General features: G+C 50.7%; 49 protein-coding genes (1 of these 49 running past the window's edge). 20 read left to right on the forward strand and 29 right to left on the reverse strand.

Translation table 11 applies throughout. From position 1 onward, the window contains the following. Positions 1-439: the 3' portion of a helix-turn-helix domain-containing protein gene (locus K3T83_RS05360; RefSeq protein ID WP_220201944.1), read on the forward strand. It extends 476 nt beyond the left edge of the window; 439 of the gene's 915 nt are visible here — the last part of the coding sequence; its start codon lies off the left edge, out of view; the stop codon is at positions 437-439. Here K3T83_RS05360 and dgoD read toward each other — a convergent pair. Both dgoD and K3T83_RS05370 read right to left on the reverse strand, forming a co-directional pair. After that, positions 422-1,573 (reverse strand): galactonate dehydratase, encoded by a 1,152-nt coding sequence (gene dgoD / locus K3T83_RS05365; protein WP_220201945.1) that lies wholly within the window; start codon positions 1,571-1,573, stop codon positions 422-424. The genes K3T83_RS05360 and dgoD overlap by 18 nt on opposite strands. An 84-nt stretch (positions 1,574-1,657) precedes the next feature. After that, a complete protein-coding gene (locus tag K3T83_RS05370; protein ID WP_220201946.1) occupies positions 1,658-2,269 on the reverse strand; it encodes a hypothetical protein in 612 nt (203 codons plus the stop codon). 304 nt (positions 2,270-2,573) lie between these two features. Here K3T83_RS05370 and glnA point away from each other — a divergent pair, with 304 nt between their 5' ends. The 3 genes from glnA (at position 2,574) to K3T83_RS56150 (ending at position 5,762) form a co-directional block, all read left to right on the forward strand. Beyond that, positions 2,574-4,007 (forward strand): type I glutamate--ammonia ligase, encoded by a 1,434-nt coding sequence (gene glnA / locus K3T83_RS05375; RefSeq protein WP_220201947.1) that lies wholly within the window; start codon positions 2,574-2,576, stop codon positions 4,005-4,007. A gap of 323 nt (positions 4,008-4,330) precedes the next feature. Next, entirely contained in the window at positions 4,331-5,326 is a 996-nt protein-coding gene (gene moaA, locus K3T83_RS05380) for a GTP 3',8-cyclase MoaA (protein ID WP_220201948.1), read from the forward strand. A gap of 229 nt (positions 5,327-5,555) precedes the next feature. After that, entirely contained in the window at positions 5,556-5,762 is a 207-nt protein-coding gene (locus K3T83_RS56150; RefSeq protein WP_236064825.1) for a helix-turn-helix domain-containing protein, read from the forward strand. Between the two features lie 219 nt (positions 5,763-5,981). Here the strand turns inward: K3T83_RS56150 and K3T83_RS05390 are convergent, their stop codons facing one another. Beyond that, positions 5,982-6,512 carry a GNAT family N-acetyltransferase gene (locus K3T83_RS05390; protein ID WP_220201950.1) on the reverse strand — a complete coding sequence of 177 codons (531 nt, stop codon included), beginning with the start codon at positions 6,510-6,512 and terminating at the stop codon, positions 5,982-5,984. A 131-nt stretch (positions 6,513-6,643) separates the two neighbouring features. Between K3T83_RS05390 and K3T83_RS05395 the strand changes: the two genes are divergently transcribed. Together K3T83_RS05395 and K3T83_RS05400 are read left to right on the forward strand one after the other, a co-directional pair. Next, a complete protein-coding gene (locus K3T83_RS05395; RefSeq protein ID WP_220201951.1) occupies positions 6,644-7,258 on the forward strand; it encodes a helix-turn-helix domain-containing protein in 615 nt (204 codons plus the stop codon). 15 nt (positions 7,259-7,273) lie between these two features. After that, entirely contained in the window at positions 7,274-8,752 is a 1,479-nt protein-coding gene (locus K3T83_RS05400; protein ID WP_220201952.1) for a pyridoxal phosphate-dependent decarboxylase family protein, read from the forward strand. A gap of 52 nt (positions 8,753-8,804) precedes the next feature. Here the strand turns inward: K3T83_RS05400 and K3T83_RS05405 are convergent, their stop codons facing one another. From K3T83_RS05405 to K3T83_RS05430, 6 genes are all read right to left on the reverse strand, one after another. After that, on the reverse strand, positions 8,805-10,250 hold the full coding sequence (locus K3T83_RS05405) for a galactokinase (RefSeq protein ID WP_220201953.1): 1,446 nt from the start codon (positions 10,248-10,250) through the stop codon (positions 8,805-8,807). Then, positions 10,237-11,307 (reverse strand): FIG domain-containing protein, encoded by a 1,071-nt coding sequence (locus tag K3T83_RS05410; RefSeq protein ID WP_220201954.1) that lies wholly within the window; start codon positions 11,305-11,307, stop codon positions 10,237-10,239. Before K3T83_RS05410 ends, K3T83_RS05405 begins: the two co-directional genes overlap by 14 nt. After that, the gene (gene galT, locus K3T83_RS05415; RefSeq protein WP_220201955.1) at positions 11,304-12,359 is read right to left on the reverse strand and encodes a galactose-1-phosphate uridylyltransferase; all 1,056 of its coding nucleotides are present in this window, start codon (positions 12,357-12,359) and stop codon (positions 11,304-11,306) included. Before galT ends, K3T83_RS05410 begins: the two co-directional genes overlap by 4 nt. Continuing rightward, the gene (gene galE, locus K3T83_RS05420; RefSeq protein ID WP_220201956.1) at positions 12,356-13,351 is read right to left on the reverse strand and encodes a UDP-glucose 4-epimerase GalE; all 996 of its coding nucleotides are present in this window, start codon (positions 13,349-13,351) and stop codon (positions 12,356-12,358) included. The genes galT and galE overlap by 4 nt, the downstream gene beginning before the upstream one ends. 269 nt (positions 13,352-13,620) lie before the next feature. Beyond that, positions 13,621-14,424 (reverse strand): DeoR/GlpR family DNA-binding transcription regulator, encoded by an 804-nt coding sequence (locus K3T83_RS05425; RefSeq protein WP_220201957.1) that lies wholly within the window; start codon positions 14,422-14,424, stop codon positions 13,621-13,623. Between the two features lie 127 nt (positions 14,425-14,551). Then, positions 14,552-15,733: an MFS transporter gene (locus tag K3T83_RS05430; RefSeq protein ID WP_220201958.1), complete on the reverse strand. Its 1,182-nt coding sequence runs from the start codon at positions 15,731-15,733 to the stop codon at positions 14,552-14,554. A gap of 125 nt (positions 15,734-15,858) precedes the next feature. Here K3T83_RS05430 and K3T83_RS05435 point away from each other — a divergent pair, with 125 nt between their 5' ends. Together K3T83_RS05435 and K3T83_RS05440 are read left to right on the forward strand one after the other, a co-directional pair. Further along, complete coding sequence (locus K3T83_RS05435) at positions 15,859-16,386, forward strand: Lrp/AsnC family transcriptional regulator (protein ID WP_220201959.1); 528 nt, start codon at positions 15,859-15,861, stop codon at positions 16,384-16,386. Positions 16,387-16,612: 226 nt separating this feature from the next. Then, positions 16,613-17,620, forward strand: a complete 1,008-nt coding sequence (locus K3T83_RS05440; RefSeq protein ID WP_220201960.1) for a LacI family DNA-binding transcriptional regulator — start codon at positions 16,613-16,615, stop codon at positions 17,618-17,620. Between the two features lie 417 nt (positions 17,621-18,037). Here K3T83_RS05440 and K3T83_RS05445 read toward each other — a convergent pair whose 3' ends face one another. Further along, positions 18,038-18,502, reverse strand: coding sequence for an SRPBCC family protein (locus tag K3T83_RS05445; RefSeq protein WP_220201961.1), 465 nt, complete (start codon positions 18,500-18,502; stop codon positions 18,038-18,040). A gap of 351 nt (positions 18,503-18,853) precedes the next feature. Here K3T83_RS05445 and K3T83_RS05450 point away from each other — a divergent pair, with 351 nt between their 5' ends. Then, a complete protein-coding gene (locus tag K3T83_RS05450) occupies positions 18,854-19,414 on the forward strand; it encodes a shikimate kinase (protein WP_220201962.1) in 561 nt (186 codons plus the stop codon). A 59-nt stretch (positions 19,415-19,473) separates the two neighbouring features. On the opposite strand, the gene K3T83_RS05455 is transcribed toward K3T83_RS05450, so the two are convergent. Next, on the reverse strand, positions 19,474-20,916 hold the full coding sequence (locus K3T83_RS05455; protein WP_220201963.1) for a heme-copper oxidase family protein: 1,443 nt from the start codon (positions 20,914-20,916) through the stop codon (positions 19,474-19,476). A 119-nt stretch (positions 20,917-21,035) separates the two neighbouring features. Beyond that, complete coding sequence (locus tag K3T83_RS05460) at positions 21,036-21,707, reverse strand: Crp/Fnr family transcriptional regulator (RefSeq protein WP_220201964.1); 672 nt, start codon at positions 21,705-21,707, stop codon at positions 21,036-21,038. 285 nt (positions 21,708-21,992) lie between these two features. Between K3T83_RS05460 and K3T83_RS05465 the strand changes: the two genes are divergently transcribed. Together K3T83_RS05465 and K3T83_RS05470 are read left to right on the forward strand one after the other, a co-directional pair. After that, positions 21,993-22,247: a DUF2249 domain-containing protein gene (locus K3T83_RS05465; RefSeq protein ID WP_220201965.1), complete on the forward strand. Its 255-nt coding sequence runs from the start codon at positions 21,993-21,995 to the stop codon at positions 22,245-22,247. A gap of 30 nt (positions 22,248-22,277) precedes the next feature. After that, entirely contained in the window at positions 22,278-23,642 is a 1,365-nt protein-coding gene (locus tag K3T83_RS05470) for a cbb3-type cytochrome c oxidase subunit I (protein ID WP_220201966.1), read from the forward strand. A gap of 77 nt (positions 23,643-23,719) precedes the next feature. Here the strand turns inward: K3T83_RS05470 and K3T83_RS05475 are convergent, their stop codons facing one another. The 5 genes from K3T83_RS05475 to K3T83_RS05495 form a co-directional block, all read right to left on the reverse strand. After that, positions 23,720-25,210, reverse strand: a complete 1,491-nt coding sequence (locus K3T83_RS05475) for an MDR family MFS transporter (RefSeq protein WP_236064826.1) — start codon at positions 25,208-25,210, stop codon at positions 23,720-23,722. Positions 25,211-25,350: 140 nt separating this feature from the next. Then, the gene (locus tag K3T83_RS05480) at positions 25,351-25,779 is read right to left on the reverse strand and encodes a phosphatase PAP2 family protein (protein ID WP_220201967.1); all 429 of its coding nucleotides are present in this window, start codon (positions 25,777-25,779) and stop codon (positions 25,351-25,353) included. A 140-nt stretch (positions 25,780-25,919) separates the two neighbouring features. Next, a complete protein-coding gene (locus tag K3T83_RS05485; RefSeq protein ID WP_220201968.1) occupies positions 25,920-26,948 on the reverse strand; it encodes an ABC transporter permease in 1,029 nt (342 codons plus the stop codon). After that, the gene (locus tag K3T83_RS05490; protein WP_220201969.1) at positions 26,941-28,533 is read right to left on the reverse strand and encodes a sugar ABC transporter ATP-binding protein; all 1,593 of its coding nucleotides are present in this window, start codon (positions 28,531-28,533) and stop codon (positions 26,941-26,943) included. The genes K3T83_RS05485 and K3T83_RS05490 overlap by 8 nt, the downstream gene beginning before the upstream one ends. A 37-nt stretch (positions 28,534-28,570) precedes the next feature. Next, complete coding sequence (locus K3T83_RS05495) at positions 28,571-29,647, reverse strand: sugar ABC transporter substrate-binding protein (protein WP_220201970.1); 1,077 nt, start codon at positions 29,645-29,647, stop codon at positions 28,571-28,573. Positions 29,648-30,172: 525 nt separating this feature from the next. Here K3T83_RS05495 and K3T83_RS05500 point away from each other — a divergent pair. Then, complete coding sequence (locus K3T83_RS05500) at positions 30,173-30,949, forward strand: FadR/GntR family transcriptional regulator (RefSeq protein WP_220201971.1); 777 nt, start codon at positions 30,173-30,175, stop codon at positions 30,947-30,949. 62 nt (positions 30,950-31,011) lie between these two features. Here K3T83_RS05500 and K3T83_RS05505 read toward each other — a convergent pair whose 3' ends face one another. The 4 genes from K3T83_RS05505 to K3T83_RS05520 are packed head-to-tail and all read right to left on the reverse strand — an operon-like array spanning position 31,012 to position 35,311. After that, complete coding sequence (locus K3T83_RS05505) at positions 31,012-31,974, reverse strand: phosphotransferase family protein (protein ID WP_220201972.1); 963 nt, start codon at positions 31,972-31,974, stop codon at positions 31,012-31,014. A 25-nt stretch (positions 31,975-31,999) separates the two neighbouring features. Next, positions 32,000-32,938, reverse strand: a complete 939-nt coding sequence (locus tag K3T83_RS05510; protein WP_220201973.1) for a carbohydrate ABC transporter permease — start codon at positions 32,936-32,938, stop codon at positions 32,000-32,002. A gap of 3 nt (positions 32,939-32,941) precedes the next feature. Continuing rightward, positions 32,942-33,895 carry a carbohydrate ABC transporter permease gene (locus K3T83_RS05515; RefSeq protein WP_220201974.1) on the reverse strand — a complete coding sequence of 318 codons (954 nt, stop codon included), beginning with the start codon at positions 33,893-33,895 and terminating at the stop codon, positions 32,942-32,944. 33 nt (positions 33,896-33,928) lie between these two features. Then, positions 33,929-35,311 (reverse strand): ABC transporter substrate-binding protein, encoded by a 1,383-nt coding sequence (locus tag K3T83_RS05520; protein WP_220201975.1) that lies wholly within the window; start codon positions 35,309-35,311, stop codon positions 33,929-33,931. Between the two features lie 343 nt (positions 35,312-35,654). Here K3T83_RS05520 and K3T83_RS05525 point away from each other — a divergent pair, with 343 nt between their 5' ends. After that, a complete protein-coding gene (locus K3T83_RS05525) occupies positions 35,655-36,725 on the forward strand; it encodes a LacI family DNA-binding transcriptional regulator (RefSeq protein ID WP_220201976.1) in 1,071 nt (356 codons plus the stop codon). Positions 36,726-36,747: 22 nt separating this feature from the next. On the opposite strand, the gene K3T83_RS05530 is transcribed toward K3T83_RS05525, so the two are convergent. Next, positions 36,748-38,517: an MFS transporter gene (locus K3T83_RS05530; protein WP_220201977.1), complete on the reverse strand. Its 1,770-nt coding sequence runs from the start codon at positions 38,515-38,517 to the stop codon at positions 36,748-36,750. Positions 38,518-38,712: 195 nt separating this feature from the next. Between K3T83_RS05530 and K3T83_RS05535 the strand changes: the two genes are divergently transcribed. Both K3T83_RS05535 and K3T83_RS05540 read left to right on the forward strand, forming a co-directional pair. Continuing rightward, positions 38,713-39,561 carry a sugar nucleotide-binding protein gene (locus K3T83_RS05535; RefSeq protein WP_220201978.1) on the forward strand — a complete coding sequence of 283 codons (849 nt, stop codon included), beginning with the start codon at positions 38,713-38,715 and terminating at the stop codon, positions 39,559-39,561. After that, entirely contained in the window at positions 39,558-40,388 is an 831-nt protein-coding gene (locus K3T83_RS05540; RefSeq protein ID WP_220201979.1) for a GNAT family N-acetyltransferase, read from the forward strand. The genes K3T83_RS05535 and K3T83_RS05540 overlap by 4 nt, the downstream gene beginning before the upstream one ends. Positions 40,389-40,452: 64 nt before the next feature. Here K3T83_RS05540 and K3T83_RS05545 read toward each other — a convergent pair whose 3' ends face one another. Beyond that, positions 40,453-42,456, reverse strand: a complete 2,004-nt coding sequence (locus tag K3T83_RS05545; RefSeq protein WP_220201980.1) for a YjhG/YagF family D-xylonate dehydratase — start codon at positions 42,454-42,456, stop codon at positions 40,453-40,455. Positions 42,457-42,851: 395 nt separating this feature from the next. Here K3T83_RS05545 and K3T83_RS05550 point away from each other — a divergent pair, with 395 nt between their 5' ends. Next, positions 42,852-43,067, forward strand: coding sequence for a hypothetical protein (locus K3T83_RS05550; protein WP_220201981.1), 216 nt, complete (start codon positions 42,852-42,854; stop codon positions 43,065-43,067). 384 nt (positions 43,068-43,451) lie between these two features. Here the strand turns inward: K3T83_RS05550 and K3T83_RS05555 are convergent, their stop codons facing one another. Continuing rightward, entirely contained in the window at positions 43,452-45,296 is a 1,845-nt protein-coding gene (locus tag K3T83_RS05555) for a protein kinase domain-containing protein (RefSeq protein ID WP_220201982.1), read from the reverse strand. A 635-nt stretch (positions 45,297-45,931) separates the two neighbouring features. Between K3T83_RS05555 and K3T83_RS05560 the strand changes: the two genes are divergently transcribed. Both K3T83_RS05560 and K3T83_RS05565 read left to right on the forward strand, forming a co-directional pair. Further along, positions 45,932-46,321, forward strand: coding sequence for an SCO5389 family protein (locus K3T83_RS05560; protein ID WP_220201983.1), 390 nt, complete (start codon positions 45,932-45,934; stop codon positions 46,319-46,321). Positions 46,322-46,543: 222 nt separating this feature from the next. Then, a complete protein-coding gene (locus K3T83_RS05565; RefSeq protein WP_220201984.1) occupies positions 46,544-47,740 on the forward strand; it encodes a YncE family protein in 1,197 nt (398 codons plus the stop codon). Positions 47,741-47,758: 18 nt separating this feature from the next. On the opposite strand, the gene K3T83_RS05570 is transcribed toward K3T83_RS05565, so the two are convergent. Next, positions 47,759-49,018: a GDSL-type esterase/lipase family protein gene (locus K3T83_RS05570; RefSeq protein WP_220201985.1), complete on the reverse strand. Its 1,260-nt coding sequence runs from the start codon at positions 49,016-49,018 to the stop codon at positions 47,759-47,761. Positions 49,019-49,279: 261 nt separating this feature from the next. Between K3T83_RS05570 and larC the strand changes: the two genes are divergently transcribed. After that, positions 49,280-50,098, forward strand: coding sequence for a nickel pincer cofactor biosynthesis protein LarC (gene larC / locus K3T83_RS05575; RefSeq protein ID WP_220201986.1), 819 nt, complete (start codon positions 49,280-49,282; stop codon positions 50,096-50,098). 248 nt (positions 50,099-50,346) lie between these two features. After that, positions 50,347-51,105 (forward strand): PspA/IM30 family protein, encoded by a 759-nt coding sequence (locus tag K3T83_RS05580; RefSeq protein WP_220201987.1) that lies wholly within the window; start codon positions 50,347-50,349, stop codon positions 51,103-51,105. A gap of 5 nt (positions 51,106-51,110) precedes the next feature. Here the strand turns inward: K3T83_RS05580 and K3T83_RS05585 are convergent, their stop codons facing one another. From K3T83_RS05585 to K3T83_RS05600, 4 genes are all read right to left on the reverse strand, one after another. Further along, positions 51,111-51,461 (reverse strand): hypothetical protein, encoded by a 351-nt coding sequence (locus K3T83_RS05585; protein ID WP_220201988.1) that lies wholly within the window; start codon positions 51,459-51,461, stop codon positions 51,111-51,113. 124 nt (positions 51,462-51,585) lie between these two features. Beyond that, positions 51,586-53,715: a molybdopterin-containing oxidoreductase family protein gene (locus K3T83_RS05590; protein ID WP_236064827.1), complete on the reverse strand. Its 2,130-nt coding sequence runs from the start codon at positions 53,713-53,715 to the stop codon at positions 51,586-51,588. A 40-nt stretch (positions 53,716-53,755) separates the two neighbouring features. Next, on the reverse strand, positions 53,756-56,842 hold the full coding sequence (locus K3T83_RS05595; RefSeq protein ID WP_220201990.1) for an exonuclease domain-containing protein: 3,087 nt from the start codon (positions 56,840-56,842) through the stop codon (positions 53,756-53,758). Positions 56,843-56,922: 80 nt separating this feature from the next. After that, positions 56,923-57,534: an XTP/dITP diphosphatase gene (locus K3T83_RS05600; protein WP_220201991.1), complete on the reverse strand. Its 612-nt coding sequence runs from the start codon at positions 57,532-57,534 to the stop codon at positions 56,923-56,925. Between the last annotated feature and the right edge of the window lie 137 nt (positions 57,535-57,671).

Below are 57,671 nucleotides of genomic sequence, written 5' to 3' on the forward strand. Positions count from 1 at the left end.
GTTAAACAGCCTGGAAGAAATTCTTCTCTTAACCACCCGCGAATACGCCCCTGGATATCGCCGTCCAATCGACGAGCGTATCCAACTGGTGCTGGAGATCATACAACACGATTTTGCCACACAACACAGCCTGGAGACGCTGGCACAGACAGTCTCTCTTTCATCCTCACGTCTGTGCCATCTCTTCAAACAAGAAGTGGGCGATTCCATCAATAACGTGCTGATCAGCATGCGTCTGGCACGCGCTGCCCGCCTGCTGGAATTCACGACGGAGAGCGTCCACCATATTGCAGAACAGGTCGGTTTTAGCTCGGCTTTTTATTTCAGCCGTCAATTTCATCAGCGCTTCGGCATGAGTCCACGCGCATATCGAGACGTATTGACGACACGAACCGTCAACCAACCTACACTATCCGATGAATCACCATTCGGCCACTGACCCATCAACATTGCGCCAGACAGGATTATGCCACTGATGGCCGATCTGCGCTGCCGCTCGCACTTTTGCCTCATCAATCTCAATACCCAATCCTGGACCGGTCAATCGATCAACAAACCCATCCTGATAGCGAAAGACCGCCGGATCAACGAGATAATCGAGCAATGCAGTTGATCCCTGATGATAGTGTATTTCTAGAGATTGCTCCTGAATAAAGGCGTTTGGAGTACAAAAATCTAGCTGCAAGGATGAGGCCAGCGTAATCGGACCCAACGGACAGTGAGGGGCAACAGCGACATCAAATGCTTCGGCCATTGCTGCAATCTTACGTGCCTCCCAGATCCCTCCGGTATGGCTCAAGTCGGGCTGAACAATATCCACAACGCCATTCTTCAATACCTCTTTGAAGGCCCAACGGGTGAACATGCGCTCTCCGGTCGCAATTGGGATAGTGGTATGGCGGGCAAGCTCCACCAGAGCGTCATTATTTTCAGGCAACACTGGCTCTTCAATAAATAAGGGTTTCAACGGCTCCAGCTCTTTCATCAGTGCTTTTGCCATCGCACGATGAACACGCCCATGAAAATCAATCCCGATGCCAACATCGTAGCCTACCGCCTCACGCGCCGCCGCCAGCCTCTCCGCAGCACGTTGCACCTTCGCAGCCGAATCGATCCACTCCATCTCTTCCGTCGCATTCATTTTCAAAGCGGTGTAGCCAGCAGCAACGCGCTCTTTCGCAGCTTCAGCAATATTCTCTGGCTTATCGCCACCAATCCAGGAGTAGACACGTACCTTCTCGCGAACAGCTCCCCCCAACAACTCATGCACAGGAACTCCCAGATGCTTGCCTTTAATGTCCCAAAGCGCCTGATCAATCCCTGAAATTGCGCTTGAAAGAACAGGGCCACCCCGATAGAATCCTCCACGATAGAGAACCTGCCAGATATCCTCAATGCGCGCAGGATCTTTGCCAAGCAGATAATCGCTCATCTCCTCAACAGCAGTCTGCACCGTCGCGGCGCGTCCCTCAACAACTGGCTCGCCCCAACCAACAATGCCGCTATCGGTCGTTATCTTGAGAAAAAGCCAGCGGGGGGGCACCTGAAATAGCTCCATACGATCAATTTTCATCAGGTCGCTTCATCAACTTTCTAGATTTACTGTCACCCACCACTTTGACGCGAGAAATACAGCGCAGCCCTTTCTTCCTGCAATCTACTGTGGTGTCGCTGAATAGGAAACAATGAGAGCTTGTGCCTCGGTGCGTACCCGGATAGCACAATAGGTAAAACCAGCAGGCAATGCACTATTTGATTGCGATAATTGCTGATTGATCTGGTTCTCGAACGAAGCAGCAATATTTGTGACGGGAACACCCTGCAAATCAGCATGTAAGACATGCATACGCATTGCACAATTGCTCACTACTGGTTGCAGTACCAGCGTAAATTGCTTGGTAGTACTGATACCCAGCACGCTCATCTGATCATCGGCGGTCACGGTGATCGAGTCCTGCTGCATTTTGGTAATTTGAATGTTGCTGACAGTACCGGGGACACCAGTAAAATCGGCTTTTTTCTGAATAAGCTGAGTAAGAAATGTTTTGCTCAATTGTACAACCACTGCCTCCTTGCCTGATGATGGCGAGGACGAGAGGGTTGGCCTGTCTCCTCCGCCGAGCAGGAAAATCAATAGGAAAGGAACAGCGCCCACAATAATCCCCAGCACCAGAGCAGCACCGATATAACCCCAGGGGCGTCGTACTGATCGAGCGGGTGAGGGGGATGGTGTCCACTGTCTGGGGAATGTTTGATTGGGTGAATCCATGCCTTCTCCTCTAGCTCAGTTTCGTTTCATATTACACCCCACAATCACATGAACGCAAGTATTCATGCGTATCTACATTACAATTTGTGCAATATGCACAAAATTAAGCCGAGAGTTTTCAGACAAAGTATCTGTAGCATCTGTACAATGACAGTCTTATCATAAGTTAAGATTTAATAACTCAGCGATAGGCTGAGTTACACACAGATATTATGCACAATCACTAATTGCACTGATTTGGGCAATGCAGGCCGACTATTCCGGCAATGGCGCAAGGAAGACGTTAAGAGGAGAATTACAGCACATGACCCCAGAGGAAGTAATTAAGTTTGCCAAAGAAAATGGCGTCAAGATGGTAGACGTGAAGTTTACCGATCTGCCCGGAAGCTGGCAGCACTTCAGCATTCCTGCCCATGAATTGAGCGAGGATATCTTCGTTGAAGGTCTGCCATTCGATGGTTCCAGCATCCGAGGCTTCCAGGCCATCAACGAAAGCGACATGCTGGTGATCCCTGATGCTTCAACAGCCATCCTAGACCCATTCACCGCTGTTCCTACCCTCAGTCTGGTTTGTAGCATTGCCCATCCTCGCTCGAAAGAACCTTATAGCCGCGATCCACGTTACATCGCTCAGAAGGCTGAAAGCTACTTGCGCAGCAGCGGCATTGCAGACACTGCTTTCTTTGGTCCTGAAGCTGAGTTCTACATCTTCGATCAGGTGCGTTACGCTTCCACCGACAACAAACAGTATGCTGAAGTTGATTCGGAGGAAGCTCACTGGAATAGTGGCAATGCGACCTACCACAACGGTTCTCGCAGCCTCGGCCATCTCATGAACGTCAAAGGCGGCTACTTCCCTGTCGCCCCGAACGATACCTATCAGGATCTTCGCACTGAAATGGTTCTGAAGATGGAAGAGTTGGGGATTCAGGTTGAGACCCAGCACCACGAGGTCGGTGCTCCCGGTCAGGCCGAAATCGACATCCGTTTCAACACCTTGCTCAAGACGGCCGATGCCATCCAGCTCTACAAGTATATCGTGAAAAATACAGCACGCAAGTATGGCAAGTCGGTCACATTCATGCCAAAACCAATCTTTGGCGACAACGGTTCTGGTATGCACACACACCAGAGCTTGTGGAAAGACGAGAAGCCACTCTTCTTTGACGCCGATGGATATGCAGGCCTGTCACAGACCGCTCGCTACTACGTTGGTGGTATTCTGACCCACGCCCCGGCTCTCCTGGCAATTGCAGCCCCTAGCACCAATAGCTACAAACGCCTGGTGCCTGGCTTCGAGGCTCCTGTCAACCTCGTCTTCTCACAGGGCAACCGCAGTGCCGCCGTCCGTATTCCGATTAGCGACAATCCTAAAGCGAAACGTATCGAGTTCCGCCCGCCCGATCCTACCGCCAACCCATACCTGCTCTTCTCGGCCCTCTTGATGGCTGGCCTCGATGGTATCCGCCGCGAGATCGATCCGGGCGACTATGGCTTTGGCCCGGTGGACCGCGATCTGTACAGCATGACCCCAGAAGAGTTGAGCGAGATCAGCTCGGTCCCTGGCTCCCTCGATGAGTCGCTCAAAGCGTTGGAGAACGATCATGCCTTCCTGCTTGAAGGTGGCGTCTTCACAAGCGACCTGTTGGAGAAATACATCGAGTTCAAACGTGAGCAGTCAGACGTAGTTCGCCTGCGCCCCGTTCCCATCGAGTTCTCCCTCTACTATGATGCGTAATCGCTAAAGCAAACAGCTCAGACGGAAAATCCGGCCTCTCCGTTGTTTTCTAACAGAGAGGCCGGATTTTTTATCACCCCTTTTGATCTTCGTCTATCTTATGTCGCCTGCAAAAATGAAAATGTTGAACAGCGATAAATCTTTTGGTCCAAAAAGAATCTCGTTATACATCTCCATTGAGAAAAGAACCTGTGCTACTTGCAACAACATGTCGTGTTAACATCCGTATACAAAACACAAGACAAGCATTATAGAAATGTGCTATAGTTAACCATATTGGCAATCATTGTCTTTTCTCATTCATTCAGACGGAGCGCGCAACTATGGAACCACTTGTAGATAGCTATGGGCGACGCATCAAAAGCTTGCGTATCTCTATCACCGATAAATGTAACTTCCGTTGTACGTACTGTATGCCAGCGGAGGGACTTCCCTGGCTCAAAAAGGCTGAAATTTTGACGTATGAGGAGATTACGCGCATCAGTCGCATCGCCGTCAATATCGGTATCGAGCAAATTCGTCTTACCGGGGGCGAGCCATTAGTCCGACGCGATGTACCTGAGCTTGTCTGCCAACTACGCCAGATCGAAGGCTTGCGCAGTTTGAGTCTTACTACCAATGGTATTCTGTTAAAGCAGCAAGCAAAAGCGCTGGCCGAAGCAGGGCTGACACGTATTAACGTCAGCCTGGATTCCCTTGACCACGAAAAATTTCGCCAGTTGACGCGCCGCGACCAGCTTGATGGCGTCCTTGCGGGCCTCGCCGAACTGGAAAAGCATCCCTCCATCCATCCCATCAAAATCAACGCCGTTGCTATACGTGGCTTCAGTGAAGATGAAGTGCCGATCTTTGCTCGTCTGGCCCGCAACAAAGCCTATGTCGTGCGTTGGATCGAATTTATGCCCCTTGATGCCGACCAGATCTGGCGGAAAGAGGATATTCTCACCGGTGGCGAAATCAAAGCGATTATTGAGGCACACTACGGCCCATTGACACAGATTACAACTGGCGATCCATCCGAAACTGCCCGTCGTTACACATTTAGTGATGGTGTTGGTGAAGTCGGTTTTATCAATCCTGTGAGCGAACCATTTTGTTCTACATGTGATCGTATTCGCATCACGGCAGATGGACAATTGCGCACCTGTCTTTTCGCAACGGAAGAAACCGATCTCCGCTCAGTTATCCGCTCAGAAGCAACCGACGAAGAGATCGCTCAGGTCATTCGTCAGGCCGTCTGGCACAAAGAATTGAAACATTATATTGGAGACAAGCGCTTCAAACGTGCCAATCGTAGTATGTCCCGAATTGGAGGCTAGATAGAGCTTATCTCGCCGCCAGCACTGGCGCTAGCCAGAGGAATAACGGAAACTTCCATTGTCAGTGTAGTAACGAAGCATGGAAGTAATGTTACTGATAAAGCGTTATATCCGTTCTTCTAATCATGTAGAGATTTTATCAGCAGCCAGGGATATACTCTATGTAGTATCATCCCAGGGCTACACATGTACATGGTCTATTGTAGCAGCAGACCAGAAAGAGGACTCTGTGGTACACGAAGATGCGGATCTACTTACAGTGCGAGAAGTAGCCAGACGATTGCGTGTAGACGATACGACGGTTCGACGCTGGATTAAGCTGGGAGTACTTGAAGCCATTACGTTACCTCATCGCGGTACGCGACAGGCTTATCGCATCCGTCGTTCAACCCTCGAATCGCTACTGGCTCAGTCACCAGAGCCTGTTGGATCGTAAGCTGACTGTCAGATGATTCACAATCTGTTTGATAGTAGTGTCAACACTGCTATCTGCCATCCCAACAGGGTGCTTCATTCGTCGTCATCTATTCCTATCGCTTCTTTCGTCGTATGAAAGAAAATGAACAGGCTTCTTTTCCATGATGCATTCCCGGTTGCATACTTCTCCTGGGGAGGTGTCTCATCTACAGACCCCAGGAGCAGTTGCCCGTCTCGATCATAGCTCTCGTCGATACAACCGCGTTCCCTCTCCTACCACCTCATCCGTTGGCTGCATCTCATACTTTGTAGCCAGCCGAGCCGCACCAGGATCAGATGTGGGAAATAGAGTCTCAAAGTAGATAGCGACCCCCTCCTGCTCGGCTTCAAACTCAAAATCAGACGCCAGCAGCCGTGCTCGATTCAATGCGCCAACCAGCAACGTACGACCTGCATTTTGTCGCCGATGCTGGGGATGAACGGCACCCTGGCACAAAAAATGATAGCCGCTCTGATCGCGCTGCAATTGCACAACGGTATAGCCCGCCACTTCCCCTTCCAGGCCATCCAGCGTGCCTGCCTGCCCCCAGGGATTCAATTCATCATCGTCGTCGGTCACAACAAATGCATTAACTTCCGCCTCCGACTCCTGGAGCCAGTTTGCTATATCAACTTCACTTCTCGCCGCCGTACCATCCTCTCTCGCGGCTGCATGCTGTATCTGTACGATAGATGGGAGATATTCTGGTCGATAGTTTCTTATCCGCATACCCTGATGCCATCCTTCACGGGAAAAGTTGCTTTCATTATACCTGCCATCGTCTCTCCACGCCACTTTCGATCTACGCCCCTTGCCTTTATCCTCTATAGCGTATATAATCCTCTATAGAGGATAAAACAATGGAACAACAACCGACATCCGCACGCTTCTCCAATGGCCTCGATATGACAGGCTTAGGAAAGCAAATTCGCATGCGGCGGCTCCAACGCCATCTTTCTCTCGATACGCTTTCGGCCCAATCTGGCGTCAGTCGCAGCATGCTCTCTGATATCGAACTTGGCAACAAAGTTCCCTCCGTCCTGGTTCTCGACCATATCGCAACGGCGTTAGGCACAAGCATTGCTCGCCTCCTGGGTAAAGAGCAAACAGCAAATATTATCGTCTTACGCCGTGCCGAACAGGATATCGCTCAAGATGCCTCCGGCTGGGAGCGCCGCATCCTTTCGCCCGTCTTGCCAGGAGTTGAGTTTGAATTTATGCGCACCACCATTTCATCAGGGGCGGATGCGGGGACGTTCAGCCCTCATGCTAGTGGCTCACGTGAATATGTTGCCATCGAGCAGGGAACGCTGCAACTCACACTGAATGGAGAGATCTATCTACTCCATTCAGGCGACAGTATTTATTATGCCGGAGACTGTCATCACGCTTTCACCAATCCAGGAGACACTCCCTGCGTTTTTTACCTGGTTATGGACGTGACCGCACATGAGCAGCAACCCCATCATTTCTAAGCGAGGTATACCACAATGTCTCATCAGATTGATCTCACCTTCTCGGATGACCCGGAAAGATTTCGACGCCTGGGCTACCTCGCCGTCGATCTGGCAACCGACTATCTCTCTCACATCAGAAAGCAACCAGTATTTCATCCTATGACGCCTCCCGAACGTCAGGAGTTGTTAGAGGAGAAACTGACCGAAGAAGGAATAGCCCCGGAAGAGTTGCTGGCAGACATCCGCGATCACATTTTCACGCACCCGATGGGCAACGGACACCCACGCTTCTTTGGCTGGGTAAACTCTCCCCCCGCATCGCTCGGCATCCTGGCTGATTTGCTGGCAGCGACGCTCAATCCAAGCTGCGCCGGTGGCGATCATGCCGCGATCTACCTTGAACATTGCGTTGTCCGCTGGCTCATGGAGCTACTCGACTTTCCAAGCGAACACAGCACCGGGCTACTTGTCAGCGGAGGCTCTATGGCCTCGTTAACCTGCCTGACCGCTGCACGTTATTGGGTTGCTAAAAAAGAGGGCTGGAATATTCGCAAACAGGGTTTAAATCCCCAACATCCGCAACTCATGTTGTACACCTCTCAGGAAGGTCACAGCTGCATCCATAAAACTGTGGAACTGCTTGGGCTGGGCAGCGATGCCATACACATCGTTCCAACAGATAACGATTTTCGGATCAATATCCAGGCACTACGAGAAGCTATTCGGGCTGATCGCGAGGCGGGACGACGCCCTTTCTGCATTGTTGCCAGCGCTGGTACGGTGAATACGGGTGCGATTGATCCTCTGAATACTCTGGCGGACATCTGCGCTGAAGAGGATCTCTGGCTGCATGTTGATGGTGCCTATGGAGCTGTTGGCAAACTTGATCCCGCTGCCGCGCCATTATTTGCGGGTCTGAAACGTGTCCATTCGCTGGCCATTGATCCACACAAATGGCTCTCTGTTCCGGTTGAGTGCGGATGCGCTCTCGTTTATAACAAACAATTATTGCGCGAAACGTTCAGTCTGGTTCCCGCCTATCTTCAGGTGGAAGAAGGCAAAGGCTTTGCCGGTCTGCCCTGGTTCTCAGAGTATGGCTTCCAACAGACACGCGGCTTCCGGGCGCTCAAGCTCTGGATAGTTCTGCAATCGATGGGACGCCAGGGACTCGCCCAACGCATTAGTCGCCACAACACACTTGCCCAACATCTGGCCTCACTTATCGATACAGAACCAGATTTTGAGCGTGTGGCTCCCGTCTCCCTCTCGATTGTTTGTTTCCGTTATGTTCCGTCCCAACTGCACGGCAATGAGCCAGCAATCGAACAGCTCAATCGCGCCATCGTCCCGGCAATTCAAGCAAGCGGAGAAGCGTTTCTCACCGGTACAGAACTTCGCGATCAATTCGCGTTGCGCGCCTGCATCCTGCACGATGCGACAACTGAAGCAGACATAGCCGCGCTCATCGAGATCATACGGCGTATAGGTGAGACAATAACGAGACAAGCATAAAAATCAAATAATATGAGGAGCAATAGCAGTTGTTGCTCCTCGTAATTATTCACTATTCGGCGAGAAGTTGATGATATCCCCATGCCACAGCACCAGGCGAAGAACCGCTCAGAACCTCTGCCGCTAACCCGGTCTCTTGCTCATAGCTGGCTGCAATCGCTTTAATCTGCTCATGAGAGCCACGTCGGGCCAGCACCGCCACCGTACCACCACAGCCACCACCGGTGATCTTAGCCCCATATAAACCAGCAGCAGGGCCAGACTGACGAACCAGTTCCACCAATCTATCGGTCCCTGTAGAGCCAAGTCCACAGGCGCTGTAGCTGACATGCGATTGATACATCAATTCTCCCAGCAGGATAAGGCTCTCCTCACTGACAAGTTGTTGCTGCAAGAGGGCGCGAAATAGTTGTACACGATGATGCTCATAAATAGGGTGTGCTGTGGGCTGACGAACCGCATAGATATGTTCGGGATCAATCGTCGTCACAGTATCCGTCGAGCCTGTATAGCGCTCTAAAAACGCAGCCCCACTCATGGTTAGCGGCACCTGTTCGCGATAAGCCGTCTCCCACAATGATGGCGCAATATTTGCCAGATAGCCATGCCAGAGAGGATCAACAATGCTGACTTTATGATCGTGCAAGGGCTGCATATCAAGCCCGGCCAGTTCCGCAAGAATGCGATAGCCCATAAACGCACCGACGCGCACCGAGCCATAATCCGCACCACTCACGGCATGACGAATACCGGAATCAATGCCCCACACCTCGACCTCATCTGGCAAAGTAACCGCCTCCTGCAATTCGGCAGGTTGGCATAGCAGCGCCAGCAAGCTCTGTTGCTCACCGCAGGCCGAGGTCATTTGGTCCATCACGCCACAGGGAGCACCAACTATCAGATTCTCAGTTCGCTGACACAACAGCGCCAGTTGCCGTCCCTCCGGGCGCAAAGCATACAAACCACAGAGCGCCTGCATCGTAGCAACTTCCAGAGCTGCCGACGAGCTTACCCCTTTTCCAGCTGGCACAGCCGAATGGACAAAGATGCGTAGTCCCCGCTCTAGAGGGACATTATACTCTTGCTGCAACATGACCACAACACCCACAACATATGCGGCCCATGCCTGCCGGGGATCAGCAGTGAGCAACGCATGCGCAGTGGCATATTCTAGCGGTCGATTATCAGCCTGTAAGCTGGCAAGTGGGATTGTGACTAATGGCTCCCCTGTCACGGCATCAATACCTGGACTGAGCAGCATTACAGTAGCATCCTGCGTCGGCTGCACTGCTACCCAGGTGGCAACGCCAAGTGGTAACTCTAACACCAACGCCCCAGAATAATCGGCAATGCCGCCCATCAAGTCCAGTCGGCCAGGTGCGCGAGCAAGCCAGAGAGGAGCATCGCCCTCAAAAAACTGAGCGTGACTGTTGAGTACGGCCAGAAAATCCCTTGCATCTGGTTGTCCCTCCAATGAGGGATCATCAAAACGCCACATCGCGCTCTCTTCCTGTTTCTACGCCCTGCTGTTGCTCCGGGCGCCCTATCAGACCTTTCTCCTGTATGATTGCCGTCAATATTGGTGCCACCTGATCATGAATCTGCTGGTTAGCATATCCTATCCAGGTCATTCCGGTCGTGACATCTAATGGTGCCGAAAGCTGTTTACCAGCTTCGTCCGTTACAATAACTCCCGCTTCACGAGCAATCAGCTCGGTACACAGATCATAGGGGTGACAGCACAGGCTGAGTTCTTCCCCATGTAAGCGCAATTGATTATCGATCAATGGCCGCAAATCGGCGATCCAACGATCATGGCCCATGAGCAGTTCATAGAGTTGTCCACCGGTTGCCAGATATTGATCCTCGAAAGCGCGTGCCTTGCCCGGCTCATTCTTGCCCAGGATCTTCTCCACCACCTCATCGTCAATAGCAGCCAGCATCGCTCGACCTCCGGGGAAGAAGCGCGAGATGCCACCATAGCCATATGCAATGGTATTGGCATGCGAAGGGCGCGGACTGAGTGATTGGCGCTCGCCCGTATGACGGTTCACGCGCTCCCCACCAACTTCCTGACCACGAATAGCCCAGAAACTATCACACAAGTCCTGCTTCACTACCGGGATTTCCGTCTGCAACGCCAGCTCAATTGCATCGAGTCTGGTATCTGGTCCCAGATTTGGCGCAACGCCGGTCAATATCCAGGCCGAGCGTTTCTGATACATGATCCCACGGGTCCCATCAATCGGATCGATAATGATGCGCAACTCCGCTTTGTCAGGATCGGTCCCTCGTGGGAATGTGACCTGACCATCTTCACCCAATCCCTCGGCGATTAAAACGAACGACCTGCTGCGACCCAGCACCTCAAACTGTTCAATCAACGCCTCTTCCGAGACACGATCAAGCGCGAAGATCGTATCACCAGCCTGTACGCCAACGATAGCCGACAACTGCTCAACAGCCTGCTGTTCACAGCTTGCCACCACCCTGGCACGAATGGCCTCGTGAATAGCTCGCAATTGTCCCAGCAGTTCTTGCGCCTGGTAAATCATTTTTCTCCTCTCAATTCTCGATAGTGCGTCGTTGGCACCGCCAACAATTCGGCAGCTTTGGCCTCTGGAGCAGTATCACTCAGAAAATTTCCGCCCCCTATTTCGGGACCGGCCAGATACTTGAGCACGTTGGGACGCCGGAACGGTGGGTAGAAAGAGATGAAGAAGTGGAAAGAGCGATAATCGCCATCATCGGTAGGTGCTTGATACAACGGCATGACATAAGGAAATGACATCTGCCACAGATTATCAAAGCGCACAGTCACGTTTTTCAGCGCACGTGCCAGAGCAGCCGCCTCCTCATCCCGCAGATCAAAAATGTGCGCAACTGGTCTCTTGGGAGCCACATACACTTCATAGGCGTAGCGCGCAAAATACGGCACAAAAGCAATGGCAAACTCGTCTTCATAGAGAATACGCCGTCCATCTTGCTGTTCGGCTTTAATAATATCCTCAAAAAGCAAATTTCCTGTATTTGCCAGATAGCGCTGCGACGCCTGAAGTTGCTGCTCAACCAGTTTAAAGACAAAGTTTGTTGCATAGATCTGGCCGTGCGGATGCGGATTAGAGACCCCCACGACATCGCCTTTGTTCTCAAAACACAAAACGTGTTTCACCCCTGGCTTATTGCCAAGATCATAGGTCTGCTGCTGCCAGACCTGTACCACCTCAGTAATCGCCTCTGTCGGCATCTCAGCAAGAGTCAGATTATGGAAAGGGCTATAACAGATGACGCGTGCGTAGCCCTTCGCCTCACGCAGACGATACGGCTCTGGTGGGATGCTGAGATTCTCTGGCGCATCCTGACCAACGCTGGGATGATCGTTATCGAATACATACGTCTGCTCATAGAGCGGATTGACTGCCCCGCTCACACGATGATTGCCCGGACACAGGTAGCAATCCGCAACATAGGGCGGAGCAGGCTCGGGTGCTGACTCGACGGTCGCTCCGATCCAGGGGCGATTCTGGCGGTGGGCCGCAACTATCACCCATTCCTCGCGTAAAGGGTGCCATCGCTCTTCCCAGATTCCTTGTTGTGAGTTACTCATGCCTCCCCCTCTGTCTTGTAACCGTCTGGATGCGTGCTATGCCACTTCCAGGCAGTACGCAGAATGGTATCCAATGAGTATTGTGCCTTCCACCCAAGCTCACGTTCCGCCTTGCTGCAATCCGCCCAGACAGCCGCCGGATCGCCCGGACGACGTGGACCATATTCAACAGCAAAATCTACACCGCTGATCTCTTTCGTTGCGGTAATAACCTCCTGGACAGAATGACCAACGCCCGTTCCCAGATTATAAGCGGTGCTCTGGTTGGTACTGATGATCTGCTCAAGTGCCTTGATATGGGCCACCGCCAGGTCTACCACATGAATATAGTCGCGTACTGCCGTGCCATCAGGTGTTGCATAGTCAGTGCCAAAGACGGTGATCGAAGGAGCCTTGCCCAGAGCCGCTTTCATCACAATTGGAATGAGGTTATATGTACGTGTCCAATCTTCTCCAATGGTATTATCTAACGAGGCTCCCGATGCATTAAAATAACGCAGAGCACTGTATTTGATCCCCAGCGTCTTATCGTACCATTTCAGCAACGTCTCTCCTATCAGCTTCGTTTCCCCATACACGCTCTCGGGCGAACGCGGAGCATCTTCAGTCACCGGAAGCTGTTGAGGATTGCCAAAGATAGAACAACTGGAGGAAAAAACGATGTGACGCACGTTATGACGTGCCATCGTATCAAGCAATGAGACGGTCCCACCAACATTTGTACGGAAGTACTTGGTCGGCTCACTCATCGACTCTCCAGGTGCTTTGTAAGCCGCAAAGTGAATGACTGCTTCTGGTTTCTCCTGCTCAAACAGACGATCCAACAAAGCGTCATCAGTGATACTTCCGGTGTAAAAGGTTGCCCCCTTCACAGCTTGCCGATTCCCGCGTTCCAGCGTATCCAATACAGCGACTTCATGGTTCCGGCCTGTTAGCTCACGAATCATGTGAGAGCCAATATACCCGGCTCCTCCCGTTACAAGAACTTTCATAGCGCCAATCCTTCTCTGCAATACAATATTTCTTTCCCACTTTTCGGTTCCCTATTATAAGTATAGTGCGCGAATCATTCAAAGTCAATGCCCATATGAGCACTTATTTTGCACGAACACGCAAACAAGCAGAGATGCACTGTTTAACACAGGTATAAAATGATAGAAGAGTAGAAAGTGTGATACAACAGTGAATGTATAAGCGCTTCCCTGGGTTTTCAGATATGATCTCCATAGACTGACGGAGAATGCACGCAGTCAAATAAGCATCAGGCGAGGCACACATCGATGCCAAGCTCTTTCAGCCCTGAAAGCATCGCGGGAGGAGCTTCATGGTCCGTGATGAGAGTATGCAGTGAGGTGATAGGAGCAATGGTATGGAGCGCCACGCGTCCCAGTTTCGTATGATCGACCAGCGCGATAGTGCGTTGCGCACGCTGCATAGTGAGCTTGTGAGTCAATGCCTCAAGTTGGTTCGGCCCGGTCAGCCCATATTCAGGACTCAACCCGGTGACGCCAATAAATGCCTTTGCCACATACATCTGATTGAGGCTCTGCTCCGCGAGAGGACCAACCAGCGCAAAAAAGTCGGGCAGCAACAAGCCACCGGTTAAGGTGAGAGTTATTCCCTGAACACCCGTCAATTCCATTGCAATATTCACGGCATTTGTGACAACTGTCAGGGGCTGGATTTGCGCATGACGAATCGCACGCGCAAGGTGAGTGGTGGTGGTCCCTGGTGAGATTGCAATGGTATCGCCTGGATGAATGAAGCGCAGCGCCGCCAGCGAGATCTGGGTTTTCTCTTCGATCTGTTTGCTCATATTTTCTTGAAACGTCAGACCATACGCATAGGCGCTATATGCCAGCATATCCACCGGCACAGCTCCACCATGCACGCGACGTAACAGGTTTTGTTGCTCCAGTCGTTCCAGGTCGCGCCGTATCGTTGAAGCATTCACGTAGAGTTGTTGACTCAGTTGCTCAGCATCAACACGCCCATGCAGCAGAAGTTCTTGCAAAATGAACTCTGCTCGCTTTGCACTATCAACTCGCTTCACTTCGTTTGTCATGCGCCCTCTCGCAATATATAAGGTAGTGGGTGTCGCCATTATATGGCGCATGACCTTACAAAGTCAAGGTAGCAGAGAAAGATACTCATTGCGCACGCCACCAATCAATATCCGCACACAAACATCTTCACTTCTTCTGCCGCGCAATCGCGACAACACATAACGCAACTAGCATACTTGCCGCTCCTATCCAGGCCAACTGCGGGACCGCAAAGAAGCGGAGAGCAAAACCACCCACAGCAGCTCCGCCAGCAATCCCTAGATAAAGGGCCGAGTTATTCAGCGCAAGAATCACATTTGCATGTTCTGGCGCGATATTCAACAAGCGCTGCTGCTGCGGAATAAAAAGCAGGGCAAAACTCATTCCCCAGAGCAGGAGTATGATAACTCCACCAATCATCGTGGTTGCAACCAGAGGAAGAGCGCACTGTATCCCTATCAATATGACCAGAAAGGTAGCCACCAGTCGATGCGGGCGAAAACGTGATGCTAGCGAACCGCTCACCCAGTTGGCGAGTACTATTCCCAGACCGAAGCAGGCAAGCAAAACGCTCACATCCGAGATGTGGATCTTCTGTTGTAGCAGCAAAGCGATATAGGGATACATCACATAGACGCCCACATTCCACAGAAAAGCCGGCAAGAGGGCCTGCAATACGCGTGGATGAGTCACCGGCCCGAGGCGCTCTCGCAACGAGAGAGAAACAGGTGTGGCAGATTTAGGGAGTTTGCCGATCATGAGGAAGAGACACGCAATGCCAGCCAGTGCCGCAACCAGGGTAAAGGAGAGTCGCCAACCAAACTGCTCACCAATCCAGGTGCCAAGCGGCGCACCAAGCACCGTTGCAATATTTAATCCGCTCACGACCAGGGCCAGAGCGTAGCTCCGTTTGGTAGGAGGAGCCAGATCAATACCGATTGCAAAGGCGAGAGGGGTATACATGGCGGCAAAACAACCGGCCAGGATACGGGTAAGCAAGAGGAAGGGAAAAGAAGGCGCAAGAGCCGAAGCGAGATTGGCAAGACATAGCAGGCCAAGCGCTCCCATTAAGACGCGATGACGCGGCCAGCGACCGATCAAGGCAGCAAGAATGGGCGCACCCAATCCATACGTCAACGAGAAAACGGTAACTAACTGACCCACCAGTCCCTCAGTTACCCCGGTCTCTTGCGCAATCACCGGAAGAACTCCCGCTACAATAAACGCATCCGTTCCCAGCGCAAACATACCCAGGGCAAGCAAGATAATGCGCGGATTCATACGCTCTTGCCCTGCTACGATTGGACGAGCTCGAGTTATTTGTCTCATAGAAAAAACTTCTTTCCCTCTCGTAAAAGCTGGTTTGATCATAGCAGTGAGAATTACACATGAGGAATAGCAAACGAAAAGAGATATGCTATACTTGCTTTTAAAAAGGAAGGTATTTCCAGGAGATGGCTTTGCAGTCAGAGAGAAACCTCGATCAAACCGATTGGAAGATTTTGCGCGAACTGCAAGCAGAGGCTCGCATCTCTTATAATGAGCTGGGAAGACGTGTAGGTCTATCGGCACCAGCGGCTGCGGAACGGGTCCGCAAAATGGAAGACGCGGGCATCATCACCAGTTATGGCGCGCAGGTGGACCCTACAAAAATTGGTTTGCCTTTGCTGGTCTTTATTCAACTGCGTTGTGCTCCTGGCAAATGCCTGTTTAAAACTAGTAGTGCCGAGAAGTTTCCAGAGATACTGGAAATGCACAAACTCAGTGGGAGTCACTGCGCATTGCTCAAAGTTGCGCTCACTTCGATGGAGCATCTGGAGGCATTTCATGAGCGGTTAGACGCTCACGGAGAGCAGACGACCAGTATAGTCACATCCAATCTTTTCACTCAACATATTATTGATTGGGAACATCCAGAGGTCAATCTGCGCCCTTCTACTCAGCCAGGATGGGATAAGCGGGACAAGCAGGATAAACATTAAACCCGGCTATTCTTCTTTTTCTATAAAGCAGGATAAAGTTGACACAGCGAACAGCGCATAAATGTAACTTAATAGACTCAATCAATTCATTATCATCTACCTCATGCATTCTCTTGACCCTGAACACTAAATCAGGTATATTTATTTTCGAGTTTAGCGCTAAATGAGCCTCTCATGCGAGAACGCAAGAGGCTCAGACCAGATCAGATGGGCAAGGGAAGGCTCTATGGTAACATTACAAGATATTGCTCTGGCAGTAGGTGTCACTCCCACAACTGTTGCCAACGCCCTCAAAGGGCGAGGCAATGTGAGTGAAGCAACCCGCCAACGTATCCTCAAATGTGCGGAGGAGTTGAGATACCGTCCGAACATGCTGGCGCGTAGTCTCGCGCAAGGAAAAACCTATACACTCGGCTTTCTTCTCCCTACCATCGCCAATCCGTTTTATCCTGAGATCGCTGAGGCCGTTGAGCGCACGGCCAACCAGCACGGCTACCAGATGCTCCTCTGTAACACACTCTACGATTCCGCGCTTGGACAGCAACACCTTGATCGCCTGATCAGCCGTTGGATCGATGGCGTCATCATTATGGGGTCCAGCATGGACATCAGCGCCGCCTCTATGCCCTTTCAACAAGGACTCCCCACTGTTCTCTGTGATTGGCAAGAGGACGAGGTGGTAGGCAATTTTCCGCAGGTCAGCGTCGATTTTCGTACCGCTGGCCGCATAGCAGCACAACATCTGCTAGACCTGGGGCATCACCATCTCGCGATTATTGTTGACGAACCCCAACAGACGCTCCGTCTGGAAGGTTTCTGCTCAGCCCTACAAACTGCCGGACTTCCTCTTGCGACCGAAATGATCGAGCAGGGGCATTCAACACTGGAAAGCGGCTACGCAGCCGCGCAACGGCTCCTCGCATTGCCGACACGCCCTACCGCTATCTTCGCAACTACCGATTGGATGGCTCTGGGTACTATAGAGGCCACTCTAGACGCCGGGCTACAGGTTCCACAGGACCTTTCTGTGATTGGGCTGGACGATATTGCCATCTCCGCCCACATTCGCCCTCCACTCACTACCGTCGCCGTCCCTAAATTCCAGCTAGCAAAAGAAGCAACCGAACTCCTATTTGGCCTGATCGACGAGACGCCCGATCTTCCGTTGTCGCGCTTGATCGAACCAACACTCGTCATTCGTCGCTCCACAACGGCACACACTACAGACGACTAATCATATACATAAGCATCAATCCATGCTACAATCAAAGAGCGGCGAATACTTCATTTCATTCTCAAGCCAACGTTCCTTCGAGGAAGAGTTATAAACCATCATACCAGTCCATTCACGACCACATTACTATTGACCTTTGAAAAGATTGCTCGGATCAATCCCGACACTCTTGAACTGCTTAGCTTTTTCGCCTTTCTGCGTCCCGATGCCCTCCCCGACGAAATGCTCTTGCACAGTGCCACTGCGCTCAGCATAAGAAGTTTGTACGGATATAAAATAATAGAGAGAAGGCTTGCAATTAATAGTTGTAATGACGAAATATGAGCAATCTGTAACCACGAGAGAACATCAACAGCAGGGTTTCTCAAGAGTTCTCCTAGCACCTGCGGTGCCAGGAGAAAAATTGGCAGATCAGTCTTAACCTAAATCCTTTCCCTGTGCGGGGTATCCTTTTCCTGTGGTAATGAGGTCGTGTAAACTCTCGACGATCAAAGAGTCCCAGGAGCCTGAACAGTTATTGTAACACGCAAAGGTAGGAACCAGGCCAACATGCGTAAAAAGGAGTTCAGTTTTGCCGTCCTTCCTGGTAATCTCAAAGACAATATGCGTATCTGTCCACTCGTCTTTATCTTTGACGAAGTTAAGCTGACTATCCAGGACGTGCCAGGCAACCTTTTTCTCTGGCACCAATTCAGTGATCTTCTGCGTGCTGTAATGTATATCCTTGTAGCGGTATGTAAACTCCGCACCGAGTTTGTCAGTACTCCCGTTTATTTCTCCTGACCACCAACCGCGAACATTGTTCACAGCTGCAAAAACTTCTGCGGGAGATTGGTCTACAAGAAAAGAAGCGGTGTAATATTGCTGATCAAGGGTGTTCATCGTTATTTCCTTTTTACTTGTTTTTTCGAGCAATAGTGCTCACAGGAAAGAACATATTTTCTTTCTATCCGAAGCATACCTTTGTACAGAGAGATCATCTATGTCAGGTCATCTTAGGTTGTTGTCTGATCGTCTCAAAACAGGCCATCTATTCACCCTTCGGCCTTTCCCTTCCGACGCGAAAAAGCCAGTAGAAACGCTTTCAAATGAAGCGTCCAGAGAAAAACGAGCGCTCCCTGACTGAATAGCAACCACCCTGGTCACTTTCTTGACACATCTATCTGACATCACTATAATCTAGGCACCCCGCTCTTTCATGAAGGGCATAGATTCGTAATAGCGAGGCAAGGTATGCAAGACACTGGCTCTCAAGTTGTAGATGTGCAAAGGATATTCCTAACGGGCCTGCCCGGTTCAGGGAAAACGACGATTGGTCATCGTATCGCTGATCTGTTAGGGTGGAACTTTGTTGATACCGATGATATCATTGCAGAACGCATGGGAATGGCAACGGGAAAGGTATTGACCGAATATGGGGAAACACGCTTTCGGCACATCGAGTCAGAAATCCTCCACGAGCTGGCGAACAATGGACGCGTCGTTATTTCAACTGGCGGGGGAACAGTGATCTCTGAAGCCAATCGCAAATTCATGCGCGAACATGGATTGACCGTGTATTTACAAACCAGTGTTGCGGCTTCGTGGAAGCGCATGCAAGAAAGTAGTGCACCTATTGATCGTCCCTTGATTGCCGGGGGGGACGGATTGCAGCGCTTGCACAATCTATACGCCACACGTCACCAATGGTACGAAGAGGCCATCATTCACATCGACACCGAAGAATGCGCAGAAACAGAGCTGGCAAGCCGTCTCATCGAACTGGCCCTTGCTCGCGGCTACCTGTTGCGGTGACAACAATAAAGTATCAGTTTGTATCCCTGTATCCAAATGGTGGCATTGTTACCCACTATCTATTTCCCCGCTATATCACCTGAAGAAGAGCGTAATGCCGGCCAGAGATTAATAGCCAGACAGAGAGCCAGAGCTAAACCACAAGGACCGGAGAGGCTGAACAGGAATGTCTCAATAGCAAAGCCTTGCGTAATAACAAACAGTGGTGCAAGCAGGAGAGAACCAACCCGCAACAATGTAGCAATATTGCCAAGCCAGAGCGTTGCGCTCACCAGCCGAGGCGAAAGCATCTTGCCACCAGAAAAACTGGGCAGCATACGTGGAGCGATGCCACAGATCAAAAGCGCGATAAAGCCAAGAGCGAAACAGTGACGAATAGCATCAAAGGAGACAAGTTCGCTGCCCGTTATCAGTATACTCGCCCCATCGATGAGCAAAAGCAGCGCACCCAGCAAGGCCCAGAGATAGGCGCTTGCCACCAATCCCACAAAGGGACCGTAATCTGTCTGCTCTTTTTTTATCTGGTGTTGATAGCTCCGGGTCAGCGCTGCTGGTTCTGGCGATAGTTTCGCTACTCTCTGTGGGATGCGTCCACGCCTGCGCATCAATGCCAGAAAGATGCCAATAAACACCATCACGACTGCCCCTATCAGTATGGAGCCAATTCCCATGCTGATGCTTGCCCAGGAGCTCTCTATCGTGCCAGTTCCCATCAACACCAGTCCTGCAAAATAGGCACCAGCCAGAGGCCAGAGAATGCGACGCGGGAAACCATCCAGGCCAGCATACATCGGGAGTGACCGAGCCGACATTGCCAGCGCGACAGGCACCAGAAAACCGAACAAGCCTAGTGTTACATTCAGCATATCGCCCGTATTCATCACCAACCCACCATTCCCCGCCTGTATAACATTCACCAGATTGATGATACTGGCAAGGCCCAGCGCACAAAACGCACCCACAAGAAACGGAAAGACGCTCCAATAGGCGAGACGCGTCGTTGGGCGCGGTCCACGCGTAGCGGTCAGTACCAGCGACCACACGATCAGCGCCAAGGCTCCCATCTCTAAAATGCCGCTACCGACCAGCCCTACACGCCATATAGTTGCCGGATATACTGTGAGCAGAGGCTGACAGAAGGCACGTAAGATCATGCTCACGCTTATACTAACCAGCATCCAGGGGATCAAGCGCGCAGCTACGAGAGGCGTTCCGCGCAAACGTGGCAGGAAATGCAACGCCACTCCCAGCACAAACAGTCCCGCCCACCCATAGAGCTGGAGATGCCCATGTGCCTGTGCTAGCGCTGCCCACCATGTTCCTAATGACACAGGCAAAATGCGCGTTATAGTCAACACCGTTGCCAGCAGAAAGCCACCACAAATGCCCAATAATAATGCGGCCTTCAGCACCGGAGCAACATGCGAAAACGGCTCCTGTTTAGGTGGCTCATTCGATGGCGGCATTGGAGGTCCACTTCTTTTGAGGATTGTCATATGCATCTTTGATTATTCCTTTTTGGGATAGAGTATAGAACGATCCTCTACTCCTCTGCTGTGATAAAAGTCGCACGCTCACCCTGCATTCTCTAGAGCGTAGGGCGCGGTGATGGATGATATACCTATTCTGAAGCGAGCAACTGAAGACGCTCGCGATTCACCACCACAGCGCGCCCCTGATGCATCTCAATAGCTCCAGTTCCCTCCAACTCTTTCAGCGAACGTCCTACCACCTCACGGGCAGTACCAGCCAGCGCAGCCATCTCTTGCTGGGTGAGATGATACGTATTTCGAGATTGCGAGGCCGCTTTCTCCTGATCAAGGAGAATCTTCGCCACGCGCGCCGTGACATGACGCAGAGAAAGATCCTCCACCAGTGCCACCAGATGGCGCAAGGCACCTGTGAGCGTACGTACCACAGCTTCAGCTACCTCTGGCCGCATCATAATCAAATCGCGCAGATCGGTACGTCGTATCACATACACAACGCTCGGCTCCAGTGCTGCGGCGCTTGCAGGATTTGGGCCACCATCCAGAGCTGGCACATCGTTGAAGGTGCGACCCGGCACTATCAGAGTGAGCACCTGCTCTTTGCCGCTCGGAGAAGTTTTGAAGATCTTGACCAATCCTGAATGCACATAATGCAATGCTCCTCCCAGATCTCCCTCCAGTAAAATGATATCTCCACGCTCATAGCGTCTCTCCTGTGTCATCAATGCAACCTGCGCCAGATCCTCCTGCCCAAGTTGCTTAAAAAGTGGAATGTGACGCAGAGCTTCAACATCTATAGGCATAAACTTCCTTCTTTCCACCAGGCTGTACTTTTCTGCATACGATAGAACATAGCAAAACGCGGACACCGCCGTCAATCTCACAGCATTTATCACTAAAATGTGCAATAGGGCAAACGGCCCAGAATAAAAAACATATACGGCAAACGAGATTGCGACTTTTATCGCTGTCATGCTCCCACTCTCTGATCTATATTTGCACTATCAACAAATTGCCCTCTACGACAATAACATAACGAGATAGCAATACGAACAGTGCAGATAGTAACTATATAAGGAGGAAAGACAGTGACAGAACAAGCAGTACTCTGGCAAACAGGGGCAGAGCAAGTTCTTGACGTACGACCAGAGCTGGAAAGCGGTGGAGAGCCATTTGTACGCATTATGGAAGCAGCCGCCACTATTCCAGGCGGCAAGACGCTGGTAATCATTGCGCCATTTGAGCCTGTTCCACTATATGAAGTGTTGAAAACACGAGGCTTCACACACGAAACAGTCAAGGTTGCAGACGACGAGTGGGTAGTACGTTTTGTCCGCCAGTGATTTTGCAGCAGGAAAGGAGATTGGACTATCATGAGTATGTTAAAGCCTGATCCACCCATGAGTTCTTTCTCAATCAAAAGCGGCCCTCCTATCTCGACCACCGGAATGCCAGGGGGCATACTGGCAAGCAGCCGCGCCCTACCGCTTTCTATCCCGCTGCCTTTTCTGCTCACTGGAATATGTGCAGCGGCGCTTTTCGGCCTGCTGCTGCCACTGTTTCTACCAGAAACGATGATTGCCCCAGGCTTCCCCCATGTGCTGGCAACGGTACATATCGCGACACTCGGATGGCTGACAATGATGATTATGGGGGCATCATTTCAGCTTATCCCTGTTATCACTGTCTCCTCGTTGCATGGCGCGCGCTTTATACGCTGGCAATACCCGCTCTATATCAGCGGCGTTACCTTGCTCATAAGCGGGTTCTGGTGGATGCAGACCTGGTTGCTGATTGCTGGCGGGAGTCTGGTGGTGCTGGCAGTTATTCACTATAGCATAATAGTAGGAAGAAGTCTTGCGCAAGCCGAAACACGTCCTTTAGCCGTGCGCTATCTGGTAGCGTCGGTCGTAGCATTGTGCCTTGTCGTCAGTCTGGGCCTGACAATGGCGCTCAGCTGGCAGTTTGGTTTCCTCGGCGCGGCACTTCAACAAGTATTCCTGGCTCACCTGGTTCTGGGTATAGTTGGCTGGCTCAGCAATACCTTGATAGGAATATCCTATACCCTTGTGCGCATGTTTGCCCTGGTACACGGACATAGCGATTGGTTGGGTCGTTTTCTCTTCATCCTCTTAAATACAGGTATCGGGATACTGGCGCTCGGCTTTATCGTCTCCTGGTTCCCTCTGCTCATAGGAGGAGGAATAGCGCTGATAGGAGCCGCCTGGATCTTCGCGTACGATTTCTGGCGCATGTTGCGTGTTCGTCGTCGTAAAATCCTTGACGTAACCCAATATCACAGCATTGCCGCAGCCGTGTACTTCGTCCTGCTGATACCAGTTGGAATAGCTGTCGCACTCACGGGATGGCAACCACCAGCGATACTCGCGGCACTGGGATTGGCCGCGCTGGTGGGCTGGCTGGGGCAAAGCACAGTAGGATATCTGTATAAAATTGTTCCGTTCCTCATCTGGCAAACCCGCTACGGGCCACTTGTGGGCTATCAGAAAGTTCCTTTGATGCGCGACTTGATTCATGAAAGCTGGGCATGGGGAAGCTGGTGGCTCATCAATGTTGGGTTAGTATGTACGCTCATCTCGCTTGTTTTGGGCTGGATGCTGCCTGCTCAGATCACAAGCGGATTGTTAGGGATAGGTTTTATCCTTGCAGCAGTCAATATATTCGGGGTCACACGCCATCTTTCCATTCACACAATCGCCGAGAACGCACAGGCTTGACTATCGATCCTGATCCGTCAGTAGCCACATAATAACATGTCTCGTGTGGTGCCGCACGAGACATGTTATTATGTGTATTATATGTTGTTGTCTACGCTCAACACCTGCTCAGCGAGAGCCTCTGGCTCGACCGCCTTGATTTTACGGCGCATAGTAGATGCGGCATCGCTATCGCGCACGGTCAGAGCAAAGATGGCAGAGATCGCTACAAGCATAGCAGAGGACACAAACGCGAAATGATAGGCAGCCAGATTGGGTACGGTGGTTCCCGCCACATCGATTTGCGTCATCCCTATCCCACTCATCACAGTGCTAATAAAAGCAACACCCAGAGATGCCCCTATCTGTCGCTGCGCATTGAAGAGTGCCGACGCCTGACCGGTCTCTGCTGACGAGATGGTTGCAAACGCAGCTGCCTGCACAGAGGTAAATGAGAAGGCCATTCCTACTCCAACAAGCAACATCAATAAACGCATCAACCAGAGCGATGTCTCCTGCCCAATTGAGGTCATCAGTGTCATGACAATGGCAACACCAGCCATCCCGCCAAAGATAAGGCGGCGTGGACCCACATTGGGGTAGAGACGGGCCGCGATCTGAGTACCGATCAGAACGCCAACCGCTTCAGGAAACGTTGTCAGACCAGAAGTCAGCGCTGTAACACCGCGCGCCTCTTGTAGAAACAACGGGGCAGCATAGAGCAAACCAAGAAAGCCCGCCCCGGAAAACAGCGAGATCAAATTACCGGTCCGAAACACCCGGTTACGATACAAACGCAGGTCAAGCATTGGATGGGACGAGCGTAATTCGACAAACACAAATACAACGATGATGATAAGGCCAATAATCCCACTGCTGAGAATACCAACAGATGTCCAGCCGTAGCTCGGCCCCTCGCTCAAAGCATACATAGCCAGGGCAAGTCCAACACCAGCCAGCAAGAATCCAGCCAGATCGAAAGAGCCGCTCGAAGGCTCGTGATGTTCCTCCAGGAAGAAAAGGCCAAACAGAAAAACGGCGATACCAATTGGCACATTGACATAAAATACCCAGTGCCATGAGAGCTTGTCTACAAGCAAACCTCCAATGACCGGCCCCGACGCTGGCGCAAGCACAGTGGGAATGGTCAGGATACGCGAAACCTGGACACGTTCCACCGGTGGAAAGGTGCGATACAGGATAGCAGTTCCTACCGGCGTCAAGGCACCACCACCAATACCTTGCAAGACGCGGAACCCGATGAGCATAGGCAAACTCGTTGCAATTCCACAAAGAGCAGATGCAACGGTAAAAAGCACCAACGCTCCCAGAAACACTCTCTTAGTCCCCAGGCGATCACCGAGCCAGCCCGAAGCGGGAATGATCACAGCAAGGCTCACAAGATAGCCAACCACGATTGCATCGATAGAGGTTCCTGCCGCGTTGAACTGGCGGCTCAACGCGGGCAAGGCTACCGTTACAATCGTTCCATCCATAATGGACATAAACATGGATGCAACGAAAACAACACTGACGCTGACTTTTGGATTGATGTAAGGACGATGCATATAGGCAAGCTCCGATGACATGACAACGATTCGTTTGCTTCTTAAAAGAAACCACAGTGCTATTGTTCACATAATCACATGGAGATAAAGTAAAGCAAACACTTTTCTAGAGCTTCTATTATAATACGTCAATCTGATCAAATCAAAAGGGCGTTTTCGCTTCAGGCCAGATGCAAACGTTGCACAAATTGAATCACTGCTTGCGTCGGTTTGGAAAGGAGGCTGCGTACCTGCGTCACAACTTTGGCCGCGAACAGTCCACTTACTGCTCCATCTATCACATCGCCGGGATAATGGACCCCTACAAAGACACGCGCAAGAGCGATACAGCACGCCATAATTATGGCAATACTCATCAACACAAGTGGGAATAAGAAGGCACGGCGCGTTTCCGCACCCTGTGTTACGATACGCTGATCCCAGGCAGAGAGAAGTACCCTGGGGAGCGAAAAAAGCAACATGCCGAGAACCGCAAATGACCATGCGCTATGATCGCTAGGGAAAGATGCATCCGCCGCATGCTTAATTAACATATGCACATGATGCGCAATAAAAGGACGTGGCTCAAAAACGATCTGTTCGATAAACAAATTGAAAAAATAAGCAAGCAGACAGGCCTACGCAAATAAAATGATACAAATATGAGAAATCTGGCCTCCACTTATCCTAAAGGATATGCAGAAGCCAGATCACACTCCACGACCAAAAGTCTACACACATGGTCACGTCGTTAGCCGCGCTCAGTACCAATCACGCGAGCCAGGGCCAGGGCAATCAGAATAATCAGCCCGGTTGCTGCGTCGATCCAAAACGTCTGGATCTGCGAAAGCACCAGGATGTTTGTCACCAACGCCAACAAAATGACACCAGTTAACGCACCAACCATACGCCCACGCCCACCATCAAGAGAAATGCCACCGATAACTGCGGCGGCGAAGACGGAAAAAATGAGATTGTTACCCTGATTGGCAGTAACCGCCACCACCTGGCCCGCCGCCATCAATCCTGCAAGTGCAGCAAGGAGGCCACCAACAATAAATACACTGATGCGAATTCGATCCACCTGAATACCTGCCGCTCGTGCTGCCTCTGTATTGCCACCAATGGCATAGATCGCCCGACCAACGCGATGATATCGCAGGAAGAGCGCTGCACATAAGAAGATCACGCCCGTAACCCAGACCGAAACGGGCACGCCGAGGAAAGATTGTGAGCCAAGATAAATGTATGCGTCGGGCAAATGATAAATTGTGCGCCCATTGACGATGCCCACTTGAATGCCTGCCAGCAGGATGAGCATTGCCAGGGTAAAAATGAAGGCGTTAAAACCCAGCTTAATTACCAGGAATCCATTAATAGTTCCCACAATAAGTCCGACGAGCAACACAATCGCAATCCCGATAAATGGGTTCCATTCTGTACCCAGGCCCTGACCGTCTTTTGAGACGATCAACCACGCACCCACCATAGGAGCCAGACCATATGTCGATTGCAACGAGAGATCAAATTTGCCGGTCAACAAAATCAGCGTCTCAGCTACCACGACGGTTCCCAACGCCGCCGATTGTTGCGCCACGTTAATAAAGTTATTTGCCGTCATAAACGCGGGATTCACAAAAGCGCCAATAACCAGAAGCAAGACGATCACCGGAAGCAGGGCAAGTTCCCGAATCCAGGCGGTGATTATGTGGCGGCTACGTTGCCGTTGTGCTTCGGTCAGAGGCTGCTCAACCGCAGGCTCTACTGTAGACTTACTCATCACGCTTCCCTTTACTCATTCCAGCTTCTCCCTGTGCAGAGGCCGGCTCAAGACCCTCGACAGCTGCAATCAACTCGTGCCGATCCCAGGGTGGTTGACGATATTCCTTGACCAGCCGTCCTTTCACCATCACCAGAAGCCGCGTACATATGCGCAAATCTTCCAGGTCATCTGAGACCAGCAGAACCGCCGTCCCTTCAGCGCGCGCGGCCCCAATCACGTTGAGCAGCGACTCTTTGGAGGCAACATCCACGCCGACCGTTGGCGAAACCGCAACCAGCACAGCTGGTTTTCGTGCCAGCGCTCGCCCAACCACGACTTTCTGCTGGTTTCCTCCGCTCAACTGTCCAACTGGCTGATCAAGACCACCAGTCACGATTCCCAACTGGTCTACCAGACCACGCGCGACACGGTCATGTCTGGGACGCGAAACAAAGCCCCAACGCGATAAGTGGTCGAGAATACAAAGCGTTAGATTCTCACCCACGCCAAGCTCAGGAACGAAGCCGCGCGCATGTCGATCCTCCGGTACATAGGTAATCCCCTGTTGCAAACTGGCATCAACCCGACCAGCGTAGAGCAGTTTGTCGTCCAGCTTGATTTCGCCTGCTGTCGGCTTTACCAGGCCAACTACAGCATCAGCAACGGTCGTGGTGCCTGAACCCTGCAATCCGACGAGTCCAACGCACTCACCGGGACACAGCAAAAAGCTCACATCATGCACCGGACCCAGCGTAGAAGCAATATTCAGATGTGAAACTTCCAGACGAGGGCGAACAGATGCGATCTCCTGAAGTGGGGCCGCAGCCTCCGCAGCTTTCTGTGGTGCGCTTCCAACCATAGCTTCTATCAGGAAATCCTGATTGATCTCGCTTACCGCTGTACTCAAGACGCGCCTGCCATCACGCAAGACAGTCACACGATCGCAGACCTCATAGATCTCTTCTAGATGATGGGAGATATAGAGAATGCCAACGGCGCTCTCTTTCAGCCGACGAATCCGCTCAAATAAGCGATCGATGGCTGCCTTCTCTAATGATGCGGTTGGTTCATCGAGGATCAAAAAGCGCGTGCCAAGCGAAAGGGCACGCGCAATCTCAACCACCTGACGCTGCTCAACGCTGAGATCCTGTGCCAGACGATCAACATCCAGATCAAAACCCCAATCGAGCATAACCTGTCTGGCACGAGACCGCACCACGCGCCAATTCACAATACCATGATCGTTCCCGGTCGCGCGATTGAGAAAAATATTCTCAGCAACCGTCAGTCCAGGTACGACCATCGACTTCTGATACACACATGCCACCTGTCGCTGCCAACTAGCACGATCAGCCAATCCTGGTGCGGCCTCATCTCCCAGCGTAACCGTGCCGCGATCTGGTCGCAACAAACCTGTTAAGACCGCGACAAGCGTGGACTTGCCAGCTCCATTGCGCCCCACCAGCGCATGACATTCACCAGCCTTCACATCCAGCGAGACATCACGAAGCGCCTGCGTTTCTCCAAAGGCTTTCCATATCCCCTGTGCCACTCCAACAGGGGGCCGGTCCACCGCCGGCCCTTGCTCCATTGCTTCTGGCACGCTGCTATGCCTCCCTTTCTTGTTTGAGACGCTTATCTCACGCATTAGATTTCGCGTTTCCCCAAAGGTTCGGATCATCAACATTGGTCTTATCCACGACAGGCGCTAGCAGCGCATCCTCAAGGTTGCCTTGTAAGCTCACGATTTTGCTGTTGTGATCCGTACTCTGACCAGCCGAATAGGTCTTCCCCTCCAATGCGGCTCGTGCATAGAAGACTGCATATTGCGCATAGGAGTTGGCTGGCTGCGAAATGGTTCCATCAAGCTTATTGCTACGAATCAGCGCATGTTCATGTGGCACGCCATCGTTGCCAACCAGCACGATGTGTGATGGACTACCAACCGGGGTAAACTTGCCAGCAGCTTGCTCGGCCGCGAGAATACCATCTTCTGGCGCACCCCACTCGACATAAATACCTTTCAGATCTGAATAGGTGCTGAGCGCCGTTTTTGCATCGTTGACTGCGGTTGGCGTGTCCCATTTCGTGGCATATTCGACGGTTTTGAAGTTCGGATATTTCGACTTGATGACCTGATTGCAACCATCCGTGCGATCCTTGCCATTCAAAGAAGCAAGATCACCTTCCAGAATCGCGATATGGCCGCTGCCAGTTGCGTGTTTAGCAATAAACTCACAGGAGCTTTGACCATAAAGAACATTGTCGGCACGTACAATCATAAATACTTTGCCTGAACTGGGCGCGACATCAACGCTGACGACCGGTACATGCTTGCTCGCCGCAAAATCAAGTGCTGGAGCTATCGCCGCACTATCCACCGGATTGACAATCAACGCCTGAGCGCCCTCCTGAATCAAGGTGTGAATGTCGGTAATTTGCTTGGCAGCGTCATTGGTGGCGACCAGAGGCCCGATCAGCGTGGCGTTATACTGCTGCGCGAACTTCGTCTCATACGAGATGTAATTAGTCCAGAAATCGGTGTTGTTGAACGTCAGCGATACCCCGAGCTTGAAGTTCGCACCTGATGCCAACCCACCTCCCGATGTCGCTCCCGACGACGGTGTACTCGATGTACCGCCACACGCAACCAGGAATACGATGAGGATGAAGAGTACGCCTGACACGTGTAAATGCTTTGCGAACTGCGATTTCATGTCTTTCTCCTTCCAGGTTCGGCTTCTCATTTGTACTTCGTTGTCTGTACTTCATTGGACACGTCACAACAATAGTGATAACCCCTGCCAAAATGATGACTGTATGTCATCACTTTTACAGAAAAGAGATAGCTAGAGAACGACTGTGAGCAGATATCAGCAAACGGCACCCATAAAATGGATGCACATCAGATTCGGCCAGGGATAGACAGAGAGCGATTATTTTTTGTTGTGTTTTTTCATAAAATGTGTTGAACACATTTTTATTGTGTGATCGTCTCTCTTATTTTAAAACGATGAAGGAAAAAGAAGAATAAAGCAAACAATCCTACAAGTTTTATAGCATTACCCATCATACTTGTCAAGCAAATGAACGATGTAAATACAATATCAGTCGATTTCCTTGTAAAATATCACATGTATGTTATAATAAGTCACGTAGATGTATAGGACACATCTACTGAATAGCTCACAGAAGAAGACACAGCCGCAACCGGGAAGGAACTGCGGGGAACAGGAGCGTTTGTGAAGAGTAGCGCAAAAGCCTCACAGGACGATGGAGCATTCTCCACCTATCGACCACAATACGAAATTGTGGCCGAGAAAATTGTCGAGTTCATTAACAACGCTGGCCTCCAACCAGGAGATCGCCTGCCCACCGAGCAAAAGCTGGGCGAGCAATTGGGAGTGAGTCGCGGCATCGTCCGAGAAGCGATCAAATCGCTGACAGCAACCGGCCTGGTGGCGGCACGCAAGGGTGTGGGCATATATGTTGCAGGCAAACCACATCTGGTCGCCATGCCAGCCCTTCACCTATCGATGACGGTTGATCCCGAACACATTCAGGCGCTTTTCCACTTTCGTTCGCTACAAGAGATGCTCACAGCTCGTTTAGCCACCGAGCAAATCACGCTGACAGAATTGCGCGATCTGGAAAAAATCCTTGCCGACAATCAACGCTACGCAGAGGCCGAAAACTGGGAGCTTTTCATAGAGAGCGATGACGCCTTTCATCGCTCTATTGCCCAGGCCACTCATAATCTCTTTTTCGTGGAAACCATTACCGATGTGCTGTATTTACAGCGCTGGGCCATCAAAATTATGACCGGTGGCGCTCCCGGTTCCCTGCTGCAATCAGTCGAGCAACATCGGGCAATCTTCAACGCGATCAAAGACGGGCAGGCGGAGGAGGCCGCCCAGCTGGTGAAAACCCACGTTGATACCGTCCTGACCGCATATCGACTGGCAGTGCGACGGCGCCTCATCACCGATGACACAACTGATCAAAGAAAAGAACCCTAATAGTCAGTCCACTTTCTTCAAACTGGACTGACTATTAGACATAAACACAACTCACCAGTACGTCATTTGATAATATCTCTGATAACCAGCGCGGCATGTTGAGCATCGGCAACACTCAGAAATTTATAAGTAGAGCTGTCCAATAAAACTAATGCATCAATGATTCTTGCCAGTTTCATGCGTTCTTCAAAACCTTCACTGGTAGCGAGTATTTGACCATAGGTGGAGGCCAGCCAGTCTATTGAGAATTCATAGTTGTCCCAATAATTCCAGCGGACGAGATCGCGTACTGGATCACCGCCATGAACAGCACCCCAATCAATAATGCCAGTAATTCTATCATCGCTATCAATCAAGATATGATCTGGCGTCAGGTCATAGTGCAACAGCACAGGTTCAGCGACTATAAATGATTTGAGATGATGCAATTCCTGCCATACTTCTTCAAATCGAGGGACTCCAAGAGTGTTGAATGGAGCGAGGGCTTTGTCAAGCCTCTCCGAGTCTTCTTGAAGGGCGAGTATCCACTTTTCAAAAGACTCATATGTCCCATGATCTGATTTGGCGATTCTTCCCCACCCTGATATCGGCATGGAATGAATTGCTGCAAGTAGTTCGCCCGCCTGCTCAGTCAGTCTTTCAGATCGCTCACGTCCAATTTTCCCTTGTACCAATAGATCATCCATCGGTTCGCCTATCAATTTCTCTTGAATCTGATAGTGGATCACTTCATCCCTATCAATCACCGTGTCCTGAGACAAAATAGCAGCAACAGGAACCCCGCGCCGGCTCACTTCCTGCATTGCCCATCGTTCAATGGCAAATATATCGTAGTCAACACCTTTTGCAATGCGAAGGACAAATGATCCATTCTTCAGATCTATGAAATACACTTCGTTAGACTGTCCCTTGTTGATACGAGTAATCTGCTCGGTGTTAGTGCCCATTGCTTTTTGCACAATCTCATTTAGAGTCTTTATATTCGTTGCATGAGCGCGCAGAAACTGTTGCTGCTGATTATTCATAATATGTCCCATTTGTTGAGCGTAACTATCCTTTAAGGCCGGTTAAGCTGATTCCGCGCACAATCGAGCGCTGGAAGACCAGAAACAAAACGATCGGCGGGATGCTGGCGAGGGCCAGTCCAGCAATAATAGTATTCAAGGGCTGCATCGAATCCAGCCCGGAGAAACGATAGATGGCAACCATTAAAGGCTGAATCTCATCTCTTGTCAGCACGAGCAGGGGCCAGAGAAAATCTTTCCACGAGGCAACAACCGTAAAGATCGTCACGACTGCCAGTGCCGGTTTCGCCAGTGGCAACATAATACGCACAAAGATCTGCCAGGCGTTTGCGCCATCTATGCGAGCCGCATCTACCAGATCGTCAGGAATATCATCAAAAAAGCCCTTCAGCAGAATAATGTTAAAGGCGTGCGCTGATTGCGGAAGCCACACAGCCCACCAGGTATCTATAAGCCTGAGATGAAGCAAGGGCAGGTCTACAACCGTGAGATATTGCGGGATCAGATAGGCAATGCCAGGCACCATCAATGTACAGAGAAAGAGGAAAAAGATCACCGATCCAAACACTGGCTTTAGTTTGGAGAGCGCATAAGCCGCGGTCGTCGATACGAACAATTGCAGGATAACAGAACCAACGGTTAAGATAACCGTATTCGAGAAATATAAGGTATAATTGAGGTTGCTCCAGGCTTGCGGATAGTTATTCCATTGAGGATCTAGCGGCCACCATGTCGGCGGCATCTGAAAGATCTCATTGCTCGTTTTCAGCGCGCCGGTGAACATCCAATACAGCGGTCCCAGCGTCGTCAGCGACAACAGAAACAGTACACAGAACATCGCCATCAAGACCAGACGCACCAGTGGCCGTCGCCGCGCTGCTGCGGTGAACAACGTTCGCTCGTTCGCATCTTCGCTCTGGCTCCCCCTTCTTCGTGACCTCTCCACGCGCGCGAATACACTCATAGATCAGTTTACCCCTTTATTTATCCGTCGTGTCACTAGGAAATAGAGCAAAGAAAAGACTACCAGCGCAATAAAAAGGAGCACACCAGCAGCGCTGGCCTTCCCAAAGCTCCCCTCTTGAAACGCATATTGATAGATCAGCAGCAGTACCGTCGTTGTTGCGTGCACTGGACCACCGCTGGTCATCGCAAATGGCTCGGTAAAGACCTGCATCGAACTGATGATCTGCAATACAAAAAGGAGAAGCATGACCCCGCGTATCTGCGGCAGGGTCACATGCCAGAGTTTACGAAAAACGCTGGCTCCATCAACCTCTGCCGCATCATACAAGTGGGCTGGAACCCCTTGTAGGGCTGCCAGATAAATCAGCATTGCACCGCCAGCTCCGGCCCAGGTCGCCACGATCACGATAGAGATCATAGCCGTGTTCGGCGATTGCAGCCAGGGTTGGGGCGCAATATGTACCAGTTCCAGCAATGCATTCAATAAGCCGGAATCGGGATTGTAAAGCCATTTCCAGAGAAACACTGAGACCACCGGAGGCAACATCACTGGCAAATAGAAGGCCAGCCGAAAATAACTTACGCTTTTCCGTAGTTCGTTCACCGCCAGCGCCAGCACGATTGGCACCAGATAGCCAAAAAGCAGGGTATACAGTGTATACTGAAGCGTGTTGCGCCAGGCCACGGCAAAAAGCGGATCGCCCATCACCTCGCGAAAGTTCTCCCACCCAACCCAGTCAGCCGGGTTGATGAGATCAATACGTTGAAAGCTGACGATAAAACCCAGAACAATAGGATACCAGACGAAAAAGGTGAAGACCAGCAAGGCCGGCAGCAAAAAGAGGTACGCGCTGAGATTGCGTCTGACAAATGCTCTCCAACGAATGGCGCTCTTCTTTGCAAACAAGCCGCCAGGAGACACCGACCTTGCCTTTTGTTTCTCTAGATAGTCCATATGCCGTTTTCTAGCATTTTCTCCTCATAGTATTTATGCCTGAACTTTGTCAAGCACCTGCGTCTGGAACTGCTGCGCAGCCTGATCGAGCAACGGCTTTGGATCGGCATTGAACGTTGTCAGGATAGCCTGTACAACGGGATCGAGGCCAGCATACATTTTCTGCGTTTCTTTCGGCGGTTCAGCTTTCAACTGCAAGGTAGATTTTACAAACGGCTGATAGTTTTGTAGCGGCACATTGGCGTATTTCCTGGTGAGTGCATCCAGTTTCTCCTGAAATGCGCCCTTAAAGATGATGTTGGTGGGTAGACCAACCGGCTGATTGCTTTTCGCCTGAGCGGCATATTTGGCATCTAGCACATTCAGATCAAAACGGCTAAAGATGGTCCAATCATAGGCCAGCTTGATGACATCGGGCTTCGACTTTGGATTGAACACCCAGATACTACCACCGCTCATAGCTGCGTTTCCGCCATTTTGCGGCATCGGTGCCAGACCAAAATCATCCAGCTTAGCCTGATATTGCACCCTCAAATCCGCAAGACGACTCGGAGAGGTGACGATCATCGCGACTTTCTTATTGGCGATCAATGGCAGAATGGTGTCAGCATCCAACAATTGCTCTTGCGTCATGGACTTATCGGTGAAACGCATCGCTTTCAGCAAATTTAGCACCGCCACGCCTTTATCGCTATTATACACTGCCTTCCACCTGTCTCCATCTTTCACTTCTAATTCGCCCCCGGCAGTATACATCCAGTTAGCAAAAAGCCAGCCACCACCATTTTTCGTGCTTGTCTCGGCAAAGCCCGCAACGCCCTTGCCCGCGATCTGTTTTGCATAGCCGCGAAACTCGTCCCATGTCGTCGGAGGCTTATCAGGGTCCAGCCCGGCCTGCTTAAAGAGGCTGCGGCTGTAAAGAATGCAGAGCGCATAGCCTGACACTGGTACGCCGTAAATATGTTGATCTGGTCCGGTGACAATTTGCAAAATGTTTGGATCAATACTGCTAAAATATTGCCAGCTTTTCATCAGGTTTGTAATATCGCTCGCATAGTGGTGCGCAATCATATATTGAGGTTCAGTAAAATAGGTCAGGAGGGCGTCTTCGGCCTGTCCAGCTGCCAGACGCGCATAGTAGGTTGTCGGGTCAAATTTATAGGTATGTCCTACAATATGTTGCTTCGGATGCTGCTTCTCAAAGAGTGCCACTGTATCTTTGAACTGTTGTAACCCCGTCTTGTTGCTATCAGGAGGCATATCGCTAACAGTAGCGCTTAATTCTCCGTTGCTCGCATCCGAACCTGCACTCAGCCCACCGCACCCCGCTAAAACTTCAATCCCGGTGAGCATGGTAACGACGCCAGCCGTGTCCTGTATAAATCTGCGACGAGGATAGAGTTGCATTCGGCTCATGGCGACCCCTCTTCTTTGTGGAAACTCTACTGATGTCCGCTGGCTTCCCATTTCCTAACAAAAGCGACGCTATGCTATTGTAAATATACATCCTCTCTGAAATATATTTACAGAAATATGTAATGAGACTAGCATACAATTCTTGAGATGTCAATATCCCATCTTCTCTTTTTTCCCTTTTTTCCATAAGACATGCGGCATTTCGGCCAAATAATTTGACAAAATCTGCTTATCCGTGTATATAAACTGTAGTACACATAATCATTATTGTAAATTTTACAAATATTGCGTAAAACTTACCACTGTGATTTGTAAGTATAAATAAGGGGTCAAGAAGAGATTCATGAGAGCAAAAAAAGTTGATCCAGAGACCGGGAGGAGTGCCGCAACGCTGTGGGACATCACCGAACTGGCAGGTGTATCTATCGCAACGGTTTCGCGAGTTCTCAATGGCAAACCTCATGTCTCCTCCGCCGTCCGTAAAAAGGTTATCGATGCTGCCCTGGAGCTAGGTTATATTGAAAAGCCGCCAAGTGCCTTTCAGGAAGCAGGCACCACACGGCTCATAGGACTGACTTCAACCTCTATGCATAGTGGCGAGTATGCAGAAATTCTTGCTGGCGTGGTTGAGGCGCTCCATTCTCACAATATTCGCCCAATCATCTGCCCTATCCCCTATCGTCATAACTGTGGAATGCCTCTACTAGAACGCGTTATGTATCACACAACCGATGGAGCGCTTATTCTGGGAACCACTGATGAGGATGAAGAACTTGTCGAAGTGTACCAGAACGGCTTCCCACTTGTGCTAATCAATCCCAGCCGTTCAGTCAACATGCATCTACCGGTGGTGGCACCAGCACGATGGAGTGCGGCAAAGAGCGCTACCGAACACCTTCTCTCGCTCGGTCATCAACGCATTCATATGATCGTCGCTCGTTTCAGCCAATATTCCAGCCAATTTAAGTTCGACAATACCGATAGCATTGCAGGCTTTCAAGCCGCTCTTCTGGCTGCTGGCCTGCCTGCCTCGCCTGATCTCGTCTATGAATGCAAACGCAACACGAAAGAGAGTGCGTATCAAGCCGCCATACAACTCTTCTCGCTGGCAGAGGCTCCCACCGCCATCCTTGCATTGAGCGATGTCATGGCGATAGGAGTCTTGCAAGCAGCACACGATCAAGGGCTGGTCGTGCCACAACAGGTCTCGATCGTTGGCTTCGATGACCTGGAGTTCGCACAGATGGCGATCCCTGGACTGACAACTATTCAGCAGCCATTTCAAGAGATGGGACGCATTGGCGTTGATATGCTGCATCGCCTCATGAACGGTCAAAAACTCGACGCGACACGTGTAGAGCTTTCGACCCGGCTGATCGTCAGGCAATCAACATCTCCCCCCATCTCTCAATAGCGTTATGAAAAATTTATCTCTCTTAATCACCCTGGGTTGGTGCTTCTTCCCGCGCGATCACCACGTCCTGTACGGTCGTCGCGTTCGCGGGCTGACTTCCACCATACACATAGCGTTTACCGCGTAAGACCGAAGCCAGAGCTGCGATCAAACAGATGGTGGCAGAGAGGTAAAAGGCTATATGCAATCCCAACAAGAATGGCGGAGAGATCATATCAGGGAAAAAGTCCTTGCCCAACAGATTAGTCTGATTTGCAGCGGGTAGCGCGTGTAGTACGGCTGATGGCAGTAGAGTTCCCATCGGATTGTAGCCCAGGAAGGCGGCAAAGAGCGCGGATGTCGGTGGCAGGTGCGCTATCTGCTGCGCGACGGCTGCTGGTACGCCTGCACCCGTCAGGCCGCTGAACAGTGTGGTAGGCAAAGCGGCTGCCAGGCCTGCTGTGACGATGCTAAAGAAGATGCCCATGCTAGCAAGCGAGGCTGCATTCTGGAAGGTTGAGCGCATCCCTGAACCAGCACCGCGCTGATCAGGTGGCAAACTATTCATGATCGACGATGTATTAGGGGCCGAGAACATGCCCTGTCCAACACCCATCATAAAGAGCAGCAGCGCGAACCAGATATAGTTGAAGTTGGCAGGCAGAATGGTGAGCAGGATAAAGCCCACTGCTTGAATGACCATACCGACTGTTGAAAAAACGCGGGCACCAAAGCGATCCGAAAGCCAGCCACTCATCGGCCCCATCAAGACAAAACCGAACAACAGAGGCAAGAGATAGATACCAGCCCAGAGCGGAGCCTCCGCATAATCGTAGCCATGCAGCGGAAGCCAGATCCCCTGTAGCCAGATGATGAGCATAAACTGTAGCCCACCACGCGCCATGCTTGCGAGAAAGCTGCTGGCATTCCCGGCTGCAAAGGCTCGAATAGTAAAGAGGCGAAGTTGAAACATTGGATCTTCGACATGAGACTCGATCCAGACAAAGGCGGCAAGTAGTGCGGCCCCTCCAACCAGCATGCTGATCACCAGGGGATTGCCCCAACCCATCGGCGAGCTACCATATGGCTCGATTCCATAAGTAATCCCCAGCAGGAAGATCGTCAAGCCAACCGCAAACGTGATATTGCCAGCCCAATCGATCTTCTGGTGGGCGCGAATTGTTGCCGTCTCGCGCAACATTAGATAGGCCCAGATGGTGCCAACGACGCCAACAGGGACGCTGACCAGAAAGACCAGGCGCCAACTGAAGTAGGAGAGAATGCCACCGAGAATCAGCCCAATAACCGAGCCAAGAATAGCCGCGATCTGATTGATGCCCATCGCAAACCCGCGCTGGTTGGCTGGAAATGCATCGGTAATGATGGCGGTGCTATTGGCGAAAAGAAAACCAGAGCCAATGCCCTGGATGAGACGAAAGACGATCAACTCAATCGCTCCGGTGTTGCCAGTGCCAGGCGTGAGCCACAACAGAATACTGCCAATGGCAAAGATCAGGAAGCCGAGATTGTAGAGCCTGACTCGCCCGAATATATCTGAGATACGCCCAAACGTGACAAGCAGCGTGGCAGTCACGACCATATAGCCGAGCAGCAGCCAGAGAAAATATCCGGTCTCTCCCGGCGCGAGGGGATTGATATGGATACCATTAAAAATGGCTGGCAGCGATATCAGGACAATACTGGTGTCAATACTAGCCATCAAGACCCCTAGCGTCGTGTTGGATAACGCGATCCACTTATAACCCGGCCCAACTGGACGCCGCTTTCGATCTTGCAGGGAGGCCATTGTCATAGCATTCCTTTCTGTTTGTGGCTCGAAGAAGATGGGAGCAGTCACAACAATACATTCACACCATCAAATCCATTCACCATAGTAATATCATATCATTAACGTTAACGTCAACGTCATGTCATCTGAGAATTGAGGAAAAACTGGCTTATCACATTCTGTGCGATAATGGAAAAAGTGCATATGGAGATCAACAAGATGAAACAACAACAGCAAGGTATACTTCTAATTGGTTCGACAGGATATCTTGGCCGAACGCTCACGAAACATCTGCAACGCGCAAATCACGTCATCCCAACCCATCGAACAAAAGCTCGTTTTGACGGATCGCAACACTACGATTTCTGGACAGACGACGTTCAAGCCCTGATTCAACAATATCAGATCGATACTATTGTGGTTGCGGCAAATATGGCCTATAGTCCAACCAGTGATTTTGCCCTTTTTCAGCAACGGGTGAAACAGCTCATTCAAGGATGTCAGCAGTATCGAGTAATCTATATTTCAAGTGATGGAATATTTGGAGGGGAGAAAGGCAACTATATTGAAAGTGATATTCCCACGCCAATAACGCCCTATGGCCGCAACCTTCAATATTTTGAGCAGATGGTACAAAGCCTGTGTTCAAATTACTGCATTATCCGACCCAGCTATCTCTATGGATACTCGCTCTCGCAGCTTGACCCTCGTCTTACCGCTGCACAAACCCGATTACTCGCCGGGGAACGGCTTACGTATTTCGCCGATATGATCAAAAGCCCGATGGAGGTTAATCAAGCAGCAGAGGCAATAACACTGCTGACATGTTCACAGTATGTTGGCATCGTTCATGTTGCGGGAAAGGCCATGAGCATTTACGATTTCTATCGTGAGGCGATGAACAGCCTGAAGATACCTTCAACACGCCTCTATCCGGCACAGATGCCTGCAAACTCCCCACATCCCAGAAATACTTCGTTAGATATTAACCTCATGAAAAAGCTTACCAAAATCGTGCCGCTCTCTGTCTATGTAGCGCTCGCTCAAACGGAAGGAAGCGCTCTATGAATGTTGTTCTGCAAGACTTTTCGCCAGTGCAGATCTCATTAGCGCTAGATGCTAATCATATCGCTTTCTGGAGGCTCTTTTTTAGCCGTTTTCCCCAGGCAAAACTCCATGATAATTCAGGAATTCTCTGGTTTGAGACTGGGATTCGCCATGACATCTTCAATCGCGTCTTACAAACAAATCTCTATCCGAACACAGCTCCCATCTCCATTGAACAGGTATCCACATATTTTCAGCAGCGCCGTATCCCCTTCTTATGGCACTTAGGACCATCCTCTCAGCCAATCAATTTAAAGCCACTTCTAGAAAACTGTGGGCTAATCCACTACGAGACGGAACCAGGGATGGCCGTAGATCTAGACAATATCAACGAGCAATTTTCAGCGACACCTCTGTTAACAACACAGCGCGTGACCACTAAGGAACAGCTAGAGCAGTGGATACGTGTCTGGGAATACGAAAGCTCTGAAGAGGTTATTTGTTTGTGGCAGAAGTTTTACCTCAACATATACCAGGAGAATTCTCTTCACCTCTATCTTGGAACTCTTCATGACAAACCAGTGGCAACTTCTGGAGTGTTCTTTGGTGGTGGCGTGGCTTCGATTGGACCAGTAGCCACCCTTCCCGAATATCGGCGTCAAGGCATTGGCGCTGCAATGACTCTCACAGCACTACAGCAAGCCCGACATTATGGATATCGTATTGCAGTGTTGACAGCCTCACTGATGGGATTCAACGTTTACCAACGTATCGGCTTTCAAAAGTATTGTACATTTAGCACCTATCTATGGCATCCTGCATATCCAGGAAATTTAGGCAACCCATAGAAAAGCACTGTTTTCTGTTTATTACAGCGTATAACAGAAAACAGCACTGTTACCTCTTACTTTTTTACCACCCCAACGCTTTTTTGCCAGCTTCAAGCGCTTGAATAATGCGGTCAACATCATAAACAGCCCCACGCCAAGGGCCGCCGCTGACAGCCTGGAGAGCTGCCCATAAGCGCGTGTCGTCGGGCAAATGCTCATCGGGAGCCAGATCGGGATGTGGTGCCCGCTCCGCGAGGATTGCCGTTCCCTCCTCTGGTGAAAAACGCTCGTCGCCATACCCGACAAAATCCAATCGGCCCTCCAGACCCAGGCGATCAACGGTGATCTGAATAATATCCCCGTCTCGCACCTTGCTGATTGGACCACCCGCCAGCGCTTCAGGGCCGACGTGTCCAATACAGGCTCCCGTGGAGACGCCGGAGAAACGCGCATCCGTCACCAGCGCAATTTGCTTGCCAAAGGGCAGATGTTTCAGGGCCGAGGTTAATTGATAGGTCTCTTCCATCCCCGTTCCCGTTGGACCACGCCCAATCAGCACCATGACCTCTCCAGCCTGCACTATCCCTTCCTTGATAGCTGCTATTGCGCTACGTTCGCTGGTAAACACTCTAGCCGGTCCGGTATGACGATACACACCGTCAGCATCAACAACGCCGGGATCAATCGATGTCGATTTAATTACCGATCCTTCCGGGGCAATATTGCCAATGGGGAAGACGACGGTGGAGGTCAGGCCGCGCGCCTGTGCTGTCACCGGGTCCATAATCACATCGTCGGGATCTACGCCATCGACCTCACGCAAGCGTTCTCGCACGCGCACTCGCCGTTCGGATTGCTCCCACCAATCGAGTACCTCACCCAAGGTGCGACCACTCACGGTCCGAACCTGCGTATCTAACAACCCTTTACGGCGCAGATGCAACATCACTTCAGGCACGCCTCCCGCCAGAAATACGCGTACAGTTGGATGATCGACTGGTCCATTGGGCAGAACGCTCACCAGGCGTGGCACTTCTCGATTCACCTCCTGCCACTCTGCCACTGTTGGAATATTCCTTCCAGCAGAATGTGCAATAGCAGGAACATGTAGCAGTAAATTTGTTGAGCCACCAAATGCGGCATGTACAACCATCGCATTGCGTATCGCCGCGTCCGTCATAATATCTTCCATGCCCCAGCCAAGCTGGATCAGGTTCAAGAGAGCGCGGGCGGACTGGACAGCGGTATGTTCCCAGATCGCCTCGCCCGATGGAGCCAGTGCCGAATGTGGTAGAGCCATACCTAGCGCCTCCGCCACGACCTGTGCGGTAGCGGCTGTACCGAGAAATTGACAGCCACCGCCCGGCGAGGCACAGGCACGACACGCCATTGCCGCAGCCTCTTCCAGCGAGATCTCACCATGCACATAGCGCACGCCAATTGTCTGCACCTTACCCGCATCTTCGCCATGTGTGGGTGATAGCGTCACGCCGCCGGGAACCAGAATCCCAGGCAACCGTCCCAGGCTCGCCAGAGCAATCATCGTGGCTGGCAATCCCTTATCACACGTTGCCACTCCCATCACAGCTTTACGCGTCGGCAGTGATCTCATCAAGCGGCGCATCACCAGCGCGGCATCATTGCGATATGGTAGAGAGTCAAACATGCCCGTCGTGCCTTGCGAGCGACCATCACAGGGATCGCTCACATAGGAAGCATATGGCACCGCGCCCAACTGCTGCATCTCCAACGCTGCAGCCCGCATCAAGCGTCCAACTTCCCAGTGTCCGGTATGATAACCAAGCGCTACGGGAGTACCATCAGGCTCGCGAATGCCTCCTTGTGTGCTGAGGATCAAAATATGCTTGCCAAGAACTTTGGTGGGATTCCAGCCCATACCAACATTTTGCGTTAACCCGAAGAGATCACCACTGGCCCATTCACGCAACATTTGCGCGGTCAGAGGCAAAGATCCCTGTGGACCGGGTGCGTGGGTTGGGATTGTATACAAATCGTCCTGATCCGTCGGTGAAAGCGCGGATAAAACATCGAGCGTCTCTCCCTGTGGCTGCTCATGTTTTGTCATCCCAGCCTGCCCTCCCTCTGCCTACGACTTCTTTTGTAACGCGCCATCATCACGCCAGAAATCGCCAAATCATTCGTCTCGACAGGGTTTACACGCCTTCCCCACATCCCAACAACTCCATATTTCATTGCTCAACTCCTTCTTCATCGTCGCAAAAATCGAATATGCTGGACACCACCGTCGCTGGTAGTATATACGCCTGCACGCCCACTACGTCAAGGGTAGCATTTCGCTCCTATCAACTTCACTACACCCTTTTCTCAAATCAAACTGTGGTGTATTTGTGATATTTGCACCATGCTCTGTGTAGCCTATGTGATATCGAAAGGATATGCTCGCTTTAGAAGAAAGGAAGAAGAACGCCTGCCAGGAAGAGAAAAAGGAGGTTTTCCACTATGCAGCAAGACGAACATCAGATCCCTTTGTGGAAAGCTGGAGAATTGGTACCAGCCGGTACATATATACGTGTTGACGATCTATCATACAAAGTGATAATCCTTCAGCAAAAGGAGCGATTACCAGCAACTTTTGATGGACATGTGGCCATATATCGTGCATCTACGCCTACCTCTTCTCATTTACATCCTGCGATCCGCACCTATCTTCCTTAACACCCGGAGTTTTTTGAAATATGAACTGTTGAGAAAAAACTTGTTGATTTGTGATCTGGCCGTGACGCGAAAAGGGGGATTTGCGACGTGGTTGAGATACAGACGATCTATACTATCATTGCATTCAGAAATGAGTGTAGACCAGTAGCATAGTTTCGTCGAGAGCTAAACAACGGCGTTCTGCTCTCTCGATCCCTTTCAACGACAATGGCTACTATCCACAATACAGGTCCATTCCTACGAGTCCCTGGCGTGATGTTCACCGCATCCTTCCTTCCAAACGCCAGGGACTCGTCTTGTTCTTGACAAACAATAGCAATGAATTGAGCCATACAAACGCCTGACAGGTAAAGATGTTTATAAGCCATTATTGGGAAACAGTTGTTAACCAACAGTAACAGTACCATCGCTATTGATATGAACCGGGACAGATGGCAGCGGTCGCTTGGGTGGTCCCTGTAAGACTGCAGCATTGTTAAACGGATCAAAGTAGGCGGTGTGGCGAGGACAGACGATCTTTTGTATGCCAGCATCGTAATGGCAGGTGACGCCCTCGTGGGGACAGTCGGACTCGAAGGCCACAAAATTACCATTGGGCAGGCGTATAAGCAAGCTGTCGTTGCCATCAGTCGGATTAGTAAACGTCGTGGACGTATTGTTCCCCTGATTCATCGAGCCTACTACGACACCAGTATGGGATGGTGCCGGACTCGGGGTTGGCGTCGGGCTTGGCTTCGGTTTTGGCGTTGCGCTTGGCTTCGGTTTTGGCGTCGGACTTGGTTGTACCGTTTTCGTCGGTTGAGGTGAAGGCATTGGTTGAGATATACTACTGGCTGCTACCTGTTTCGCATGCCCCTGCGCATTAGATGATCCTTGCACCATATGAGCCAGCACAGCTCCTCCTGCTCCCAGACCTCCCAGCACGACTCCCCCTACCGCCAATGCAGCAACCAGACGCCGACGCTTTGTGTTCACTGTAAGACGACGGCCAGGATTGGCCGATTCCGGTGTCAGGCCACTTCCTCCTACCCAGGTGAAAGCCTGCTCTTCATCAGTAGTCAATGTAGCGGGAGACCACCGCGCAAACGGATCAATTGCCCCTTCAGTTGGTACATCCACGCTCCCGCCTGCCACTTGCTGTTGCGCTAACTCTACCGGCGAAAAAGTACTGGTACGTTGCTGATCTATCCCTTGCTTATCTTGCTGATTCATATCTCCCGCACTATAAAACGTGCTGACCTGCGTACCTCCTGACGCATTGTTGCCTGGATTTTCTTCAGTTTTGGCTGGTAAAACAATACCCTGCTTTGTTGTCACGGCAGCCTGCTTTGCCGTGCTCTCTTTCCGCAAAGCTTGCTCAACAGCCTGCACCAGATTTCCCGCTGATCCATAACGCTGCACAGGCTCAGAGGCTAACGCTTGCTGTAACACTCGATTAAGAGAAAGCGGTAGATCAGGACGTAATACTCCAATAGACGGCACAGGCATATTGAGACGAGCCAATGCAGTCTTGAGTGGATCAGCTCCAACAAATGGAGGTTGACCGCTGAGCATCTCAAACAACAGAATACCTAGTGCATAGACGTCAGCAGCAGGAGTAAGAGGCATACCCTGTATCACTTCAGGAGCAATGCTATAAGGATTGCCAAGAAAAGTCATAGCAACACTTAATACGTGAGCATAAGGATGTTGGAATGGCTCTATATCAGAGAGCGCAAGAAACTGTACCAGACCAAAACCAGCAATTTGTACCTGTTGCCTACCATCCAACAAGATATTACTGCTACTCAGCGATCCATGCATAACCCCCGAGCGATGCGCATAATCTATGCCCTCAGCAATCTGTCTCATCATATCAAGCACAAAAGTCGTACTCAAATGAGGCTGACGCGGCACTAATTCAGCAAGGGTATCAGAAGGCGTTAAGGCCGTGACTATATAAAGATACTCAGGCTGCATCCCAAAATCATATACGGAAGCAATATGTGAATGTCTCAAGCGAGCAAGAGTAGAGACAACACGCACAAAACGTTCATTAAATCGCTCACGTGCATGAAAAGAAAACTTCTCAGGCAGAGTAAATGTAGTGAAGATGGCTGCCTGACTTTGCCTTTGCGATTGAGCTAGATAGACAGTACTCAAGTTGCTCTGGCCGACCCGCTTGACTAACTGATACCCTCCCACACTCTTTCCAAGAAGGGCATCCGCAACTGTTGGTTGAGAATCCATGAATATCCCCTTTTCAAATAGGGTAATGAAATAACCAGGGTTACTGATATAAATATATATTATTAGGTAAATATGAGAACTTGATTAAGAAGACACATAAAGACTATAATCGAGTTATTCATATATATGCCACATAAGCATAAGTAACCGCAATACATTGACGGTATTTACTACGTTATCAGTTACAACCACATTCCGCATAGTGTTCACTATAGATATCGCTATGCAGACCAGAATATAACGAATTTTGTTGAGCCTCACTTTGAATACGAAATTTGTACTCACAACAACCAAAAGAAACATATGCACAAAGCCTATCTGATCAATACACCTGTCTTTTGCTATATTGAGATTACATATCATTAATCTTTCTGATATTCAGTCTCAATATTATTGCTTTTTTGAGCAAATCATGTCATACTTGAACTAGCTCTTCGTTCTGAATCAGAAGATATAAGGTAAAAACATCATTTGTTGCTATCTAGTGTGTCATTATAGAACTGAAGTGTGGATATCACTGGTAAGAAAACAATTGAGGTGCTCACGTTAAGAGGTACAGAATTATTTTCTGCCATGATGATATAAAATCGTTTGTTTTTTATGGGTATTTATACCCCTGACGAAAGGAGTCAGCAATGTCTTTAGATGTTCCAGCAGCATTGATTGAACAGGCAAAGGAAGGAGATATTCCCCTTAATAAGTTCCTCCAATGCATCAAAGAATCGTTGCCATATGCCTGGCAGCTGATTGAAAACCTGGCGAGCAAACTTGCCACAAGCAATACCGTCTTCGTCGATAATCAGGTTCCCCCACCTGACGAGCAAGCACGCGGACAACTACTCCGGGTACTTTCCAGCGACGCTATGCGCAACGCCATTGAGCAGCACTACAGCGTGAAACTGGCATTCCAGAATTGCCATCGCGTCGCGCTATTTCGTCAGGATCAATTAGGCGAGATCTATGACGAGTTCATCTCGCCTCGCAGCCAGATCCTCAATCAAACCCCTGAGTTACGCGATTGCTGATATCATGATCAGACTATAGGAAAATCGCTGTTTTTATAGTTATTGAAGACTCGTTGTTTCTCTCAAATGGTGCAGTACGACGAGTCTTCAGGTTGTCATACTCAATTAAGTTTTATCAATTCCCCTCCTCTCACTTGCATTCGCTTTCAGAAAGCCGTACACTCTCAACAGGTCACGACTTGAGGCAACCAATCAGACAGAGTATGTTAAAGGATCAATAGCATGCAACCACGTATAAAACGTTGGTATAGAACAATGCTCTCTTTGTTGATAGCTACAACATTCCTTGCCCTTCTCCCCTCTCACACTCATGCCGATGGTGGCGCTCCCAATCTTGCTTATGTATCAGGAACCGCACAGGATATCAGCGTCATAGATGTCGGACTGAGCAAAGTGATTGCAACTATTCCAACGGTTGGCAAGCCTGACACAATTCTTCTCAGTCTTGACGGCAGTTTTCTCTACATTTCTCAACCAGAAGTTCATCAAGTATCAATACTGGCAACCTATACAAAACGTATTATTTGCACTGCTCATCTCCCGGGAAAGCCTGGACTGTTAGCTCTCGACTCTTCCACAAATATACTCTACGCAGCCGGAAGCGGAGCCTCACAAGTCAGTGCCATTGATGCCCACACCTGCGCACTCCGACATGTATTTGCAACGGATAGTTCGGTCTATGGCCTCGCCATTGCGACTGAGGGCGGCGGTCCGAGTAATACACGTCAACTCTGGGTGTCAGAGAACGACAAAATCGCTGTTTTTGACGCTCAAACAGGTCAATCGCTGGCACAGATCCCCATCCCTGGCGGACCACAATATCTTACGACTCCTCCCAGTTCCACTGTCTATGCCACAACACGTCAGGGAAGTATTTATGCTATCGGCCTCAAAACCCACATCACCCGGCAATTGCTCACAGGTGGTCCCTTTGGCCCGATGGACTATGATGCCATCACGGGCGAGATCTATGTCCCAGATCAGAAAAATAGTCAACTCGCCGTCCTGAGCAAGGTCGATCCAACAGACCCAAAGCAACCCAAACAGCCTAATCGCACCATTCACACACCAGTTACCCCCGAATCGGTTGCAATCACTAATGACGGACAACTCGGTTTCGTCGCATTGCATAACGGGACGGTAGCAATGCTTGATGTCCCCGCCCGACAATTTGTCTCTACTATCACAGTTGGCGGATTGCCCCATTTCATTATTACCGGAGTTTACCCTCCCACCATAGCTAAACCCACTCCGCCAGCACGAGGACAGGAGGCAGGGACATCTGAACCCTGGTGGAGTCAATTGCCAGCATGGGTCTCCACGAGCATTTTCATCGTTTATCTCATTGTCTGTCTCTCCCTGACGGTTATTTTTGTGATCCTTCTTCGTCGCATACTCAAAAACCGACAACAGAAATAAGATGCAGGCAGAATAGGCTTAAACGCGACGCACCATTCCCGCCTGATAAAGGGCCGTACGACCAGCATTAACAGCACGTACATCAGCCATATAGCCTGCTAGCTTGGGATGAAAAGAGCCATGGATCATGTTGGTGACGCCGGTAATTTCATTAATCCATTCGTCCTGCTGACTTTTTGTACATACTTCATGCCCTGCGAATGCTTGCTCTACACGGCCCGCAGCAGAGATAACTCCGGCCTGAGCAGCAGCTTGAGTAATCACCCTGTTCAATTGACCTGCGAGATCGCGGATCATGCTCATTTCGCTTTTGCTCAAACCTGCTTTAATAATTGGGTTATGACAAGATGCAATATCAGGTGCGGCTGCTAACAAGGGGTATCCCAGTACCATGATATCGGCCCCAGGAGCCGCACTGCGGATCTCCCGATACACCTGAACCAGACGAGGTTCTAGAGCAGCAATTCTCTGCGAGATCGCTTCTCGTCGAGACGTACAGGCATGAAACCCGAAAATACAATTTTGCAACTCCTGCGCAAAGTTCGCATCATTTCCTCCAATCGTCAGGGTAATCAGCGAATTGGCAAGGGGGTTACGTTGCAATTGCTGAAGTTGCGTTCCCGATAAGCCGGCCATTTGTGTTATTTTATCTATATCGTCTGCTACGGCTCCTGAGCAGGCAATGATTACGGGAGTTGGTGCGCCCGAACCAAGTCGATTGCCGTAACTGTTGACAGAACGATAACATCCCTTCACACCTGAATAAGGTGGAGCACCCTCCCCCGAAGAATACGAGTCTCCCAACACATAATAATGTGCATACGCTCCCTGGAAACCAACAGTACGAATCTCGATAGAAGCCGAAGGCGTTCCCTGAATCGTTCCATTGACTGGAATAATGCGAAAACGATACCAGCGCCCGGCTGCCAGCGATCCTATAGTAGATGAGGTTCCTGTCACCAGAGTTGGCAGCTGTAGCGCCTGTCCAGTCGCAAGATCAACCTGCTCGACAAGATAACCTGTGGCGTTTTCAGAAACTCCCCAGGAGAGCGAGATCTGTTGATTACCAGCTACACCATTGATAGAAGTTGGTTGAGATGGTATTGTACCTGCGGCAATGGCGCGTGTGATCACACCTCCAGGAAGCAACGCTATCCCCGCTACTACCGCTATAAGAATGAGGCAAATCGTGGCTATCCCGAAGCGCTTGAAGGTTGGCGTTCTTGCTTTGAACGCAATAGAAGATTGTGTCTGAACGAGATGCGGCTCAACATGCATAAGGCTTTCCCCTTCTCCATCTTAACCAAATAAAAGAGAGGTAATTGATGTGCTAACTATATATACTGCGTCTCAATCAAATTTTGACGATCACAGGACGAATCTACTAGTCGGACTGCAAAGACAAGCGAGTTACGTTTTGCAGGGAAAACATGGTAGAGGAAGCGCGACTGAAGTGTGGTATACTGGCGTCACTCAGACACGTTTTATCACGATAAAAATTGCTATGTTCAGCAGCATTCTCATTAAAGGATCTTGAAAATGTCGGCCAAAATAGCTTATTTAGATTGCCATTCTGGAATTAGCGGCGATATGTTTCTCAGTGCCATGCTCGACGCGGGACTTCCTTTCGACGTATTGCGCACCAGCCTGGCATCATTGCCAGTTGACGGCTACCAGATCACACAGGAAGCTTTTATCGATCAGGGCATCCGTGGCACACATGTTGATGTGACTCTCACAGAACAGGAACAGCCTACGCGCGGCTTTACCGATATTGCGGCACTCTTACAATCATCATCTCTCTCTCCTTTTGTGCGCGATACGGCTATAGCTATTTTTCGCACATTGGGCGAAGCAGAGGCGACCGTACATGGAGTGACACTTGACGAAATTCACTTTCATGAGGTCGGAGCGGTTGATGCTATTGTTGATATTACCGGTGCGGCCATTGCTCTCGAGGCATTAGAGATCACCCAGCTGTACGCCTCACCGCTCCCATTCACACGCGGTCATTTACGAATGGCGCACGGACTGATGCCAGTGCCAGCACCAGCAACGCTTGAGATTTTACGGCGTGTGCAGGCTCCCTGGGTGCCAAGTCCTATTGAGGGAGAACTGGTCACACCAACCGGGGCAGCTATTCTCGCTACCCTGGCCCGCTTTGAAATGCCTGCAATGACAATGGAGCAGATTGGCTATGGCTTTGGGAAGAAAAAACTCATCTGGCCCAATTGCCTCCGTGCCTGCATCGGCTCTGCTTATGCACAAACTCATGGCTCTCATGCCGCTCCTCGCCAGGAAGATCACCATCACCACCATCATGCTCATGCTCATCATCACAATCATGCAGCTCATTGAAACGATAGGTCACATATACAAAAATAATGTGCCAGTATCCCACAGAATGAGCGTTTTTCAAATGGAGCATTTTCAATCGTCAGTCATTTTAGCTTGTAAGATCCTCAGCGTTTATGTATATGTGGATGCTGAGGTCGGGGACAAAGGTATGATATGATATGGGGGGAGATCACACGGCAACATACTCCCCTGAGCAGCGTATAATTGATAGCAACTGCTTTTATTCTATTGCTCATTAGGAGATAGCTATGGGAATCTTCTCTCGCTTCATGAACTTTCTGCGGATTCGCACGAGCGCGGTTCTGGACAAAGCCGAAGATCCAGGGCAGGTTATGGACTATTCCTACAACAAACAACTCGAACAACTCCAACAGTTACGCCGCTCCATTGCCGATGTCGTCACGCAAGAAAAACGGCTGGAATTGCAGCAATCGCAGATCTTAGAAAAGTCCAACAAAATCGACTCGCAAGCACAACAGGCATTACTGGCCGGACGTGAGGATCTGGCGCGCATGGCGCTACAGCGCAAAGAAACCCTGGTCATACAACTGAATGGCTACGAGCAACAGATCGCCCAGCTTCATGCGCAGGAAGAGCGCCTTGTCACAATGGAGCGCAATGTTTCTGCACGCATAGAAATGTTCCGCACACAGAAAGAGATGGTTAAGGCCCAATACAACGCAGCTCAGGCACAGGTTAAGATCAACGAAACGGTCACGGGCATTTCAGAGGAGATGTCGGAGATGAATCTGGCGATGCAGCGCGCTCAAGAGAAGGTATTGAATATGCAGGCGCGCGCGAACGCAATGGATAGCATGATCGAGCAGGGGACGTTGGGAGAACAGGGTTTGCTGGGAGCTGGTAGTGGAGATTCGCTTGACCGCGAGTTGCAGCAGATCGCCGCACAACAGAACGTCGAAGCTCAATTGCAGGCGATGAAGCAGCAACTACGACTCGGCGGATCAAACGCTCAACAACGGCAAATAGAAGGGCCAGCTACCGAATAGTGTAGCTAGCCCTTCTTCTTCGCCTTTTCCTTCTGCGCTTTGTAATACGATTTCGGTCTGGGATGGCGTTCGGTGTCTACATATGCTGCCGGAGCCGAATCTTCATGCGCCGCAACTTCTGCCTCATCGCGTTCACTGATCAACTCTTGCAGGTCGTTGTAGACATTATAGTTATCGTAGACCTCGTTCATGCGCAACATACGACGCAACACCTGTACCTGTGAAATGTTGCTTCTGTCGTTTTTCGCAGGCTCGGCCTTTTCTAACAATGACTCAACTAAATCCATACTATCATCGTGCGCACCGATGTTTTCCAGGCGATCTCGTATTACCAATAATTGCTCGTATAAGTTCATGTTACTTCTCCTTAGAAGGCATCAAAGGCCACCAGCAAATATGGTAACATAGAGCATAGGTCTCGTCAATTTATTGTGACCTATGCTGCTACGTTTGCTGATCTATGGTGATCGCGAGGAAACATCAGCCGTTTTGCGATGCCACAGGCGCGTCAACTACCTCGAGAGTGACGAGATTGGTGTGAAATGTGCTACCGCCGCCAAAGTCGGCCAGACGATCAGAAGTTGTCCAGTTCACATTACGCTGATCGGGGCTGAACCTGGGCCACCAGACTGTCGTTGTTGCCAGCACGCCGGGTCGCACATCCTCCGTGACCTCGGCAACCAGCCGACACCAGCCACGCTCATTGCTCACCCGCACCATCTGTCCACTCTGAATCCCTCGCGCCTCTGCATCACACGGATGAATACGCAGTGTTGGTGTACCCTCTTTCGTTTTCATGCGCTCCTGATTGCCAAACGTCGAGCTGATAAAATGATGGGCAGCAGGAGACATCAGCGTAAAAGTTGTTGCAGAAGATCCTTCCTTTTGCTTCTGGTACGAGTCGTTTTCGGGAACCCAGCCAGGTACGGGATCATATCCTTTCGCAACAGCTTGCTCGGAATACATTTCCACCTTGCCTGATGGTGTGCGGAAGATACCATGAGCAAAAGGTATCCGCTCTTCAGCAGGGATAGCCAGGGGAATCGATCCCTCAGCCTGCAAACGCTCAAAAGTGATGCCGTCGAGTGCTGGATTTTGTGAAGCTGAAGCAGTCAGGATTTCGCGAATAACTGCATTGGCATCATCCTGCAACCAGGAGTCTTGAAAGCCCATTCCAACTGCCAGCGCCCGCATGACATCCCAGTTGCTACGAGCCTCGCCCAACGGAGCAATCGCTGGCGTATTGTATTGCAACGAGAGATGACCATAGGGCTTATGCAGATCCACATGTTCAAGCTGGCTGGTGGCAGGCAGGATGATATCAGCATAGCGAGCCGTATCGGTCTCAAACAGATCATGTACGACCGTAAAGAGATCATCGCGCATCAAGCCTTCAACGATCTTGCCTGCGTTGGGCGTCGAAGCAACCGGATTGGCGTCGTAAACATAAAGAGAATACACGGGTGGATCAGCCTCGCCTGTGAGAATTGCACCCAGACGATTCATATTCAAGGTGCGCGGCGCGGGAGGGCAAACATCCTCATGCTCATGAGCAAGGGCGGCTTTATTCCAGCGTAGCCAATCACTGGTACTGTACATCAAGCCGCCTCCCAGCACACCATACTGTCCGATTAGCGCGGGCAAGCAGGCCAATGTACGTATAGTTTGACCGCCATTGGTATGACGATTAATGCCATCACTGACACGAAGCATAGCAGGAGCGGTTGTGGCATACGTGCGGGCTAACTGAATGATCGTTTCAGCGGGCACCCCTGTAATGTCCGCTGCCCGCTCGGGGGGAAATCGCAATACACGCTCTAACAAATGCTCCCAACCAAGCGTATGCTCCGCAATCCACTCCGGTTTGTACAACCCTTCGCTCACCATCACATACATCATAGAGAGTGCAAGCGCGGCATCTGTTCCCGGGTGTGGCTGCACATGTTGATCTGCTGAGCGAGCCGTCAATGAGCGAATAGGATCGATCACGATCACGCAAGCGCCCCTCTGCTGTGCCTGCCGCAAGAAAGGCATGACATGAGGTGCGGTGCTGGCCGGATTGCTGCCCCAGATGAGGATGAGCTTGCTATGAACGAGCATTTCAGGTGAAGGTGCCAAGCGTCCACCAACAGTCAGTAAAACGGCCTCCTCAGCTGCATGACCGCAAATTGCACGCTCAAGCCGACAGGCACCAAGACGATGCCAGAAACGCGAATCAGTTACAGCTCCATTGACCAGCCCCAGCGTCCCGGCATAGCTATAGGGCAAGATACATTCGGCCCCATGCCGCCTGATGATATCCTGCCAGCGTTCTGTAATCTCAGCGACGGCCTCCTCCCAGGAAATACGGCGAAACTCGCCACTGCCTTTAGGTCCGACGCGGCGCAAAGGATACAGCAAACGATCAGGATGATAGACACGCTCCAGATAGCGATTGACTTTAGCACACAACCAGCCACGCGTTACAGGGTGATCCGCGCGACCACGCACACTAACAGCTCGTCCCTGCTCATCTACATGCGTTTCCAACGCACAGCAATCAGGACAATCGTGAGGACATGATCCATAGACGACGCGTAATGTACGATCTTTTTCAACAGATGCAGACATATTCAATGGCACCCTTTCCCTTGAAATAGAACAGAGCGCATCATTCCCATACCTCGGTTCCCGTCAGCCAATCAAGCACGGACTCAGGCAGATGCGATACCGCCGCCTGTCGTTGTGAGCAACGCGGCAGGCTATTCATAATAATTGAACCATACTCTTTTGATATGACGCGGCGATCAAATAGAACCACCGTATTGCGCCTATCATCATTCCACATCAATCGATTGAGCGCGCGGCGAATACGCAAGGCAGCAATTGGTACAGTAAGCTGATGTAATTGATCAGAATAGCGCTCAGCTCGTGCCGCTACTGGTGGATCGTTGAGAACGGGCATAGGTAAACGGGCAATAAACAGACAGGTGGGTGAGCGGGTAATCTCTCCGGCCCCTTCCCAGAGGCTCCCGGTGCCAAGCAAAACCACACGTTCTTGCTTCTGAAATATTTGCCAGAGCTGGCGCGGCGAGCCATCAAGTCCCTGCGCCAAAACAAGAATACCTCTCGTTTCCAGCAAAGGTTTAATCGTTGCATATGAGCTACGTAAGGCGGCATGTGAGGTGAAGAGCGCGACAAGCTGCCCATCTAATGCTGTAGCCGTTTGAATCAGTGCCTCATCCAGGTGACGCTGATATTGAGGTGCATTTGGCTCTGGAACATCATTGGGAATATATAAGAGCGTTTGTTGATGATGTTCGGAGACGATAGAAAGCGCCTGGCATGCGTCGTTATCCAGGCCAAAGCGCCCACGAGTAAATGCAAATGTATTGTCAACTGAAAGGGATGCACCAGCAAAAATCGTACATGTCTTTTCAGTGAGCAAGAGGCGTTGGAGCAGCGTCGAAGTCTGGACCAACTGTGTGTAGAGAATAGGAGAATGCTCTGCCGCTGGCTGAGTAGATATATCAGAAGAACGCTGCTGAGCATTTTGCGTAGAAGATGGAGGAGGAGTGGGAGGCATACGCAACCAGTACACATTCTCATTTTCTCCAAGCATCATTGCATTCTGTCCCAATTGCTTCTGTTCTAGCAATTGTTGAGCAACGGTAGCCAGTTCGGAGGCAACGGTGCTATCTTCGCCGCTTCCAATATCGAGCCGGTGCCGACTACGCTGTGTGGTGAGAATAATTTTTTCGGCCTCATGTGCCAGATCAGCGACAGCCTGTAAACGCTGAGCCGCCTGCTGCCAGGCGCGTTCGACCTCCATCCAGGCACCAAGCTGGCGAGTATTATTGGTGAAGCGCAATGGCTGTTGATCCATGCGCTCACCGCCACGTCCACTTCCTTTGCCACCCTTTTCGCGTCCTCCGTGAGATCCCTGCTGTGCAAATTCTTCCATCAGGTGCGTGAAACTGCTAAATAAGTGCTCAACGGCTGATCTGGCCTGCCGCAACGTCTGAAACCAGGTCAGCATTCGTGCATCCAGTTCCGCTTTGCCTACGGTCAGCGTGGTTGAGAGACCGCCAGGACCATGTTCACGCAGCAAGGGAGCAGCTAGTGCTAATAATCCCTGATAACGACCATCTGGTAGTTCAGTACCGATAGTATTCAGCATTCTCAAAAGGCGCACTTGATCCAGTTCTGTGCTACTCCAACGAGCATTCTCCTCTTCCAGCAGATCAGCATCAAGGATTACGCGATAAGGGATAGAGGAAAGCAACGAGTGGGATTGAGAGAGATCATCGAAGAGGCCAGCGTGCGTGGTGACAACAATGTTCGCCGCATTAACGCGCTCTTCGGCAAGGCTGACAAAACAATATCCTTTACGACGATAGGTGCAGCGCTGATAGATCGTACCGGAGCGCTTATCAGCAGATGGGATATGTTCAATGCCAGAAGAGATACGTTCCCAGGCTGTTATTTCCTGCGGCAACATGGTTAGCTCGCTCCGTTCGCCGGTGAGGGTGCGCTGTGCCCATAGCCCGAGCTTGGCAAGTCCACGAGCTTGTTCAGCGGTCAATTCTCCGCTTGTGCGCCGTAAGGCAGCTCCAAACCAGCGATGAGTACAGAGATAGCCGCCTTTTTCTGCTAAATAGGCAACTGGTAATTGACTTTTGAGCAGTGCTTGTAAGCGAGGCAGCACCATCTCAATAAAACGACGAGCGCTTTGTTGGCTGGAACATGCGACGACCAACCGGGCAGGCTGTTGCGCATCATCAGTGGTAGTGTTTACGATCCAATCCAGAACGGGCAAAAGGACAGAGCTATAATCATTGCTGCCAACGGTGACTTCAACTAAAAGAGGCTCTCGCTGTTGCAATGCCTCGCGAATAGCAGCCTCGGTCGCCGGATAACCCGGAGCAACGGGCTGTTCAGCATGTTCTGGAATAACCTCAATCCCGCTCTTCATCTGCTCAACGGTCTCGACCACAGATGTATTGACAACCGTGCTGGCAAGCTGAGTATCTGGCAATGTGTCGCTATTGCGAGCAACAGCGAACGAGAGGACGCGAGGGTCCATGCCTAACTGAGCAGCAAAACGATCTCCCAGGCTCCCACGCACCAATCCTCCACGCACGCCATCACGTTCCTGACGATCTCGCAATTCCTGGCGAAAAAAATGCAAGAGAGGCCAGTTGCGAGGTGCATCCAGGCTCGCCAGATCTTTGAGGAGGGCCAGATCAACCGATTGTAATCGTTGATGCAGGGCTAAGAAAACCTCCATTGCCAACACGGTATCAACCATAGCACGATGTCTATCGAGCGGAACCTGGATACCTAGAGATTCGGCCACCTGCCCGAGGTTGTAGCTCGTCAAAGAGGGGAGCATGACGGTCGCCAGTTCAAAGGTATCGACGAGAGGATTGGTTCGGGCGATCCCCCAGCGACGCAGAAAGCCAACGTCAAACGGAATGCTATGACCAACAATGGGATGATCACTCAAAAAAGCCTGCAATCGTCTTGCAATGGTGTCAAAGGTGGGTGCACCGATCAATTGTTCTGGTTTAATACCGGTAAGCCGTTGAACGCGATAGGGGATTGAACGACCGGGGGAGATAAATGTCTCAAACCTGTCAATAACCTGGGTGTCCTGAAATTTGATGGCTGCAACTTCAAGAATAGCATCTTGTTCGACGTGTAAACCCGTCGTTTCCAGGTCAAGGGCTACACGAATGGTCGCCTTTCTTGCCATAAACTTACCTGTTCCTCATGTCTCTTGTGGTTGCTCCTGCTTTCACTAGTGTATCCTCTGAGATCAATAGTAGGTGTATCTCATTGCGGAGCAGAAGATGGAGGCCAGTGTTCAAGCAGTTCACGGGCCAGTTGCGCTGCACGCCCACGATGGCTGATTTTATTCTTCTGTTCTGCGGTTATTTCAGCCGTTGTTTTTCCCAGGGCAGGCACCAGAAAAATAGGGTCATAGCCGAAGCCATTTTTCCCACGTGGAGCATCCGCAACCACGCCTTCAATAGTCCCATCCACACTACGCAAATACCCGGAGGGTTCCGCCAGGGAAATGACACACCGGAAACGTGCAGTACGCCGCCCCATAGGTACATCTCGCAGTCGCGTGAGCAATATATCAAAGCGCTCCTCATAGGTGGCGTCCACGCCAGCGAAGCGCGCGGAATATACGCCAGGAGCGCCATCAAGCGCATCGATTTCTAAGCCGGAGTCGTCAGCAAGAGAAAGCAGCCCGGAAGCTTGAGCATAAGCTCTGGCTTTCAGTTCAGCATTTTCGCGAAAAGTGGTTCCTGTCTCTTCCACATCCATGTCTAGTTGGATATCATTCAGGGAAAGTAAAGTAAAAGGTAGATCAGAAAGAATGGCGCGATACTCATCCACTTTATGAGGATTCGTCGTTGCCAGCAACAGGACACGCATGCGTAGGGGTCTCCCAACTAGACAAACACAGAATATTGTCTCCTATAATACTCCATAAAAGATAAGCTTGCAAGTGGTCCGCGCGACAGCGCAGGGCTTTCCAGTTCTCCGCTCAAAGGGGTGCAGGGGTCTCCCTG

Source organism: Reticulibacter mediterranei (genome assembly GCF_016587455.1).

Bases quoted from the DNA above. Each gene is read 5' to 3' on its own strand.
- K3T83_RS05585 (WP_220201988.1), bottom strand. From the start codon at position 51,461: ATGAACTTATACGAGCAATTATTGGTAATACGAGATCGCCTGGAAAAC.
- K3T83_RS05495 (WP_220201970.1), bottom strand. From the start codon at position 29,647: ATGAAATCGCAGTTCGCAAAGCATTTACACGTGTCAGGCGTACTCTTC.
- K3T83_RS05475 (WP_236064826.1), bottom strand. From the start codon at position 25,210: ATGTCATCGGAGCTTGCCTATATGCATCGTCCTTACATCAATCCAAAA.
- galT (WP_220201955.1), bottom strand. From the start codon at position 12,359: ATGAGTAACTCACAACAAGGAATCTGGGAAGAGCGATGGCACCCTTTA.
- K3T83_RS05520 (WP_220201975.1), bottom strand. From the start codon at position 35,311: ATGAGCCGAATGCAACTCTATCCTCGTCGCAGATTTATACAGGACACG.
- K3T83_RS05450 (WP_220201962.1), top strand. From the start codon at position 18,854: ATGCAAGACACTGGCTCTCAAGTTGTAGATGTGCAAAGGATATTCCTA.
- K3T83_RS05440 (WP_220201960.1), top strand. From the start codon at position 16,613: ATGGTAACATTACAAGATATTGCTCTGGCAGTAGGTGTCACTCCCACA.
- K3T83_RS05570 (WP_220201985.1), bottom strand. From the start codon at position 49,018: ATGCATGTTGAGCCGCATCTCGTTCAGACACAATCTTCTATTGCGTTC.
- glnA (WP_220201947.1), top strand. From the start codon at position 2,574: ATGACCCCAGAGGAAGTAATTAAGTTTGCCAAAGAAAATGGCGTCAAG.
- K3T83_RS05580 (WP_220201987.1), top strand. From the start codon at position 50,347: ATGGGAATCTTCTCTCGCTTCATGAACTTTCTGCGGATTCGCACGAGC.
- K3T83_RS05535 (WP_220201978.1), top strand. From the start codon at position 38,713: ATGAAACAACAACAGCAAGGTATACTTCTAATTGGTTCGACAGGATAT.
- K3T83_RS05395 (WP_220201951.1), top strand. From the start codon at position 6,644: ATGGAACAACAACCGACATCCGCACGCTTCTCCAATGGCCTCGATATG.
- moaA (WP_220201948.1), top strand. From the start codon at position 4,331: ATGGAACCACTTGTAGATAGCTATGGGCGACGCATCAAAAGCTTGCGT.
- K3T83_RS05460 (WP_220201964.1), bottom strand. From the start codon at position 21,707: ATGCCTATAGATGTTGAAGCTCTGCGTCACATTCCACTTTTTAAGCAA.
- larC (WP_220201986.1), top strand. From the start codon at position 49,280: ATGTCGGCCAAAATAGCTTATTTAGATTGCCATTCTGGAATTAGCGGC.
- K3T83_RS05530 (WP_220201977.1), bottom strand. From the start codon at position 38,517: ATGACAATGGCCTCCCTGCAAGATCGAAAGCGGCGTCCAGTTGGGCCG.
- K3T83_RS05425 (WP_220201957.1), bottom strand. From the start codon at position 14,424: ATGACAAACGAAGTGAAGCGAGTTGATAGTGCAAAGCGAGCAGAGTTC.
- dgoD (WP_220201945.1), bottom strand. From the start codon at position 1,573: ATGAAAATTGATCGTATGGAGCTATTTCAGGTGCCCCCCCGCTGGCTT.
- K3T83_RS05525 (WP_220201976.1), top strand. From the start codon at position 35,655: ATGAGAGCAAAAAAAGTTGATCCAGAGACCGGGAGGAGTGCCGCAACG.
- K3T83_RS05595 (WP_220201990.1), bottom strand. From the start codon at position 56,842: ATGGCAAGAAAGGCGACCATTCGTGTAGCCCTTGACCTGGAAACGACG.
- K3T83_RS05430 (WP_220201958.1), bottom strand. From the start codon at position 15,733: ATGAGACAAATAACTCGAGCTCGTCCAATCGTAGCAGGGCAAGAGCGT.
- K3T83_RS05505 (WP_220201972.1), bottom strand. From the start codon at position 31,974: ATGAATAATCAGCAGCAACAGTTTCTGCGCGCTCATGCAACGAATATA.
- K3T83_RS05510 (WP_220201973.1), bottom strand. From the start codon at position 32,938: ATGAGTGTATTCGCGCGCGTGGAGAGGTCACGAAGAAGGGGGAGCCAG.
- K3T83_RS05435 (WP_220201959.1), top strand. From the start codon at position 15,859: ATGGCTTTGCAGTCAGAGAGAAACCTCGATCAAACCGATTGGAAGATT.
- K3T83_RS05445 (WP_220201961.1), bottom strand. From the start codon at position 18,502: ATGAACACCCTTGATCAGCAATATTACACCGCTTCTTTTCTTGTAGAC.
- K3T83_RS05455 (WP_220201963.1), bottom strand. From the start codon at position 20,916: ATGCATATGACAATCCTCAAAAGAAGTGGACCTCCAATGCCGCCATCG.
- K3T83_RS05390 (WP_220201950.1), bottom strand. From the start codon at position 6,512: ATGCGGATAAGAAACTATCGACCAGAATATCTCCCATCTATCGTACAG.
- K3T83_RS05560 (WP_220201983.1), top strand. From the start codon at position 45,932: ATGTCTTTAGATGTTCCAGCAGCATTGATTGAACAGGCAAAGGAAGGA.
- K3T83_RS05600 (WP_220201991.1), bottom strand. From the start codon at position 57,534: ATGCGTGTCCTGTTGCTGGCAACGACGAATCCTCATAAAGTGGATGAG.
- K3T83_RS05410 (WP_220201954.1), bottom strand. From the start codon at position 11,307: ATGATTTACCAGGCGCAAGAACTGCTGGGACAATTGCGAGCTATTCAC.
- K3T83_RS05555 (WP_220201982.1), bottom strand. From the start codon at position 45,296: ATGGATTCTCAACCAACAGTTGCGGATGCCCTTCTTGGAAAGAGTGTG.
- K3T83_RS05590 (WP_236064827.1), bottom strand. From the start codon at position 53,715: ATGTCTGCATCTGTTGAAAAAGATCGTACATTACGCGTCGTCTATGGA.
- K3T83_RS05515 (WP_220201974.1), bottom strand. From the start codon at position 33,895: ATGGACTATCTAGAGAAACAAAAGGCAAGGTCGGTGTCTCCTGGCGGC.
- K3T83_RS05540 (WP_220201979.1), top strand. From the start codon at position 39,558: ATGAATGTTGTTCTGCAAGACTTTTCGCCAGTGCAGATCTCATTAGCG.
- K3T83_RS05470 (WP_220201966.1), top strand. From the start codon at position 22,278: ATGAGTATGTTAAAGCCTGATCCACCCATGAGTTCTTTCTCAATCAAA.
- K3T83_RS05400 (WP_220201952.1), top strand. From the start codon at position 7,274: ATGTCTCATCAGATTGATCTCACCTTCTCGGATGACCCGGAAAGATTT.
- galE (WP_220201956.1), bottom strand. From the start codon at position 13,351: ATGAAAGTTCTTGTAACGGGAGGAGCCGGGTATATTGGCTCTCACATG.
- K3T83_RS05550 (WP_220201981.1), top strand. From the start codon at position 42,852: ATGCAGCAAGACGAACATCAGATCCCTTTGTGGAAAGCTGGAGAATTG.
- K3T83_RS05405 (WP_220201953.1), bottom strand. From the start codon at position 10,250: ATGTGGCGTTTTGATGATCCCTCATTGGAGGGACAACCAGATGCAAGG.
- K3T83_RS05370 (WP_220201946.1), bottom strand. From the start codon at position 2,269: ATGGATTCACCCAATCAAACATTCCCCAGACAGTGGACACCATCCCCC.
- K3T83_RS05565 (WP_220201984.1), top strand. From the start codon at position 46,544: ATGCAACCACGTATAAAACGTTGGTATAGAACAATGCTCTCTTTGTTG.
- K3T83_RS05545 (WP_220201980.1), bottom strand. From the start codon at position 42,456: ATGACAAAACATGAGCAGCCACAGGGAGAGACGCTCGATGTTTTATCC.
- K3T83_RS05485 (WP_220201968.1), bottom strand. From the start codon at position 26,948: ATGAGTAAGTCTACAGTAGAGCCTGCGGTTGAGCAGCCTCTGACCGAA.